Source organism: Serratia proteamaculans, assembly GCF_946227095.1.
Classification (GTDB): Bacteria; Pseudomonadota; Gammaproteobacteria; order Enterobacterales; family Enterobacteriaceae; genus Serratia; species Serratia proteamaculans_E.
Genome location: NZ_CAMISV010000011.1, coordinates 1 through 57,269, shown reverse-complemented (window position 1 = coordinate 57,269; position 57,269 = coordinate 1). Strand labels below are relative to the sequence as shown.

Annotated in this window: 58 protein-coding genes (1 of these 58 running past the window's edge); 47 read left to right on the top strand and 11 right to left on the bottom strand. The window is 56.3% G+C overall.

What is annotated here, in order from left to right; all coding sequences use genetic code 11:
• The 4 genes from fur to ybfF form a co-directional block, all read right to left on the bottom strand.
• Positions 1-192, bottom strand: the start of a protein-coding gene (gene fur / locus OC597_RS19930; RefSeq protein WP_085115541.1) for a ferric iron uptake transcriptional regulator. It extends 255 nt beyond the left edge of the window; 192 of the gene's 447 nt are visible here — the first part of the coding sequence; it begins with the start codon at positions 190-192; the stop codon falls past the left edge of the window.
• Positions 193-514: 322 nt separating this feature from the next.
• Positions 515-1,054, bottom strand: coding sequence for a flavodoxin FldA (gene fldA, locus OC597_RS19925; RefSeq protein WP_012005674.1), 540 nt, complete (start codon positions 1,052-1,054; stop codon positions 515-517).
• Between the two features lie 229 nt (positions 1,055-1,283).
• Positions 1,284-1,571 carry a LexA regulated protein gene (ybfE, locus tag OC597_RS19920; RefSeq protein WP_012005675.1) on the bottom strand — a complete coding sequence of 96 codons (288 nt, stop codon included), beginning with the start codon at positions 1,569-1,571 and terminating at the stop codon, positions 1,284-1,286.
• A gap of 291 nt (positions 1,572-1,862) precedes the next feature.
• Complete coding sequence (ybfF, locus tag OC597_RS19915) at positions 1,863-2,636, bottom strand: esterase (protein WP_262210161.1); 774 nt, start codon at positions 2,634-2,636, stop codon at positions 1,863-1,865.
• Between the two features lie 241 nt (positions 2,637-2,877).
• On the opposite strand from ybfF, the gene seqA reads away from it, so the two are divergent.
• The 4 genes from seqA (at position 2,878) to OC597_RS19895 (ending at position 6,275) form a co-directional block, all read left to right on the top strand.
• Complete coding sequence (gene seqA / locus OC597_RS19910) at positions 2,878-3,417, top strand: replication initiation negative regulator SeqA (protein WP_085115543.1); 540 nt, start codon at positions 2,878-2,880, stop codon at positions 3,415-3,417.
• Between the two features lie 76 nt (positions 3,418-3,493).
• Complete coding sequence (gene pgm / locus OC597_RS19905) at positions 3,494-5,137, top strand: phosphoglucomutase (alpha-D-glucose-1,6-bisphosphate-dependent) (protein WP_262210159.1); 1,644 nt, start codon at positions 3,494-3,496, stop codon at positions 5,135-5,137.
• A gap of 185 nt (positions 5,138-5,322) precedes the next feature.
• The gene (locus tag OC597_RS19900) at positions 5,323-5,976 is read left to right on the top strand and encodes a PadR family transcriptional regulator (RefSeq protein WP_261251793.1); all 654 of its coding nucleotides are present in this window, start codon (positions 5,323-5,325) and stop codon (positions 5,974-5,976) included.
• The gene (locus OC597_RS19895) at positions 5,976-6,275 is read left to right on the top strand and encodes a DUF3861 domain-containing protein (protein ID WP_099065235.1); all 300 of its coding nucleotides are present in this window, start codon (positions 5,976-5,978) and stop codon (positions 6,273-6,275) included. Before OC597_RS19900 ends, OC597_RS19895 begins: the two co-directional genes overlap by 1 nt.
• A 27-nt stretch (positions 6,276-6,302) precedes the next feature.
• Here OC597_RS19895 and kdpE read toward each other — a convergent pair whose 3' ends face one another.
• The 6 genes from kdpE to OC597_RS19865 form a co-directional block, all read right to left on the bottom strand.
• Complete coding sequence (gene kdpE, locus OC597_RS19890) at positions 6,303-6,992, bottom strand: two-component system response regulator KdpE (protein WP_261251794.1); 690 nt, start codon at positions 6,990-6,992, stop codon at positions 6,303-6,305.
• An 18-nt stretch (positions 6,993-7,010) separates the two neighbouring features.
• The gene (kdpD, locus tag OC597_RS19885; RefSeq protein WP_261251795.1) at positions 7,011-9,704 is read right to left on the bottom strand and encodes a two-component system sensor histidine kinase KdpD; all 2,694 of its coding nucleotides are present in this window, start codon (positions 9,702-9,704) and stop codon (positions 7,011-7,013) included.
• A gap of 78 nt (positions 9,705-9,782) precedes the next feature.
• Complete coding sequence (gene kdpC, locus OC597_RS19880) at positions 9,783-10,352, bottom strand: potassium-transporting ATPase subunit KdpC (protein WP_262210156.1); 570 nt, start codon at positions 10,350-10,352, stop codon at positions 9,783-9,785.
• Between the two features lie 19 nt (positions 10,353-10,371).
• Positions 10,372-12,441: a potassium-transporting ATPase subunit KdpB gene (gene kdpB, locus OC597_RS19875; protein WP_099065116.1), complete on the bottom strand. Its 2,070-nt coding sequence runs from the start codon at positions 12,439-12,441 to the stop codon at positions 10,372-10,374.
• A gap of 155 nt (positions 12,442-12,596) precedes the next feature.
• Positions 12,597-14,285, bottom strand: coding sequence for a potassium-transporting ATPase subunit KdpA (gene kdpA / locus OC597_RS19870; RefSeq protein WP_262210153.1), 1,689 nt, complete (start codon positions 14,283-14,285; stop codon positions 12,597-12,599).
• Positions 14,285-14,374, bottom strand: coding sequence for a K(+)-transporting ATPase subunit F (locus tag OC597_RS19865; RefSeq protein WP_004949718.1), 90 nt, complete (start codon positions 14,372-14,374; stop codon positions 14,285-14,287). The genes kdpA and OC597_RS19865 overlap by 1 nt, the downstream gene beginning before the upstream one ends.
• Before the next feature lie 444 nt (positions 14,375-14,818).
• Here OC597_RS19865 and OC597_RS19860 point away from each other — a divergent pair, with 444 nt between their 5' ends.
• From OC597_RS19860 to nei, 12 genes are all read left to right on the top strand, one after another.
• On the top strand, positions 14,819-15,025 hold the full coding sequence (locus OC597_RS19860) for a YbfA family protein (protein WP_012005686.1): 207 nt from the start codon (positions 14,819-14,821) through the stop codon (positions 15,023-15,025).
• A gap of 144 nt (positions 15,026-15,169) precedes the next feature.
• On the top strand, positions 15,170-16,123 hold the full coding sequence (locus tag OC597_RS19855) for a YbgA family protein (protein ID WP_262210151.1): 954 nt from the start codon (positions 15,170-15,172) through the stop codon (positions 16,121-16,123).
• Positions 16,124-16,138: 15 nt separating this feature from the next.
• Positions 16,139-17,569 (top strand): deoxyribodipyrimidine photo-lyase, encoded by a 1,431-nt coding sequence (phrB, locus tag OC597_RS19850; RefSeq protein ID WP_262210150.1) that lies wholly within the window; start codon positions 16,139-16,141, stop codon positions 17,567-17,569.
• 22 nt (positions 17,570-17,591) lie between these two features.
• The gene (locus OC597_RS19845) at positions 17,592-18,572 is read left to right on the top strand and encodes an MBL fold metallo-hydrolase (protein WP_219015601.1); all 981 of its coding nucleotides are present in this window, start codon (positions 17,592-17,594) and stop codon (positions 18,570-18,572) included.
• Positions 18,573-18,589: 17 nt separating this feature from the next.
• Positions 18,590-19,333: a type 2 GTP cyclohydrolase I gene (locus OC597_RS19840; RefSeq protein ID WP_207976112.1), complete on the top strand. Its 744-nt coding sequence runs from the start codon at positions 18,590-18,592 to the stop codon at positions 19,331-19,333.
• 163 nt (positions 19,334-19,496) lie between these two features.
• Positions 19,497-20,153, top strand: a complete 657-nt coding sequence (gene pxpB, locus OC597_RS19835; RefSeq protein WP_262210146.1) for a 5-oxoprolinase subunit PxpB — start codon at positions 19,497-19,499, stop codon at positions 20,151-20,153.
• Positions 20,147-21,079, top strand: a complete 933-nt coding sequence (gene pxpC / locus OC597_RS19830; RefSeq protein WP_262210144.1) for a 5-oxoprolinase subunit PxpC — start codon at positions 20,147-20,149, stop codon at positions 21,077-21,079. The genes pxpB and pxpC overlap by 7 nt, the downstream gene beginning before the upstream one ends.
• The gene (gene pxpA / locus OC597_RS19825; protein ID WP_262210143.1) at positions 21,069-21,806 is read left to right on the top strand and encodes a 5-oxoprolinase subunit PxpA; all 738 of its coding nucleotides are present in this window, start codon (positions 21,069-21,071) and stop codon (positions 21,804-21,806) included. The genes pxpC and pxpA overlap by 11 nt, the downstream gene beginning before the upstream one ends.
• A gap of 65 nt (positions 21,807-21,871) precedes the next feature.
• A complete protein-coding gene (locus OC597_RS19820) occupies positions 21,872-22,603 on the top strand; it encodes a DUF969 domain-containing protein (protein ID WP_099065129.1) in 732 nt (243 codons plus the stop codon).
• Complete coding sequence (locus tag OC597_RS19815; RefSeq protein ID WP_099065130.1) at positions 22,600-23,619, top strand: DUF979 domain-containing protein; 1,020 nt, start codon at positions 22,600-22,602, stop codon at positions 23,617-23,619. The genes OC597_RS19820 and OC597_RS19815 overlap by 4 nt, the downstream gene beginning before the upstream one ends.
• Before the next feature lie 9 nt (positions 23,620-23,628).
• Positions 23,629-24,273, top strand: coding sequence for a pyroglutamyl-peptidase I (gene pcp / locus OC597_RS19810; protein WP_262210141.1), 645 nt, complete (start codon positions 23,629-23,631; stop codon positions 24,271-24,273).
• Positions 24,274-24,329: 56 nt separating this feature from the next.
• Positions 24,330-25,121, top strand: coding sequence for an endonuclease VIII (gene nei / locus OC597_RS19805; RefSeq protein ID WP_262210139.1), 792 nt, complete (start codon positions 24,330-24,332; stop codon positions 25,119-25,121).
• A 59-nt stretch (positions 25,122-25,180) separates the two neighbouring features.
• Here nei and OC597_RS19800 read toward each other — a convergent pair whose 3' ends face one another.
• Positions 25,181-26,473 carry a citrate synthase gene (locus tag OC597_RS19800; RefSeq protein WP_262210138.1) on the bottom strand — a complete coding sequence of 431 codons (1,293 nt, stop codon included), beginning with the start codon at positions 26,471-26,473 and terminating at the stop codon, positions 25,181-25,183.
• Between the two features lie 733 nt (positions 26,474-27,206).
• Here OC597_RS19800 and sdhC point away from each other — a divergent pair.
• The 31 genes from sdhC (at position 27,207) to cpoB (ending at position 57,022) form a co-directional block, all read left to right on the top strand.
• Positions 27,207-27,596 carry a succinate dehydrogenase cytochrome b556 subunit gene (gene sdhC, locus OC597_RS19795; protein ID WP_004949747.1) on the top strand — a complete coding sequence of 130 codons (390 nt, stop codon included), beginning with the start codon at positions 27,207-27,209 and terminating at the stop codon, positions 27,594-27,596.
• A complete protein-coding gene (gene sdhD / locus OC597_RS19790; protein WP_012005699.1) occupies positions 27,590-27,937 on the top strand; it encodes a succinate dehydrogenase membrane anchor subunit in 348 nt (115 codons plus the stop codon). The genes sdhC and sdhD overlap by 7 nt, the downstream gene beginning before the upstream one ends.
• Position 27,938: 1 nt before the next feature.
• Positions 27,939-29,705, top strand: coding sequence for a succinate dehydrogenase flavoprotein subunit (sdhA, locus tag OC597_RS19785; RefSeq protein WP_262210137.1), 1,767 nt, complete (start codon positions 27,939-27,941; stop codon positions 29,703-29,705).
• Between the two features lie 16 nt (positions 29,706-29,721).
• Positions 29,722-30,438, top strand: a complete 717-nt coding sequence (locus OC597_RS19780) for a succinate dehydrogenase iron-sulfur subunit (RefSeq protein WP_262210136.1) — start codon at positions 29,722-29,724, stop codon at positions 30,436-30,438.
• 267 nt (positions 30,439-30,705) lie between these two features.
• Positions 30,706-33,519, top strand: coding sequence for a 2-oxoglutarate dehydrogenase E1 component (gene sucA / locus OC597_RS19775; protein WP_261251808.1), 2,814 nt, complete (start codon positions 30,706-30,708; stop codon positions 33,517-33,519).
• A gap of 11 nt (positions 33,520-33,530) precedes the next feature.
• Entirely contained in the window at positions 33,531-34,751 is a 1,221-nt protein-coding gene (gene odhB, locus OC597_RS19770; RefSeq protein ID WP_262210134.1) for a 2-oxoglutarate dehydrogenase complex dihydrolipoyllysine-residue succinyltransferase, read from the top strand.
• A 117-nt stretch (positions 34,752-34,868) separates the two neighbouring features.
• Complete coding sequence (gene sucC / locus OC597_RS19765) at positions 34,869-36,035, top strand: ADP-forming succinate--CoA ligase subunit beta (RefSeq protein WP_012005704.1); 1,167 nt, start codon at positions 34,869-34,871, stop codon at positions 36,033-36,035.
• Positions 36,035-36,907: a succinate--CoA ligase subunit alpha gene (gene sucD, locus OC597_RS19760; RefSeq protein WP_012005705.1), complete on the top strand. Its 873-nt coding sequence runs from the start codon at positions 36,035-36,037 to the stop codon at positions 36,905-36,907. Before sucC ends, sucD begins: the two co-directional genes overlap by 1 nt.
• A 683-nt stretch (positions 36,908-37,590) precedes the next feature.
• A complete protein-coding gene (locus OC597_RS19755; RefSeq protein WP_261251810.1) occupies positions 37,591-38,142 on the top strand; it encodes a fimbrial protein in 552 nt (183 codons plus the stop codon).
• An 89-nt stretch (positions 38,143-38,231) separates the two neighbouring features.
• The gene (locus OC597_RS19750) at positions 38,232-38,771 is read left to right on the top strand and encodes a fimbrial protein (RefSeq protein WP_262210132.1); all 540 of its coding nucleotides are present in this window, start codon (positions 38,232-38,234) and stop codon (positions 38,769-38,771) included.
• Positions 38,772-38,865: 94 nt separating this feature from the next.
• A complete protein-coding gene (locus tag OC597_RS19745) occupies positions 38,866-41,403 on the top strand; it encodes an outer membrane usher protein (protein WP_262210130.1) in 2,538 nt (845 codons plus the stop codon).
• 13 nt (positions 41,404-41,416) lie between these two features.
• Complete coding sequence (locus tag OC597_RS19740) at positions 41,417-42,175, top strand: fimbria/pilus periplasmic chaperone (protein ID WP_262210128.1); 759 nt, start codon at positions 41,417-41,419, stop codon at positions 42,173-42,175.
• A 26-nt stretch (positions 42,176-42,201) separates the two neighbouring features.
• A complete protein-coding gene (locus tag OC597_RS19735) occupies positions 42,202-42,798 on the top strand; it encodes a fimbrial protein (RefSeq protein WP_261424779.1) in 597 nt (198 codons plus the stop codon).
• An 8-nt stretch (positions 42,799-42,806) separates the two neighbouring features.
• A complete protein-coding gene (locus tag OC597_RS19730; RefSeq protein WP_261424778.1) occupies positions 42,807-43,280 on the top strand; it encodes a fimbrial protein in 474 nt (157 codons plus the stop codon).
• 11 nt (positions 43,281-43,291) lie between these two features.
• A complete protein-coding gene (locus OC597_RS19725; protein ID WP_262210126.1) occupies positions 43,292-43,780 on the top strand; it encodes a fimbrial protein in 489 nt (162 codons plus the stop codon).
• A 10-nt stretch (positions 43,781-43,790) separates the two neighbouring features.
• Entirely contained in the window at positions 43,791-44,318 is a 528-nt protein-coding gene (locus OC597_RS19720; RefSeq protein ID WP_261251817.1) for a fimbrial protein, read from the top strand.
• Between the two features lie 39 nt (positions 44,319-44,357).
• A complete protein-coding gene (locus OC597_RS19715) occupies positions 44,358-45,218 on the top strand; it encodes an MrpH family fimbial adhesin (protein WP_261424776.1) in 861 nt (286 codons plus the stop codon).
• A 19-nt stretch (positions 45,219-45,237) separates the two neighbouring features.
• Positions 45,238-45,771: a helix-turn-helix transcriptional regulator gene (locus tag OC597_RS19710; RefSeq protein ID WP_262210124.1), complete on the top strand. Its 534-nt coding sequence runs from the start codon at positions 45,238-45,240 to the stop codon at positions 45,769-45,771.
• The gene (locus OC597_RS19705) at positions 45,771-46,208 is read left to right on the top strand and encodes a YuaE family lipoprotein (RefSeq protein ID WP_262210122.1); all 438 of its coding nucleotides are present in this window, start codon (positions 45,771-45,773) and stop codon (positions 46,206-46,208) included. Before OC597_RS19710 ends, OC597_RS19705 begins: the two co-directional genes overlap by 1 nt.
• Positions 46,205-47,350 carry an FKBP-type peptidyl-prolyl cis-trans isomerase N-terminal domain-containing protein gene (locus OC597_RS19700; protein WP_262210121.1) on the top strand — a complete coding sequence of 382 codons (1,146 nt, stop codon included), beginning with the start codon at positions 46,205-46,207 and terminating at the stop codon, positions 47,348-47,350. Before OC597_RS19705 ends, OC597_RS19700 begins: the two co-directional genes overlap by 4 nt.
• A gap of 666 nt (positions 47,351-48,016) precedes the next feature.
• Positions 48,017-49,585, top strand: coding sequence for a cytochrome ubiquinol oxidase subunit I (gene cydA / locus OC597_RS19695; protein ID WP_261251822.1), 1,569 nt, complete (start codon positions 48,017-48,019; stop codon positions 49,583-49,585).
• Positions 49,586-49,599: 14 nt separating this feature from the next.
• Positions 49,600-50,739 (top strand): cytochrome d ubiquinol oxidase subunit II, encoded by a 1,140-nt coding sequence (cydB, locus tag OC597_RS19690; RefSeq protein WP_085115627.1) that lies wholly within the window; start codon positions 49,600-49,602, stop codon positions 50,737-50,739.
• Positions 50,740-50,756: 17 nt separating this feature from the next.
• Complete coding sequence (gene cydX / locus OC597_RS19685) at positions 50,757-50,870, top strand: cytochrome bd-I oxidase subunit CydX (protein WP_012005708.1); 114 nt, start codon at positions 50,757-50,759, stop codon at positions 50,868-50,870.
• Complete coding sequence (gene ybgE / locus OC597_RS19680) at positions 50,870-51,166, top strand: cyd operon protein YbgE (protein WP_261415525.1); 297 nt, start codon at positions 50,870-50,872, stop codon at positions 51,164-51,166. The genes cydX and ybgE overlap by 1 nt, the downstream gene beginning before the upstream one ends.
• Before the next feature lie 130 nt (positions 51,167-51,296).
• Positions 51,297-51,701 carry a tol-pal system-associated acyl-CoA thioesterase gene (ybgC, locus tag OC597_RS19675; protein WP_085115628.1) on the top strand — a complete coding sequence of 135 codons (405 nt, stop codon included), beginning with the start codon at positions 51,297-51,299 and terminating at the stop codon, positions 51,699-51,701.
• Positions 51,698-52,381, top strand: coding sequence for a Tol-Pal system protein TolQ (tolQ, locus tag OC597_RS19670; protein ID WP_006324117.1), 684 nt, complete (start codon positions 51,698-51,700; stop codon positions 52,379-52,381). The genes ybgC and tolQ overlap by 4 nt, the downstream gene beginning before the upstream one ends.
• Before the next feature lie 12 nt (positions 52,382-52,393).
• Positions 52,394-52,822 (top strand): colicin uptake protein TolR, encoded by a 429-nt coding sequence (tolR, locus tag OC597_RS19665; protein WP_085115629.1) that lies wholly within the window; start codon positions 52,394-52,396, stop codon positions 52,820-52,822.
• A gap of 81 nt (positions 52,823-52,903) precedes the next feature.
• The gene (gene tolA / locus OC597_RS19660) at positions 52,904-54,160 is read left to right on the top strand and encodes a cell envelope integrity protein TolA (RefSeq protein WP_261463068.1); all 1,257 of its coding nucleotides are present in this window, start codon (positions 52,904-52,906) and stop codon (positions 54,158-54,160) included.
• Positions 54,161-54,359: 199 nt separating this feature from the next.
• Positions 54,360-55,652 (top strand): Tol-Pal system beta propeller repeat protein TolB, encoded by a 1,293-nt coding sequence (gene tolB, locus OC597_RS19655; RefSeq protein ID WP_261251824.1) that lies wholly within the window; start codon positions 54,360-54,362, stop codon positions 55,650-55,652.
• Between the two features lie 44 nt (positions 55,653-55,696).
• The gene (gene pal, locus OC597_RS19650) at positions 55,697-56,212 is read left to right on the top strand and encodes a peptidoglycan-associated lipoprotein Pal (RefSeq protein ID WP_085115631.1); all 516 of its coding nucleotides are present in this window, start codon (positions 55,697-55,699) and stop codon (positions 56,210-56,212) included.
• A gap of 9 nt (positions 56,213-56,221) precedes the next feature.
• A complete protein-coding gene (cpoB, locus tag OC597_RS19645) occupies positions 56,222-57,022 on the top strand; it encodes a cell division protein CpoB (RefSeq protein WP_262210119.1) in 801 nt (266 codons plus the stop codon).
• The last annotated feature ends 247 nt before the right edge of the window (positions 57,023-57,269 follow it).

The window sequence follows — 57,269 nt, the reverse complement described above, 5'->3', positions numbered from 1 at the left end:
ATCATCAAATTGGTTCAGTACGCGGTAAACTGTAGCCAGGCCAATTTCTTCGCCCATATCTATCAGTTTTTTGTACAGATCTTCCGCACTGACGTGATGGCATTCCGGATTTTGCAGTACTTCCAGGATTTTGAGTCGCGGAAGCGTGACTTTTAAGCCGGCCTTCTTCAATGCGGTGTTGTTGTCAGTCATGCGGATTCAGTCCTGTTACTATGCTAATCAAGTTGAGGCGTTCTCGCCTGTGGCATCGGTCGGCACAAAGAGTTAATTGCGTCTCATTATAGAACCGGTTGACCTAAATAGAAACCGCCGGTTGTTAACAAAGATATAATTGCACTATTGCATGTCGCACACACGCAACGTCTTGATGGGCGGGATAAACCGATAACGCAGTCTACCTTGACGATGTGGGAAGTTACAAATTTGTATCTTCGATTGCAGTAATCAGCACTGCCAATGATAGCCCTGCCGGCAACACTATGCACTTTGCAGGGCTTTTGTTCAACCTTTGGCGTTACCCGACAATTTCGGCCAGGCTCAGCTCTTCGACGATTTGTTTCACCCAGCCTTCAACACGCTCGTTGGTCAGCTCCGGTTGACGATCTTCGTCAATCGCCAGACCGATGAAATGGCTGTCGCTTGCCAACCCTTTAGAGGCTTCGAAATGGTAGCCTTTGGTTGGCCAGTGGCCGACAATGGCGGCACCACGCGGTTCAATGATGTCGCGGATGGTACCCATCGCATCACAGAAATATTCTGCGTAATCTTCCTGATCGCCACAGCCGAACAGCGCTACCAGCTTGCCGTTGAAGTCGATGTCTTCCAGCGTCGGGAAGAAATCATCCCAGTCACACTGGGCTTCGCCGTAGTACCAGGTCGGGATGCCGAGCAACAGGATATCGAAACCTTCCAGGTCTTCTTTGCTGCTTTTGGCGATGTCGTGAATTTCGCACACATCGTCGCCAAACTGTTGCTTAAGAATTTTCTGGATCATCTTGGCAATGTTTTCGGTATTGCCAGTGTCGCTGCCAAAGAAAATGCCTACATTAGCCATATCGCGTATAACCTTTAAATTCAATTAATTGCATTACACGATGTTAGCGCTGACCACGATAACACCGATTAAAATGATGCCATGGCAAGGGATATCCCTCACCGGTAATTGCGTATCATGCCAGAAATTTACCCCGGGGTTTTATCGCGTTTATGCGATGCCGGGTGGAATAAAACGATGTTGATCGGGCGTCATCCTTAACGCCGCGCCGCATGTGCGGCTGCAATGATCAATGTTCTGGCTGGTCGTCCGCCAGTTGTGCCAACAGCATTTGCTCAATAAGCTCGCTGCGGCTGATATTCCGCTGTTCCGCCAGTTTGTTCAGGGCGTCCACCGCATCCGCGTTGATCTTCAGTTCCACACGCCGTAAGCCACGGACTTTATCGCGTCGAAGCTGATTACGCTTATTGATTCTAAGCTGTTCATCTCGGGATAGCGGGTTGGTTTTCGGGCGCCCCGGACGGCGTTCATCTGCGAACAGATCCAGCGTCGTGCGATCCGTTTGTTCTTTTGCCATAGGTAGCGGTACTGCAAGGGAGTTTGCATCTAAAAGCGCGTAGACGCTTCTGGATGGTTCGGTTAACACACTTCGGGCCAATAAACCCTAACCCAAATTCACCCCCAGCCTGGCGTTAAATAACACGCTCGACACGGCGGCAAAATTATAGCGCGCCATATTACCCCAGCAGGTGGAGCAACGACAATGCTTAACTGAGCTCAAAACGCGCTAAGCCGTTATCTTTAGCGCGTTTTTCCACCAGATGGCCGTTTTAGCGCCCGCCTGCACTGTTGTCAGGTAGCGTTCGACTCAGGCTTCGCCGAGAAAACGGTGGATGGCACGCAGCACCGCCTCTGGTTTTTCCGCATGCACCCAGTGTCCGGTACCGGCGACCACATGCGCGCGAGCCTGTGGGAACTGGCGGGCAATATCTGCGCGGTAGCTGTCCTGTACGTAAGGCGACAGGCCACCGCGAATGAATAATGTGGGATGTGACCAGGCGGGCACTTCCTGCCAGCCGGTGATGTTTTCGTATTGATCGATCAATACCGGCAGGTTAAAGCGCCATTCACCCTGATGGAAGGATTTCAGCAGGAACTGGATCACCCCTTCTTCCTTCAGATAGTCGCGCATTAATTCCGCCGCCTGCTGGCGTTGGGTGATATCGGCGGCGCTCACGGCCTGTAAGGCGACAAAAATCTCGTCGTGGCGGCGGGTCTGATAATTCACCGGTGCCACATCAATAACGATCAGTTTATCCACTCGCTCGGGTGCGATTGCCGTCAGCGCCATCGCCGCTTTGCCGCCCATCGAGTGGCCGATCACAATCACCTTGTCCAGCTGCAAATCATCCAGCAATGCCAGCAGATCCTTCGCCATCTCCGGGTAGGTCATCACCGCTGAGCGGGGCGACAGGCCGTGGTTACGCAGATCGACTTTAATCACGCTGTGCTGTTGGTTAAGATCGCGCGCCAGCACGCCGAGATTGTCCAGATTGCCGAACAATCCGTGGATCAGGATCACCGGCAGCGCATCGGACTCGGTAGCCAGCAGTTGATAATGTAATTTCATGGCAAAGTTCATACTGAGAGAGATTCAGATTAGGGTATCATGATTGAAACTCACGATGAATAACGCGGATTTTTCATGATAAGGTGCGGGATTGGCAGGGCCGATGCCAAGCAGGCTTTAGGTAATTGTCTGCTTTTGCCGTGTTGAGGCACATTGTTATGTTCGCACCTGCGCTTTTAACCTTATAATCCCATGACTTGAATGCCGGATCTGGCTTCAGGTTCTAAGTAGAAAAAAACAGTACTGGATAAAGATGAAAACTATTGAAGTCGACGAAGAGCTCTACCGTTATATTGCCAGCCACACGCAACATATTGGTGAGAGCGCGTCCGATATTTTGCGCCGCATGTTGAAGTTTACCGCAGGTCAGCCGTTACGTTCTGTGCCGGCCAGCAGTGCTCAGAGCGCCGAGCAGGATAAGATTGTCGCCGTGTCGCGTCCGCGCGATCGCGTGCGTGCCGTACGTGAGCTGTTGTTGTCGGACGAGTATGCCGATCAGAGCAGAGCGGTACATCGTTTTATGCTGGTACTTTCCACCCTGTATACCCTGGATGCGGCTGGTTTCTCCGCTGCTACCGATGCGTTGCATGGTCGTACCCGCACTTATTTTGCCGGCGATCAGCAAACCCTGTTGGCGAACGGAACGCACACCAAACCAAAGCACGTTCCGGGCACGCCTTACTGGGTGATCACCAATACCAATACCGGTCGTAAACGCAGCATGGTGGAACACATCATGCAGGCTATGCAGTTCCCAGCGGAACTGACAGAAAAAGTTTGCGGCACTATCTAATTTAGCGAACAGCCCGTCATGGTGGCCGTGAGCGACATATTGCCAGGCCGCAGGACAGGGATAGGGAGATATGTCGATGGCGAATAATCCACGTGCCGGGCAGCCGGCTCAGCAAAGCGATTTGATCAACGTAGCTCAGCTGACGTCGCAGTACTATGTACTGCAACCTGAAGCGGGCAATGCGGCACACGCGGTGAAGTTCGGGACTTCAGGCCATCGCGGCAGTGCTCTGCGCCATAGCTTTAATGAAAACCATATTCTCGCTATCGCGCAGGCGATTGCCGAAGTCCGTCATCAGCAAGGGGTGACCGGCCCATGCTACGTGGGTAAAGACACCCATGCGCTGTCCGAGCCGGCCTTTATTTCCGTGCTGGAAGTGTTGACCGCCAACGGCGTCGATGTGATCGTGCAGGAAAATAACGGTTTCACGCCAACCCCTGCGGTATCCCATGCCATTTTGTGCCACAACCGCAAAGGTGGGGCACTGGCCGACGGTATCGTTATCACTCCGTCCCACAACCCACCGGAAGACGGCGGCATTAAATATAACCCGACCAACGGCGGTCCTGCCGACACCAATCTGACTTCAGTGATTGAAAAACGTGCCAATGAACTGCTGTCATTGCAGTTGAAAGGCGTACAGCGTCAGTCACTGGATAAGGCCTGGAACAGCGGTCGCGTGCACGCGCAAGATTTGGTGCAGCCGTATGTCGAAGGGCTGGTGGATATCGTAGATATGCCTGCTATCCAGCGTGCCGGCCTGAAGCTGGGCGTTGATCCGCTCGGCGGTTCCGGCATTGCTTACTGGCAGCGTATTGCCGAGCATTACAAGCTGGATCTGACGTTGGTGAACGATGCTATCGATCAGACCTTCCGCTTTATGCACCTGGATCACGACGGCGTGATCCGCATGGACTGCTCGTCAGTTCCGGCGATGGGGGGCTTGCTGGCGCTACGCGACAAGTTCGATCTGGCGTTTGCCAATGACCCGGATTACGACCGCCACGGCATTGTTACGCCGAAAGGCCTGATGAACCCGAACCACTATCTGGCGGTGTCCATCAACTACCTGTTCCAGCATCGTCCACAGTGGGGAGCTGATGTGGCGGTGGGTAAAACGCTGGTTTCCAGCGCGATGATTGACCGTGTGGTCGCCGATTTGGGGCGTAAGCTGGTGGAAGTGCCGGTGGGCTTCAAATGGTTTGTTGATGGTCTGTTCGACGGCAGCCTGGGCTTTGGTGGCGAAGAGAGCGCCGGGGCATCCTTCCTGCGTTTCAACGGCACTCCTTGGTCGACTGACAAAGACGGCATGATCATGTGCCTGTTGGCGGCGGAAATCACCGCGGTGACCGGTGAAAACCCACAGAATCACTACGAAGATCTGGCCAAACGCTTTGGCGCGCCGAGCTACAACCGTATTCAGGCGCCGGCAACCTCAGCGCAGAAAGCGGCATTGTCCAAGCTGTCGCCGGAAATGGTCAAGGCCGACACCTTGGCAGGCGATCCGATCACCGCACGTCTGACCGCGGCACCGGGCAACGGCGCACCGATTGGCGGTCTGAAAGTGATGACTGACAACGGCTGGTTTGCCGCTCGTCCTTCCGGTACCGAAGAGGCTTACAAGATTTATTGTGAGAGCTTCCTGGGTGCTGAGCACCGCGAAAAGATCGAGCATGAAGCGGTAGAAATCGTCAGCACAGTGCTGGCTTCCGCCAAGTAATCTTTCCCTGCCTGAAGAAAAGCGCTGTTTTTACAGCGCTTTTTTTATGCCTGCAATTTAGATATATCTTTTTAATAAATCCCGCTTGCGCATTTAGATATATCGATCTAGATTAGATATATCGAAGTGACTTAGATATATCTAAATCACCTCGTCAACTGATTATCCATTGAGAGGTATACCCTATGTTTCACCGTTTAGATTTACACCGTCGTCACGCTTGCCACCCTGACAGCGAAGAAGGGCAGGGTCATCATCGCCGTCGCGGCGGGCGTCATCACTTTGGCGGCGATCACGGCGAAGAGCATGGCCGGGGCGGGCGCGGGGGCCGTGGTGGCCGTCACCGCATGTTTGAACATGGCGACCTGCGGTTGGTGTTGCTGGCGCTGGTGGCACGTAAACCGAGCCACGGTTATGAATTGATCAAGGCCATTGATGAGGCGTCTTCCGGCCTGTATGTGCCAAGTCCAGGGGTGATTTATCCGACCCTGACGCTGCTGGAAGAGCAGGATTTCCTTGAGCCGATCACCAGCAGTAACGGCCGCAAAAGTTATCAGATCACCGAACTGGGCCAGAGTGAGCTGCAAAAGCACCAGGCCGCTGTCGACGTGATCCTGGCCCGTTTGGCGGGTGTCGGTCGCGGGCATCACCATCACGGCAATCTGGCTGAAGGCATCTCCGAAGCCATGAACCGCCTGCGCAGTTTGCTGCGTGGTAACGTGATGCGTGCGGATCTTTCACCGCAGCAGGTTGAAAACATTAATGCGGCGCTGCTGACCGCCGTGGCGGCGATTGAAGGCGAAATGAACATTGCCCCGCCCGCACAGGAGAATGAATGATGCCAGGCCACCGTTTTCGCATTACCGTTGAAGCCCTGAGCGATCGCAAAGGCGAACCGGTAGATAAAGCGCCACTGAGTTTTGAAGTAGAAAACCACGACGATATTCTTGGCATTGTTGAGCGCATCAAAGCGCGTGAAGATCTGAACTTTGGCGAGAACAACAGCGCGGCCTTTGCGGTTGGCCTGAAGCTGTTTTCCGAAGTGATGATCGAAAACCGCAAGCATCCGGTATTTGCACCGCTGCGTGAAGCGTTCAAGGAATTTATGATGGGATTGAAGAAAGGCCCGCAACAGTAGGGGCGCCGCATGCTGCGCCCATTAACCTTAAGGCATAAAGCGGTAACCGACGCCGGTCTCGGTCAGCAAGTGTTTCGGCCGGGCCGGGTCGGCCTCCAGTTTCTGTCGTAGATGCCCCATATATATCCGCAGATAATGGCTGTGCTCGACATAGTTCGGCCCCCAGACGTGGCTCAGTAGCTGACGCTGGGTGATCACCTTGCCGGAGTTGGCCAGCAGTTCGGCCAGCAGACGAAACTCTATTGGCGTCAGGTGCAAATCTTCACCCTGACGCAGTACCCGGCGGTTGATCAGATCGACGGTGATTTCGGAGAAGCTGACCAACGGGCTTTCTTGCAGGCTACCGGAATGACGGCGCAACGCGACCCGCACGCGCGCCAGCAGTTCGCCGATACCAAACGGCTTGCTGAGGTAGTCGTCTGCCCCGGCGTCGAGCGCGGCGATTTTGTCTTCCTCAGCGTTGCGAGCCGACAGCACGATCACGGGAATGGCGCTCCACTGCCGCAAATCGCGGATATAGTTCAGCCCGTCGCCGTCCGGCAACCCTAAATCGAGAATAATCAGATCCGGCTTGCGCGTGCCGGCTTCAATCAGCCCGCGTTGCAACGTTTCGCTTTCAAACACCCGCAGGCCTTCACTTTCCAGTGCGGTGCGGACGAAACGCCGGATCTCTTTCTCATCTTCGACAATCAGAATATTGGTTGGCGCGCTGCTCACAAGACTCCCGGCAATTATTTATAGATCAAAGAGTTCACTGTCTATTTCTGGCGGTTTCTCCAGCGGCAGCACAAAGTGGAAGCTGGCCCCGCCATTGGCCCCGTTTTCCGCCCAGATACGGCCACCGTGCACTTCAATAATGGCACGGCAAATCGCTAACCCCAAACCCACACCGGGGATTGCCGATTCTTTATTACCGCGGGAAAACTTATCGAAAATAAGCTGCATTTTTCCCTCGGGAATGCCCGGTCCATTGTCCCAGACCTCAACTTCCAGCCACTCTGGCAGCGTATGGGCACGAATACCGATAGTAGCATCGTAACCGGCATATTTATTGGCATTTTCCAACAGGTTAGTGAATACCCGTTCCAGCAGGCTGCCATCACAGTTGACCAATACCAGCTCCGGTGGCAGCTCCACTTTAATTTCATGCTGGGTCATCAACGGCTCCAGCATGTGCAGTGATGCGCCGACGATCTCTTCCAGCGACTGCCACTCTTTACGCAGGTTAAAGCCGCCGGATTGAATACGCGCCATATCCAGCAGGTTATTCACCAGCCGGGTAGTGCTCAGCACCTGCTGGCGGATCTGACTGGCCTGGGGCGCATGGTTGGAGCCTTCTGCTGCCAGATCGAGCGTCAGAATCTCTGCCTGACCGAACAGCACCGTCAGCGGGGTGCGTAAATCGTGGGACAGTGCTGCCAGTAACGAGTTGCGCAGTTGTTCGCGCTCGGCGTCCAGCTTGGCTTCCTCGGCGCTGCGCGCCAAATGCAGGCGTTCCAGTGCGCTGGCAATCAATACCGCGAAAGTCTGCAGTAGTCGCTGTTGCTCCGGCACCATCAGTTGACGCAGGTTGCTGGGCTCGATGGCCAACAGGCCGAAGGTTTGCTTCGACGTGGCTAACGGCAACAGCTGATAGGGCACGCCGGGCAGGGTGTCGGTACCGGCCCCGGCCGGCATGCCCTTGTCAAAGCTCCAGCGGGCAATCGCCTCATCCACCGACAGCAGTCCGCCGGTCTCCCCGACCATTTGCTGCAGTTTGCCGTCTTCCTGTGGCAGCAGCAGCACGGTTTTTGCCTGGAAGCTGCTGGAGAGGAAGTGGCGGCTGGTTTTGGCAATGTCTTCGGTGGTCAGCGCCTGGCTCAGCCCGCGGGAGATCTCATACAGATGGCGAGCCCGCTGCTCGCGATAACGCGCCACCCGCGCCTGATAACGCACGCCGGCAGTCAGGTTACCGATAGTGATGCCCACCGTCAGCATCACGCCGAAGGTCAGCAGATACTGCATATCGCTGACGGCAAACGACCATTCCGGCTGGACGAAAAACAGATCAAAGCTGGCGACGTTGATTACCGCTGCCAGTACCGATGGCCAGCGGCCAAAGAACAGCGCGACAATGGCAACGCCAAGCAAATAGACCATCACCAGGTTGGCCTGGTCGAAGCCCGGCAGCAGCCATTGAGAAAGCAGGGTGATCAGGGCGCACAGCGCGACGGCGACCGCGCAACCGCGCAGTTGGATACGCCACTTCTCGCTAAAGTTTCGGTTGTCATGCTCTTTGCCCTGCGGTGGCTGGCTGTCATTTTCCAGCGCGACGATCACCAGATCGAGATCGGGCCCCAGTCGACCGAGGCGATCGGCAAAACTGCCGCGCAGCTTCCAGCGTTGTTCGCTGCGGCGGCCAATGATGATTTTGCCCAGGTTGTGCTCGCGGGCGTAACGCAGCACCGCGCGTTCTTCATAGGGTTCGGACAGGGTGGCGGTCTCGGCACCCAACTCTTGCGCCAGCCGCAGCGCCCGCAGGATTGCCCGGCGCTGACTCTCCGGCAAACGGTGCAGCTTTGGTGTTTCTACATATACCGCGTGCCAGTGACAGCCCAGCCGGGCCGCCAGCCGGGCGGCGATGCGTACCAGCTTTTCGTTGCCGCTGTTGTGGCCAACGCACAGCAGGATACTGTCACGGGTGTGCCACACGCGCTCACGGCCCTGGGTATCGCGGAAGGCACGCATCTGGTCATCGACCCGGTCGGCGGTACGGCGCAGTGCCAGTTCGCGCAGGGCGATTAAATTGCCTTTGCGGAAAAAGTGCTCAATGGCGCGCTCGGCCTGGCCGGGGATATACACCTTGCCCTCATTCAGCCGCTGGCGCAGATCGTCCGGTGGCAGATCGACCAGCACCACTTCGGTGGCTTCATCGAATACGTGATCGGGAACCGTTTCACGCACCCGCACCCCGGTCACGCCGCCGACCACGTCGTTCAGGCTTTCCAGGTGCTGTACGTTGACGGTGGTCAGCACGTCGATGCCGGCGTCCAGCAGCTCTTCGACATCCTGCCAGCGCTTCGGATGGCGCGAACCATGGGCGTTACTGTGCGCCAGCTCATCCATCAGGATCAGTGCCGGGTGGCGTGCCAGCGCGGCGTCGAGATCAAATTCTTGCACCAGCCGACCGCGATACTGAATACGCTTTTGCGCCAATATATCCAGCCCGTTCAGCAGCGCGGCGGTTTCGCTGCGGCCATGGGTTTCCACCACGCCGACCAGCACGTTCAGCCCCTGGGCACGCAACCGCTGCGCCTCCTGCAGCATGGCGTAGGTTTTACCCACCCCAGCGCAGGCACCGAAGAATACCTTCAGGCGGCCGCGGGGTTTTTCATTGGCCAGCGCCAGCAGGCTGTCAGGGTCGGGGCGCTGTTGTTCCTCTTCCACCATCGGGGTTCCTTTTGCAGCAACGTAAAGCGGGTCCGGCACGCCGAACCCGAGAACTATTTTTTAGCAGCTCGCGAGGCACTATTTCAATGCGTCGAGTGCCAGATTCAATTTCAGCACGTTCACTACCGACTCACCCATAAAGTTGGGGGTGGCCTGATCGGTACTTTCATCAATCAGTTTGGCGACCTGCTCCGGTGCCAGTTGACGCGCCGCAGCCACCCGCGCCAGTTGATACTGTGCCGCCGCGGGGGAAATCTGCGGATCCAGGCCGCTGCCGGAAGCGGTCAGCAGATCGACCGGGATCGGGCCTTTCATCGCCGGATTAGCCTGACGCAGTTGCGCCGCACGCTCGGCAATGGCTTTGTCCAGTGCCGGGTTGGTGGCGGCCAGGTTGCTGCCGGCAGACGCCATGGCATTATAGGCCGAATCACCGGTGGCAGAAGGGCGGCCCCAGAAATACTCGAGTTTGGTGAAGTTTTGGCCGATTAACGCCGACCCCACCACTTTGTCGCCCTGGTACAGCAGCGAGCCGTTGGCCGCGCCGGAAAACAGCAGTTGCGACAGCCCGGTGGTCAACAGCGGATAGGCGATACCGGTAATCAACGTCAGCAGGATCAACATCACCAGCGAAGGTCGTAAATAAGACATTTTCATTTCCTCTTAATGATTAACCGGCGATATGCAAGGCGACCAGGATCAGGTCGATCAGCTTGATACCGACAAACGGCACCAGCAGACCGCCCACGCCATAAAGCCACAGGTTACGACGCAGCAGCGCAGCGGCGCTCATTGGCTTGTAGCTCACCCCTTTTAGCGCCAGCGGGATCAGGAACACGATCACCAGGGCGTTGAAAATAACCGCCGACATAATGGCGGAAGCGGGGGAATGCAGGTGCATCACGTTCAGCGCGTTCAACTGCGGATAGGTTGCCGCGAACGCCGCCGGGATAATGGCAAAATACTTCGCCACGTCGTTGGCGATACTGAAGGTGGTCAGTGAACCGCGGGTCATCAGCATTTGTTTACCGATGTGCACCACTTCAATCAGCTTGGTTGGGTTGGAATCCAGATCGACCATGTTGCCCGCCTCTTTGGCGGCCTGGGTACCCGAGTTCATCGCCACCGCTACGTCGGCCTGCGCCAATGCCGGGGCGTCGTTGGTGCCGTCGCCGGTCATCGCCACCAGGCGACCTTCCGCCTGATATTGACGGATCAACGCCAGCTTGGCTTCCGGCGTGGCTTCCGACAGGAAGTCATCGACCCCGGCTTCTGCTGCAATGGCGGCAGCGGTCAGCGGGTTATCACCGGTGATCATCACCGTTTTGATGCCCATCTTGCGCAGTTCGACAAAGCGCTCTTTGATGCCGCCTTTGACGATATCCTTCAGCGCCACCACCCCCAACACGCGTGGTCCTTCGGCTACCACCAGCGGCGTGCCGCCGGTACGTGCCACGCTGGCCACCAGGTCATCCACCGCCTGCGGGAAGTGACCCTGATTGGACTCCACGTGGCGACGAATGGCATCCACCGCCCCTTTGCGGATCATGCGGTCCTGCACGTTGACGCCGCTCATGCGGGTCTGGGCGGAGAAGGGCACGAAGGTGGCGTTCAGCGCCTGCAGGTCACGTTCACGCAGGTTAAAGCGCTGTTTGGCCAGAACCACGATGCTACGGCCTTCCGGCGTTTCATCCGCCAGGGAAGACAACTGTGCGGCGTCGGCCAGTTCCTGTTCTTTAACGCCCGGCGCAGGCAGAAACTCGGAGGCCTGACGGTTACCCAGCGTGATGGTGCCGGTTTTATCCAGCAGCAGCACGTCAACGTCACCGGCGGCCTCCACCGCACGGCCACTGGTGGCGATCACGTTGGCACCCAGCATCCGGCTCATCCCGGCCACGCCGATAGCGGACAGCAGACCACCTATGGTGGTGGGGATCAGACAGACCAGCAAGGCCACCAGCACGGTGATGCTGACCACCGACCCGCCATTGGCGGCGTCCACGCTGTACTGCGAGAACGGGAACAGTGTGGCGGTCGCCAGCACGAACACCAGGGTCAGCGCCACCAGCAGAATGGTCAGCGCCACCTCGTTCGGGGTTTTGCGACGTTTGGCGCCTTCCACCATGGCGATCATCCGATCAAGGAAGGTTTCGCCCGGGTTGACGCTGCACTGCACCACCAGCCAGTCGGACAGCACGCGGGTGCCGCCGGTGACGGATGAGAAGTCGCCGCCGGACTCACGGATCACCGGTGCCGATTCGCCGGTAATGGCGCTTTCATCCACCGAGGCACCGCCTTCTAGCACTTCGCCGTCACACGGAATGGTATCGCCGGCTTCCACCAGCACCACGTCACCCTTGCGTAGGCTCTCGGCGGAGACTTTCTCGGTAGCGCCATCGCGACGTGGCCCGGCCAGTTTCTTCGCCCAGCTGGTTTTCTTGGTGCCCCGCAGGCTTTCTGCCTGGGCTTTGCTACGCCCTTCGGCCAACGCTTCGGCAAAGTTGGCGAACAGCACGGTAAACCACAGCCACATGGCGATGCTGCCGGTAAAGGCGGCGCTGCCGTCGGTCTGTTTGGCCAGGATCGCCAGCCAGATGGCCGTGGTCAGAATGCTGCCGATATACACCACGAACATTACCGGGTTACGCCACTGGGTGCGTGGATCCAGTTTTTTCAGCGCATCGATCAGCGCGGTACGGACCAGCGCCGGTTCAAACAGGGCGCGTTGTTTGCGAGTCATCTTTTATTCTCTCTCTTTATTTCATTCCCTATGGATTTCGAGTTGCAGCTAGGCGGCCAGCTCGCTCATCCCCAGGCGCTTACTTGAGTAAGTAACTGGGGTGAGCGAGTGCAGGTAACAACGCTGCGGCTCGAAAGGCGACGGGAATGCGCCTGTTATTTGGTCAACCAAAGTTGCAAATGCTCGGCCACCGGTCCCAGCGCCAGCGCCGGTACGAAGGTCAATGCGCCCACCAGTAACACGGTGCCGACCAGCAGACCGATAAACAGCGGCCCGTAGGTTGGCAGAGTGCCGTTGCCCGCAGGCTGACGCTTCTTGGCGCACAGTGAGCCGGCAATCGCCAGCACCGGCAGGATCACCCCGAAACGGCCGACGAACATGGCGAATGCCAGCAGCAGGTTGTAGAACGGCGTGTTGACGCTCAGCCCACCAAAGGCGCTGCCGTTGTTATTGGCAGCGGAGGAAAGTGCATACAGCACTTCGCTGAAACCGTGAGCACCCGGATTCAGGATGCCGGCACGGCCCACGTCGGTGGAGATGGCCAATGCGCTCCCCAGCAGCACCAGGGTCGGTGTGACCAGGATCGCCAGCGCGGTCATTTTCATGTCATAAACGTCAATCTTTTTACCCAGGTATTCCGGCGTGCGGCCGATCATCAGCCCGGCGATAAACACCGTCAGCAGCACAAACAGCAGCATGCCGTACAGGCCGGAGCCGACACCGCCGAACACCACTTCACCAATCTGCATCAGCCACATCGGCACCATGCCGCCCAGCGCGGTGAAGGAATCATGCATCGCGTTGACTGCACCACAGGACGCGGCGGTGGTGACGACCGAGAACATGCTGGTGGCGAGAATGCCAAAGCGCGACTCCTTGCCTTCCATATTGATGTTGCTGGCACTGCCCAACTCGCTCAGATGCGGGTTACCTGCCAGTTCGGCGAACATCACTACCACCACGGCCACGATGAAGATCAGCGACATCGCCCAGATCAGCGCATGGCCCTGACGGTTTTCACCGGCCGCCTGACCGAAGGCAAAGCACAGCGCGCAGGGGATCAGGAAGATCGCCAACATTTGCACAAAGTTGGTCAGCACGGTCGGGTTTTCGAACGGGTGTGCCGAGTTGACGCCGAAGAAGCCGCCGCCGTTGGTACCGAGCATCTTGATCGCTTCCTGCGAGGCCACCGGCCCCATCGGCAGCGTCTGCTGCGCGCCTTCCAGCGTACTGATATGCAGGTAAGGCAGGAAGTTTTGCAGCGTGCCCTGGCTGACGAAGAACAGCGCGATCAGCAGTGAGATCGGCAACAGCACGTACAGCGTTATGCGGAACATGTCGATCCAGGCGTTACCGATGGTGGCGCTGGACCGGCGGGTGAAGGCGCGGATCAACGCAAAGGCCACGGCGATGCCGGTAGCCGCAGACAGGAAGTTCTGCACGGCCAGCCCGGCCATCTGGCTGAGGTAGCTGAGGGTGCTCTCACCGCTGTAGGCCTGCCAGTTGGTATTGGTGACAAAGCTGACGGCGGTATTGAACGCCAGATCCCAGGACAGGCCAGGGAAACCCTGTGGGTTAAGCGGCAGTGAGCCCTGCGCCATCAGCAGTGCAAACAGCAGCACCAGGCCCAGCAGGTTGAACCACAGGATCGCCAGTGCGTACTGCCACCAGTTCATCTCGGTGGTGGTCGTGCCGGCACAACGCCAGACGGCGGCCTCTACCCGACGCAGAGCGGGCAAGGGTTCACCTTCGATCAGGCGCGCCAGGAAACTGCCTAACGGCCGGGCCAGCAGCAAAAGCACCAGCATGAAGCTGGCAATCAATAAAAAGGCTGAAGCTGCCATCAGAAATCCTCCGCGTTGAACAGGGCATAAACCAGATAGCCCAACAGCAGCAGGACCAACAGCGCACCACCAATAACGCTGATACTCACAGGACACCTCCAGAGGTGTAGTTTTTGATAAAGCGAGTGTAGGGAGGGCGGTAGAAAGAAGATGAAAAAATAGCGTCGGTCAGTGTAAAAAAAGTATAAAAATGGCTGAAATTACAGCGAAAAATGGCTTTTCATCGAGGGTTTTGTGGGGGGGGGGCGTTTGGCTCAGTGCTTTGCCTTCCCTGGCAGGATGGTTGGTGTAAGCAAGCGGTCAATATCCATAATGTAACCAATGGTTAGTTAATTATTAACCTTGGTGTAACAAAATTACGTGATGACGTATTTATTTGCGATTTTTTGACCAATTTAGTGGTCGGATGAGTAGTAAACTTTCATCAGTTGCGCTAAAATTTTGCTCAGTTACCAAATCATCCCGTTTTAATGGTTTACGCCAGTGCTGTTTCCAAGACAAATCGACGGCCGGGCGTTTTTAAGGAGGTTCGCATGTCTATCTACCCAGCTTATTCATTGCATCGGATTCTCCTGCGTCGCAGCGCAGTGATCCTGGCAGGTGTGTTGGCTTTACCGGTAATGCTGTTCCGCAGCGACCGCGCCCGTTTTTACAGCTATTTGCACCGTGTCTGGTCAAAAACCAGCGATAAACCGGTCTGGCTGCAACAGGCGGAACTGGCGGCCTGCGATTTTTACTGATCGCCCCCGCTTTCCCCTGAAACCCTCGCTGCTCAGCGAGGGTTTTTTTATGGGCGCTATTCGGCCATCGTGCTGGTAACGTTCGTCTCCTGACGCAAATTCCTCTACACTTTTAACATCATCCAACACTGTGGGAGCCCATCAATGAGTGACAAAATTCCTGTCGGGATTAGCGCCTGCCTGCTGGGCGAGACGGTGCGTTTTGACGGGGGCCACAAACGGCTGGCCTTCGCGGTGGAACAACTGGCACCCTACGTGCAGTTTGAGGCGATTTGCCCGGAAATGGCGATCGGTCTGTCAACCCCGCGTCCGGCGCTGAGGTTGATCAAAAAACCACATCATGTGGCGCTGCGCTACAGCAACGACGACAGCATCGATGTGACCGACAAGATGCAGCAGTTTTCCACCCAGCGAATTGCCGCTTTGCAGCACCTGTGCGGCTACATTGTTTGTGCCAATTCGCCAAGCTGCGGGATGGAGCGGGTGCGGCTGTATGATGAAAACGGCGAGGGCGCACGTAAAAGTGGCGTCGGTCTGTTCACCGCCGAGTTGCTACGCCAAATGCCCTGGCTGCCGGTGGAAGAGGACGGACGGCTGAATGACGCAACGCTGCGGGAAAACTTTGTCGAGCGAGTTTACGCGCTGTATGAACTGAACATGCTGTGGCGCAAGGGGCTGACCCGAGGCGGGCTGATCGCCTTCCACAGCCGCTATAAGCTGTCGCTGTTGGCGCATTCGCAGCCGGAATACCGTGAGTTGGGCCGTTTTGTAGCGGACGTGGATAAATGGACCTCGCTGGAGGCGTTCGCGATCGAATACCGCAGCCGCCTGATGAAACTGCTGGCACACAAGGCGACGCGTCGCAACCACACCAACGTGCTGATGCACGTGCAGGGGTATTTCCGCAATCACCTGAGTTCGGCGCAGCGCCAGGAACTGGCACAGTTGATCGACCGTTATCGGCAGGGCGTGCAGCCGCTGCTGGCACCGATCACGCTGCTCAAACATTACATGGCCGAATACCCCGATCGCTATCTGGCCGATCAACGCTATTTCGAACCCTATCCCGAGGCGTTGCGCCTGCGTTATGGCCACTAATTGACAAGGAGTTTTATGACCACGCATCTGGTCTGGTTGCGTAACGATCTGCGTATGACCGACAACAAAGCGCTGCATGCCGCCTGCAGCGATCCCGACGCCCGCGTGCTGGCGGTATTTATTGCCACCCCGCAACAATGGCGGCAGCACGAGATGGCGCCGCGTCAGGCCGAATTTATCCATGCCAATTTGCTGCAAGTGCAGCAGGCCCTTGCCGAACGGGGCATTCCGCTTAGCTACCACCAGTGTGATGATTTTGCCGCCTCGGTTGACTGGCTGACGGCGTATTGCGCGCAGGAGCGGGTGGATACGCTGTTTTACAATCGCCAGTACGAAATCAACGAACGCCAACGCGACCAACGGTTGGAACAGCGCTTGTCCGGGAAGGTGATTTACCAGAGCTTTGATGACAGCCTGCTGTTGCCCCCGGGCAGTGTGAAAACCGGTGGCGGCGAAATGTACAAAATCTATACGCCGTTCCGTAAAGCCTTTATCCAGCGCCTGACCGAATCCGACCTTCGATCCTTACCGGCACCCAAACCCCGGGCGAGCGGTGCATTGTCGGTAGCTACCGTCCCTGCGGGATTTGATTATCCGCCAGCCGAACCCTCGGGGGATTTTCCCGCCGGGGAAGAAGCGGCGCTGCAGCGGCTGCGTACCTTTTGCCGTGAACAGGTGCAGGATTACCTTGAACAGCGGGATCGCCCTGCCATTGCCGGTACCAGCAGCCTGTCGCCCTATCTGGCTATAGGGGCGTTGTCGCCACGACAGTGCTTCAACCGCCTGCGCGCTGAATGTCCGCAACTGCTGGAAAATCACGACAGCGGTGCCTTTGGCTGGCTGAATGAGCTGATTTGGCGCGAGTTTTATCGGCATCTGATGGTGGCCTATCCCGCGTTATGCAAGCACCGTCCCTTTATCGATTGGACGGATAGGGTACGCTGGCAAGATAATCAGGAACTGTTGCTGGCCTGGCAGCAGGGCGTTACCGGCTATCCGATTGTCGATGCAGCCATGCGCCAGCTGAATACCACCGGCTGGATGCACAACCGGTTACGCATGATCAGCGCCAGTTTTCTGGTGAAAGACCTGCTGATCGACTGGCGTGCCGGTGAACGCTATTTCATGTCCCAACTGTTGGACGGCGATCTGGCGGCCAATAACGGCGGTTGGCAGTGGGCGGCCTCAACCGGCACCGACGCCGCGCCGTATTTCCGCATCTTTAACCCGACTACTCAGGGCGAACGTTTTGATCCGCAAGGCACTTTTATCCGTAAATGGTTGCCCGAGCTGGCGGATGTACCGGACAATGCTATCCATCAACCCCATCGCTGGGCGGAACAACAGCAGCGCGTGCTGGATTATCCGCTGCCGATTGTCGACCACAAGCAGGCACGGCTGGAGACACTGGCCGCCTTTGAAGCGGCGAAGCGCGGGGAATATTAAGGCAACAGCAAGGAGCGAAATAATGATGAAAAAGGTGCTGGCCCTGTGCCTGAGTGGCTATTCAGCCCTGGCGCTAGCCGGCTTCGACGTGGTGGCGCTGGGCGTGGACGGTGGCGTCAGCGACGGCAATCTGACCTCCTACCTGATCCGCAACGACAGCCAGCCGCAGTATCTGGCGCTGGATGCCGGTTCACTGCTGCCGGGTATCGCCAAAGGGTTGGAGAAGGGCAGTTTCCCACAGGTGACACCTGAGTTGGCCGCGCCTTATACCCCGCAGGGCTACATATTTCGCCAGTTGATCGGTGCTTACTTTATCAGCCACGGCCATCTGGACCACGTGGCAGGGCTGATTATTGGCGCGCCGGAAGACACCAAAAAGAATATCTATGCCCAGGCCGATACCATTCTGACCCTGCGCAATCATTACTTTAACTGGAAGGCCTGGCCCAACTTTACCGACTCCGGCAATGGTTCACGCTTGGGGACCTACCGGCTGCAAACGGTACGGCCGCAGCAACGCGTGACCCTGGGCGTCACTGGCCTGAGTGGCGTGATGTATCCGCTCAGTCATGACCGTTACCCTTCCTCAATGCTGTTGGTGTCCGATCGCAGCGGATCTTTCGCCTATTTCGGCGACACCGGGGCGGATGCCCTCGAGCAATCACGTAATCTGGATAGCGCCTGGCGCGTGCTGGGGCCGCTTATCGAACAGAAAAAACTGAAAGGGATGATTATCGAAACCTCCTATCCCAATGAGGTGGAAGATAAAAACCTATATGGCCACCTGACGCCGGCGTGGCTGTTGAAGGAGTTGAAAAATCTGACCCAGTACAGCGGGGGTGACGGCTCGCTGAAAGATTTCCCGGTGGTGATCAGCCATATCAAACCCAGCCTGAAGCAAGGGGAAGACGTGCGTGCGACCATCAAGCAGCAGTTGGATCAGGGTAACAACCTGGGCGTAAAATTTATCCTGATGGAACAGGGCGACCGGCAGACATTTTGAATTGAAGAGAGAACTCTATGCGTAACCTCGATCTGGAACAGTTGATCAATAACGAGCTGAACACCGCGGCTTTTCAGGATTACGGTCCGAATGGCCTGCAGGTGGAAGGGCGGCCGCATGTACAGCGTATCGTCACCGGCGTGACCGCCTGCCAGGCACTGCTGGATGCAGCCGTGGAGCACCAGGCGGACGCCATCGTGGTGCATCACGGTTATTTCTGGAAAAACGAAGCGCCCTCGGTGCGTGGCATGAAGCGTAACCGACTGAAAACGCTGCTGAGCAATGACATCAACCTGTACGCTTATCATCTGCCGCTGGACGCGCATCCGGTGTTGGGTAACAACGCACAGTTGGCGCATCTGCTGGGCATCCGGGTGATTGGCGAAGTGGAGCCGTTGGTGCCGCATGGCGAATTCGAGCAACCGCTGACCGGCGTTGAACTGCAACAACGTATCGAGAGCCGCCTGGGTCGTGCCGTGTTGCACTGCGGCGATAACGCCCCGGCGCATATCCGCCGTGTGGCCTGGTGCACCGGCGGTGGTCAGGGCTTTATCGACAGCGCCGCACGCTTTGGCGTAGATGCCTTCATCAGCGGTGAGGTCTCTGAGCAAACTATTCACAGCGCGCGGGAGATGGGCATTCACTTCTTCGCCGCGGGCCACCATGCCACCGAGCGCGGTGGCGTCAAGGCGCTCGGTGAATGGTTAGCCCACCATCATGGCTTTGATGTGACCTTTATCGATATCCCCAATCCCGCCTGATTTTTCTCCCCAGGATCCAGCCCGGTTTTTACCGTGGCTGAATCCTTTTAATAGCCTAATCCCTTATTTTATCAAAGGTTGTTCTATTGACAGCCAGCGCGCTGTCACGCATAACAGATGGGTTTTGAAAATAATAAAAGATGACGGGGATAAGGGGAAAAGGGTGCAACTAGCACGATGTTACTTATTAGGTGAAAGAGCGGTAGTGCTTGAACTGTCGCCCCCGGTGACGCTGCCAAGTCAGCAGCGGATCTGGGCGCTGGCCGAAAAACTGAATCATCATCCCGATGTACGTGAAGTGGTACCGGGCATGAACAATCTTACTTTGCTGCTGAACACGCCGCAGGCCGACGCGCAAGCGATGCTGGCGCTGTTGCAACAGGGGTGGGACAGCAAGGAAAGTCTGATACTGGAATCGCGTCAGGTGGATATTCCGGTGATCTATGGCGGTCAGGATGGCCCCGACCTGGATGAAGTGGCACGTCATACCGGTATGACGCCGCAGCAGGTGGTGGAATGCCACTCCTCAGCGGCTTATGTGGTCTATTTTCTCGGCTTTCAGCCCGGTTTTTCTTATATGGGCGGCATGCCGGAAAAGTTGGCGACGCCGCGCCGCGCCGAACCGCGCCTGTCCGTGGCGGCAGGCTCCGTTGGCATAGGTGGCAGCCAAACCGGGATTTATCCGTTGATCACCCCCGGTGGCTGGCAGTTGATTGGCCGTACTCCGCTGGCACTGTTTAATCCCTATGAAATGCCGCCAACCTTGCTGCGCCCCGGCGATAGCGTGCGGTTTGTGCCGCAGAAGGAGGGGGTATGCTGAAGATCTTGCGTGCGGGCATTTACACCACGGTGCAGGATTTGGGCCGTAACGGTTTCCGTCGTCTGGGCGTTAGCCAGGGCGGGGCGCTCGACGAACCTGCGCTGAGGATCGCCAACCTGCTGGTGGGCAATGCTGCCAATGCTGCCGGGCTGGAAATCACCCTTGGGCAATTTAGCGCTGAATTTACTCAGCCGGGTTGGATCGCTCTGACCGGGGCCGGTTGCGATGCGCAATTGGACGGTAAACCGCTGTGGACTGGCTGGCGTTATCCGGTTAATTCGGGCCAACAGCTGATACTGAAAACGCCAAAACGCGGTATGCGCACCTATCTGGCGATCGGCGGGGGCATCGCGGTACCGGAAATGCTCGGTTCGCGCAGCACCGATAACAAAGCCGCCTTTGGCGGGCTGGAAGGGCGCAATCTGCGGGATGGCGATAGCCTGCCGCTGGGGCAAGGCCATTCATTGCCATTGCAGAGCACCGGGGTGAAGCAGCCGCTGTTCAACAACCGCATCCGGGCGTTGCCGGGGCCGGAATATGATGAGTTCAGCGAAGAGGCGAAAGAGGCTTTCTGGCGCACCGCCTGGCAACTGAGCCCACAAAGTAACCGCATGGGTTATCGTCTGCACGGCAGCCATGCGCTGAGCCGCACCACTGACCGCGAAATGCTGTCGCACGGCCTGTTACCGGGGGTGGTGCAGGTACCGCACAACGGCCAGCCAATCGTGCTGATGGCGGATGCGCAGACGACCGGTGGTTACCCGCGTATTGCCTGCGTGATCGAAGCCGATCTTTACCATCTGGCACAGATCCGTCTGGGTGAGGCCATCCACTTTGTTCCCTGTACTTTGGCCGAGGCACAACGCGCCAGGGTCGAACAGGAGCACTTTATTCAACAGATTGCCTGGGGGTTAAATGATCGTTGATTTGAACGCCGATCTCGGCGAGGGCTGCGCTAACGATCAGGCGCTGCTGCAACTGGTCAGCTCGGCCAATATCGCCTGCGGTTTTCACGCCGGTGATGCGCAAACCATGCGTCAATCGGTGCGTTGGGCGCTGGAATACGGTGTAGCCATTGGCGCGCACCCGAGTTTCCCCGATCGCGAGAATTTTGGCCGTACCCGTATGCAGCTGCCAGCGGAAACGGTCTATGCGCAGGTGGTGTATCAGCTTGGCGCGTTGGCGGCGATCGCCCGTGCTGAAGGCGGAGTGATGGTTCATGTCAAACCGCACGGTATGTTGTACAACCAGGCGGCGGTAGAACCGGAACTGGCGGAAGCCATCGCCCGGGCGGTTAAAGCGGTCGATCCGACCTTGCGGCTGGTGGGGCTGGCGGGCAGTGAGCTGATCCGTGCCGGTGAAAAACAGGGGCTGGTGACGCGGCAAGAAGTGTTCGCCGATCGCGGTTACCAGGCCAACGGCACATTAGTACCTCGTGATCAGCCAGGGGCACTGATTACCAGCGATGAACTGGCGCTGGCACAAACGCTGGAAATGGTACGCCACCATCGGGTTCGCACTCTGGACGGCACCTGGGCCGCCGTTCAGGCCGAAACCGTCTGCCTGCATGGCGACGGTGAACACGCGCTGGAATATGCGCGCACGCTGCGCGAACGTTTTGCCCTGGAAGGCATCAGCGTCAGCGCAGAATAAAAATAATTAAATACGTACAACGCAAACACACAACACAAACTATTAGAAATTACCGAGGGAATACTATGGAACAGGCCGTTAACTTATGGCCACTGATTGGTATAGCTGCCATCGTGGTTGGATTTGTTTTACGCTTTAACCCAGTGCTGGTAGTGATTGCCGCCGGCATTATCACCGGGCTGGCGGCACTGATGCCGCTGGATGTGATCCTGGAAAAACTGGGCGAAGGCTTCCTCAATACCCGTAACCTGCCGCTGATCCTGTTGCTGCCATTGGCGGTGATCGGCCTGCTGGAACGTCACGGGTTGAAAGAACGTGCACAGGCGTGGATCGCCAAGATCAAAAGCGCCACCGCCGGACGTTTGCTGATCGTCTATCTGTTTGTGCGTGAAATTACCGCCGCCATGGGGCTGACCAGCCTGGGCGGTCACCCGCAAATGGTGCGCCCACTGCTGGCACCGATGGCAGAAGGGGCGGCGGAAAACCGTTACGGCGAGCTGCCGGAGCGTACGCGTCACCGTCTGCGTGCCATGTCTGCCGCTACGGATAACGTTGGCTTGTTCTTTGGTGAAGATATCTTTGTCGCCTTCGGCGCAATCATCTTCATGCACAACTTTATGCTGGAATCCGGCGGCATCCAGACCGAGCCGTTGCATATCGCCTTATGGGGCATTCCTACCGCCATCTTTGCCTTCCTGATCCATGCGTTCCGGCTTTACCGGATGGATAAACAGCTCAGCGCTGAACTGTCGCAGCTCAACCAGGCGGCGCTGCAGGCCAAAGGAGATGCCCAATGACTTTCCAACAACAATATCTCTACTGGCTGGCCGGCGTGGTACTGCTGATCGTGGCGGTGATGTCATTCCGCGATCGTGCCAACCCGCGCCGCGTCACCACTGGCCTGTTCTGGGCACTGTACGGCCTGGTGTTCCTGGTCGGCGACTGGACCTATAGCCTGTTGGGCGACGTGCTGGGTGAGGGCAGCAACGAGAAACGCATGCTGCACATCATTGTCGGCGTGGTGGTGGTGATCATGGCGTTGATCGCCGGTTTTGGCGGTGTGCGTTTGGGCAGCTATCACCAACGTACCCCGCAGCAGCGCGAAGAGAGCGCCAAACGTCTGGGCAACCGGCTGTTTATCCCGGCGCTGGCAATCCCGGTGGTGACGGTGGTGGGCGTGCTGCTGTTCAATAATATTCCGGCGCTGCAAACTGCGGTCTTCGGCAGCGGCAACCATGCCACCTTGATAACCCTGTTCTCGATGACCGCCGGTTGTTTGCTTGGCCTGGTTATCGCAGTAAAAATGACCCATGAAAAAGCGTTGCAGCCGATCCAGGAAGCGCGTCGCCTGCTGGATTCCATCGGCTGGGCGTTTATTTTGCCGCAAATCCTCGCGACGCTGGGCCTGCTGTTTACCACTGCCGGCGTCGGCACAGCAATTTCTCATCTGACCCAGGAGTATCTGGCCGTCGATAACCGCTTTATCGCAGTGGCGGTTTATGCCATCGGTATGGCGCTGTTGACCATGATTATGGGTAATGCCTTTGCTGCGTTCCCTATTGTTACCGCCGGTATCGGCATCCCGATCCTGGTGCTGCAGCACGGCGGTAACCCGGCAGTGATGGCGGCTATCGGCATGTTTTCCGGCTATTGCGGCACGCTGATGACGCCAATGGCTGCTAACTTTAATATTGTACCGGCGGCGTTGCTGGAACTGCCGGACAAGAATGCGGTGATCAAGGCACAGATCCCGACCGGGGTGCTGTTACTGTTGGTTAACGTATTCCTGCTTTATTTCCTGATGTTCCTGTAAGGAGAACGCATGCAAAAGGTATTGATCACGGGTTTTGAGCCCTTTGGCGGCGAACGCGTTAATCCTTCATGGGAAGTGGTCAAGCAACTCAATGATATGGAGTTGGCCGGTGCGCGCATCATTGCGCGCCAACTGCCCTGTGTGTTTGGCGAAGCGCTGGAAGCACTGAATGCGGCGATTGACGAAGTGCAGCCGGTGATGGTGTTGGCTATCGGCCAGGCCGGCGGACGTACCGACATCACCCTCGAACGGGTAGCGATCAACGTCGATGATGCACGTATCCCCGATAATCAGGGGCAACAACCGATCGACGAACCTATTGTTGAAAATGGACCTGCAGCCTATTTCAGCACACTGCCGATCAAGGCGATGGTGGGCTCGATGCGTGAAGCGGGTATCCCTGCCTCGGTATCGCAAACGGCCGGCACCTACGTTTGTAATCATGTGATGTACGGCCTGTTACACCGTTTAAACGACCAGCAGGCAATCAAGGGCGGGTTTATTCATATCCCTTATCTGCCGGAACAGGCTGCCGCTCACCCGGGCGCACCAAGCATGGCGGCGACCACGGTGTTGTTTGCATTGGAACTGGCGATTTCCATTGCGCTACAGGTTGAACACGATCTGAAGGTCGTCGGCGGTGCGACGCATTAACCGCAGTTATCCCCCGGTGCACTTTGCTGCACCGGGGTCCACTCAGGAGTTTTCATATGCCGGAAGGACCGGAAATTCGCCGGGCGGCGGATGCACTGGCGGCGGCGGTGATCGACCAGCCACTGACCGAAGTCGGTTTTGCCTTTCCCCAGCTTAAACACTACCGCGACCGGTTAATCGGTGAGCGTATTATCGCTATTGAGCCGCGGGGTAAGGCACTATTGACCCACTTTTCCAACGGGCTGACGCTGTATAGCCATAACCAATTGTATGGCGTGTGGAAGGTGGTGAAAGCGGGGGATAAGCCGGAAACCAAGCGGGACCTGCGCGTGCGGCTGGAAACGGCGGAGCGGGCGATTTTGCTGTACAGCGCCTCGGAGATTACCGTCGGGCCGCGTGAAGAAATTGAACAGCACCCATTTTTACAGCGTATCGGTCCCGACGTGCTGGATATGACGCTGACGGTGGCGGAGGTAGAACAGCGGTTGTTGTCACCGGCGTTTCGTCGTCGGCAACTGGGTGGCATGTTGCTCGATCAGGCGTTTCTTGCCGGGCTGGGCAATTATCTGCGGGCTGAAATTCTCTGGCAGGCTGAACTGGCACCTCAACATAAGCCACAGGATCTGGAACCTGATGTTTTACAACGACTGGCGGAGGCGCTGCTGGCGGTGCCTCGTTTGTCTTACCAGACGCGCGGGCAGGTGGATGAAAACCGCCACCACGGCGCGTTGTTCAGTTTTAAGGTGTTTCATCGCAGTGGTGAACCCTGTGAGCGTTGCGGTACGATGATCGAGCGTACGACGCTGTCTTCACGACCCTTTTATTGGTGCCCGGGTTGTCAGAAATAACAAAAAAAACGCCGTCCACGGGGACGGCGTTTTGCTGCTTTATGTAGGGTAAAGCGGCGTTATTGGTTTTTCAGTTGGGACTTGAAGTCACGCTCGGCATAGCCGGTGTACAACTGACGCGGACGGGCAATCTTGATGCCTTCGTCATGCATTTCGTTCCAGTGCGCAATCCAGCCGATGGTACGGGCGATGGCAAAGATAACGGTGAACATGGAAGAAGGGATCCCCATCGCCTTCAGGATGATGCCTGAGTAGAAGTCGACGTTCGGGTACAGTTTTTTCTCGATGAAGTACGGGTCGTTCAGCGCGATGTGTTCCAGCTCCATCGCCACTTCCAACAGGTTGTCATCTTTCTTGTTCAGTTCTTTCAGCACTTCGTGACAGGTTTCACGCATCACGGTGGCGCGTGGGTCATAGTTCTTGTACACGCGGTGGCCGAAGCCCATCAGACGGAACGAGTCGTTCTTGTCTTTGGCGCGCTTGATGAACTCAGGGATGTGCTCAACGGTCTTGATCTCTTCCAGCATCTTCAGTGCGGCCTCGTTGGCGCCGCCGTGTGCCGGGCCCCACAGGGAAGCGATACCGGCAGCGATACAGGCAAACGGGTTAGCGCCTGAAGAGCCTGCGGTACGCACGGTGGAAGTGGAAGCATTTTGCTCGTGGTCTGCGTGCAGGATCAGGATGCGATCCATTGCGCGTTCCAGCACCGGGTTCACCACGTATTCTTCACACGGGGTGGCGAACATCATATGCAGGAAGTTACCGGCGTAGGACAGGTCGTTACGCGGATAAACGAACGGCTGACCCAGCGAATATTTGTAACACATGGCCGCCACGGTAGGCATTTTGGACAGCAGGCGGAACGCGGTGATCTCGCGGTGACGCTCGTTGTTGACGTCCAATGCATCGTGGTAGAACGCCGCCAGGGCGCCGGTCACGCCGCACAGTACGGCCATTGGGTGTGAGTCACGACGGAAGCCACGGAACAGATGAGTGATCTGGTCGTGGATCATGGTGTGACGGGTCACGGTAGTTTTGAAGGTTTCAAACTCTTCTGCGGTTGGGGTCTCGCCGTACAGCAGGATGTAGCACACTTCCAGATAGGAAGACTCTTTAGCCAACTGTTCGATCGGGAAGCCGCGGTGCAGCAGTACGCCTTTGTCACCGTCAATGAAGGTGATTTTGGATTCGCAGGAAGCGGTAGAGGTAAAGCCGGGATCAAACGTGAAATAACCTTTGGAGCCCAGGGCGCGGACATCAAGGACATCGGGGCCCAGTGTCGGGGTCAATATGCCCAGTTCGATTGGAGCTTCACCATCATTAATGGTTAGCGTCGCTTTCTTATCAGTCATTTACAGTCTCCTTTGCGCCTTATTTTAAAAACCTCTAACAACTGAAATACCTTAATTCTCCTCAGGTTGCCCGCAAAAAATGGAGCGGACGCTAACTCTGTGAGCGACTGCGCAAATGCGCGGGTAGGGTACAGAGTGCTAACCAGGCGAACGAGGCGGGTGACCAGTTGTTAACGATTCATCGGAATTCGTTATGTTCTGTTAATCTTACCTACGACGTGTTCGGGGGTGGTTGAACCTATCCCAATAGGTTGTTTTATATGCCTTATCTGTGCTTATCTGCGGCAACGTGCTGCAAATGTGACCGGCAAAAACCGCCATTGGGATAGGCTCTTTCAAATACACTGTTGCATATCTTGAACATCGGGGGAAGTGTATCTGCTGACCTATAGCGCATCATAGGGCCGTTTGTGCCCCTATATGTAATGGAATTGTTGATCTCTTGTCAAATCAGATAATTAATTTTGTGCCAATTGTGAAATCCGTGATCTAAATCACTGTTCGGGGGAAATGTTACCAAAGGGATTGTATGGGAATTGTAATCAGAATGTGATCCTCCTATACTGCCGCCAGGTCTCCGGGATACCCTGAAGTAGGAGCACCCAGCGTTATAACTACGCGCCGTTTAAGCACAGAGGATGTTGTTGTTTGAGCGCGTGACGTGTGAGGGTTTTGGCTCTTAACGCTGTCTGATCCCCGCCCAGGCCGGAGGAAGGAAAATAATAAGAGCTGTGTGGGCAAAAACGTGAAAAAACAAAGACCTGTCAACCTGGATCTGCAAACGATTCAGTTTCCCGTAACTGCGATAGCGTCCATCTTACACCGAGTCTCTGGCGTAATTACCTTCGTTGCCGTGGGTATCCTCCTCTGGCTGCTGGGCCTGTCACTCTCTTCCCAAGAGGGTTTCATGCAGGCTGCTGCCATCATGAATAGCTTCGTTGTCAAATTCATATTCTGGGGCATCCTCACTGCGCTGGCCTATCACATTTGCGGTGGCATTCGCCATTTGTTAATGGATTTTGGCTATATCGAAGAGAGTTTAGCCGCCGGTACCCGTTCTGCCCAGGTGGCGATCGGTCTGACCGTCGTGCTGTCAGTTCTGGCTGGAGTCCTCGTATGGTAAACAATGTTTCTGCATTAGGACGCAACGGCGTACACGATTGGTTGTTACTGCGTGCTTCCGCTATCGTCATCACCCTGTATGTTCTGTATATCCTGGGCTTTTTTGTCACGGCTCCGGATCTCACCTACGAAATCTGGCGCGGCTTCTTCGCCACTTCTATTACGAAAGTGTTCACGCTGCTGACGCTGCTGTCGATTCTGGCTCACGCCTGGATCGGGTTGTGGCAGGTGCTGACGGATTACGTCAAGCCGGTAGCGGTACGTCTGGTGTTGCAACTGGCGATCGTTGTCGTGTTGCTGGTCTATTTACTGTACGGAACAATCGTAGTGTGGGGTGCGTAAGATGAAACTGCCGGTCAGAGAGTTTGATGCTGTAGTTATCGGTGCAGGCGGCGCAGGTATGCGCGCGGCACTGCAAATTTCTCAAACGGGCTCTACCTGTGCCCTGTTGTCCAAAGTATTCCCGACCCGTTCCCATACCGTGTCTGCGCAGGGCGGCATTACCGTAGCCCTGGGTAATAACCACGAAGATAACTGGGAATGGCATATGTATGACACGGTGAAAGGTTCCGATTATATCGGTGACCAGGACGCCATTGAGTATATGTGTAAAACCGGCCCGGAAGCGGTTCTGGAGCTGGAGCACATGGGTCTGCCGTTCTCCCGTACCGAAGAAGGCCGCATCTATCAGCGCCCATTCGGCGGCCAGTCACTGAACTTCGGTGGCGAGCAGGCGGCACGTACCGCGGCGGCGGCTGACCGTACCGGTCACGCCCTGCTGCATACCCTGTATCAACAGAACCTGAAAAACCACACCACCATCTTCTCCGAGTGGTATGCGCTGGATCTGGTGAAAAACCAGGATGGCGCGGTGGTCGGCACCACGGCTATCTGCATCGAAACCGGTGAAGTGGTTTACTTCAAAGCCAAAGCCACCGTGCTGGCGACCGGCGGTGCAGGCCGTATTTACCAGTCCACCACCAACGCCCATATCAACACCGGTGACGGTGTCGGCATGGCGCTGCGCGCCGGCGTGCCGGTGCAGGACATGGAAATGTGGCAGTTCCACCCGACCGGTATCGCCGGCGCCGGGGTACTGGTGACCGAAGGCTGTCGTGGTGAAGGCGGTTACCTGCTGAACAAACACGGCGAGCGTTTCATGGAGCGCTATGCGCCGAACGCCAAAGACCTGGCGGGCCGTGATGTGGTCGCCCGTTCGATCATGATTGAAATCCGCGAAGGCCGCGGCTGTGACGGTCCGTGGGGCCCACACGTCAAGCTGAAGCTGGATCACCTGGGTAAAGAAGTGCTGGAATCCCGCCTGCCGGGCATTCTGGAACTGTCGCGTACCTTCGCACACGTCGATCCAGTCAAAGAACCTATCCCGGTTATCCCAACCTGCCACTACATGATGGGCGGTATTCCGACCAAAGTGACCGGCCAGGCGTTGACGGTGAACGAGAAAGGTGAAGACGTAGTGATCCCGGGGCTGTTCGCCGTGGGCGAAATTGCCTGCGTCTCGGTACACGGCGCCAACCGTCTGGGTGGCAACTCGTTGCTGGACCTGGTGGTGTTTGGTCGTGCCGCCGGCATGCATCTGCACGAATCTCTGGCGGAACAGGGCGATAGCCGTGAAGCCAGCGAGTCCGATGTGGAAGCGTCGCTGGACCGTCTGAACCGCTGGAACAACACCCGTTCAGGTGAAGATCCGGTTGAAATCCGCAAGGCACTGCAAGCCTGTATGCAGCACAACTTCTCGGTATTCCGTGAAGGTGATGCGATGGCGAAAGGGCTGGAAGAGCTGAAAGAGATCCGTGAACGTCTGAAGAATGCACGTCTGGACGATACCTCCAGCGAATTCAACACCCAGCGCATCGAATGCCTGGAGTTGGATAACCTGATGGAGACTGCGTTTTCCACCGCCGTGTCGGCAAACTACCGTACCGAGAGCCGTGGCGCACACAGCCGCTTCGACTTCCCGGAACGTGATGATGCCAACTGGCTGTGTCACTCGCTGTATCAGCCGCAATCGGAAAGCATGACGCGTCGTGAAGTGAACATGCAACCGAAGCTGCGCCCGGCATTCCCGCCGAAAGTGCGTTCTTACTAATTGCGGAGATCGATTGATGAAACTCGAATTTTCAATTTATCGCTACAATCCGGATGTTGACGACGCTCCGCACATGCAGGATTACAGCCTGGAAGCGGAAGAAGGTCGCGACATGATGTTGCTGGATGCGTTGATCCAGCTGAAAGAAAAAGATCCGAGCCTGTCGTTCCGTCGCTCCTGCCGTGAAGGCGTGTGTGGTTCCGATGGGATCAACATGAACGGTAAAAACGGTCTGGCTTGCATCACTCCGGTATCGTCGCTGACCAAAGGCAACAAAAAGATTGTGATCCGTCCGTTGCCGGGTTTGCCGGTGGTGCGCGATCTGGTGGTCGATATGGGTCAGTTCTATACCCAGTATGAAAAGATCAAGCCTTTCCTGCAGAACGACGGCAGGAACCCGCCGGCGCGTGAGCACCTGCAATCACCGGAAGAGCGTGCCAAGTTGGATGGTCTGTACGAGTGCATTTTATGCGCTTGTTGTTCGACCTCTTGCCCGTCATTCTGGTGGAATCCTGACAAGTTTATCGGCCCGGCTGGCCTGTTGGCGGCGTACCGCTTCCTGATTGACAGCCGTGACACGGAAACGGAAGAACGTTTAGACGATCTGGACGACGCTTTCAGTGTTTTCCGCTGCCATAGCATTATGAATTGTGTCAGTGTATGTCCTAAGGGCTTGAATCCGACGCGTGCAATCGGTCATATCAAGTCTATGCTGCTGCAACGCGGGGCATAAGTGGAATGAGATGCTGCGCCGGGCAGTTTCCGGCGCACATCACAAAGGAGGGAACCTCTAAAAACTGACCCGCGGCTGCGGCACTAAGCAGCCTGGTTCGCCCGCCGGTTTTTAGAGGTTCCTTGTAAGGGACCGCAAGGTCCATAGCAGAACGTACCGAGCTTTTATGGCTATAAGGTACGTCGCGTTTCTACGGCAAACCGTATCCATCACGGTAATTATGTTAACCACGGCGAAAACTAAAGCTTCAAAGCTTAAGGGATCATGATGCAGAACGGCGCAATGAAGGCCTGGCTGGATTCCTCCTATCTGGCGGGCGCGAACCAGTCTTACATAGAACAGCTCTATGAAGACTTCTTAACCGATCCGGGCTCCGTTGAAGATAGCTGGCGTTCCATTTTTCAACAGCTACCAACCGCGGGTGTAAAACCCGATCAGCTTCACTCTCAAACGCGTGACTACTTCCGCCGCCTGGCGAAAGACTCTGCGCGTTACAACACCACCATCAACGATCCAGACACCGACGCCAAACAGGTCAAGGTACTGCAGCTGATTAACGCCTTCCGTTTCCGCGGACATCAGCATGCCAACCTCGATCCGCTCGGTCTGTGGCAGCGGGAGCAAGTTCCTGACCTTGAACCTGCCTACCACAACCTGACCGAAGCCGACTTCCAGGAAACCTTCAACGTGGGTTCTTTTGCCATCGGCAAAGAAACCATGAAGCTGGGCGACCTGTACGCGGCGTTGAAGCAGACCTACTGCGGCTCGATCGGCGCGGAATACATGCACATCACCAATACCGAAGAGAAACGCTGGATCCAGCAGCGCATCGAATCGGTGGTGGGGCACGCCAGCTTTACCAATGACGAGAAACGCCGTTTCCTGAACGAGTTGACCGCAGCGGAAGGCCTGGAACGCTATCTCGGCGCTAAATTCCCAGGGGCAAAACGCTTCTCGCTGGAAGGCGGCGATGCGCTGGTGCCAATGCTGAAAGAGATGGTGCGCCACGCCGGTAAGAACGGCACGCGCGAAGTGGTGTTGGGCATGGCCCACCGCGGCCGTCTGAACGTGTTGATCAACGTGCTGGGTAAAAAACCTGCCGACCTGTTCGACGAGTTTGCCGGCAAGCATAAAGAACACCTCGGTACCGGTGACGTGAAATATCACCAGGGCTTCTCCTCCGACGTAGAAACCGAAGGCGGCATGGTTCACCTGGCGCTGGCGTTTAACCCGTCGCACCTGGAGATCGTCAGCCCGGTGGTTATGGGTTCTGTACGTGCCCGTCGCGATCGTCTGGACGAAGCGCGCAGCAACATGGTACTGCCAATCACCATCCACGGTGACGCCGCCATTACCGGCCAGGGCGTGGTTCAGGAAACCCTGAACATGTCGCAGGCTCGCGGTTACGAAGTGGGTGGCACGGTACGTATCGTGATCAACAACCAGGTTGGTTTCACCACCTCCAACCCGTTGGATGCGCGCTCTACCGAATACTGTACTGACATCGCCAAGATGGTGCAGTCGCCGATCTTCCACGTCAATGCTGACGATCCGGAAGCGGTGGCCTTTGTGACCCGTCTGGCGTTGGATTTCCGTAACACCTTCAAACGTGACGTGATGATCGATCTGGTCTGCTACCGTCGTCATGGGCATAACGAGGCCGATGAGCCAAGTGCAACCCAGCCGGTGATGTACCAGAAGATCAAAAAACACCCGACGCCGCGCAAACTTTATGCTGACGTTCTGACCGAACAAAAAGTCGCCAGCCTGGAAGATGCCACGGAAATGGTCAACCTGTACCGTGATGCGCTCGACCGCGGCGAATGCGTGGTTGAAGAATGGCGTCCGATGAACCTGCATACCTTTACCTGGTCGCCGTACCTTAACCACGAGTGGGACGAAGAGTACCCAAGCAAGGTTGAGATGAAGCGCCTGCAGGAACTGGCTCGTCGCATCAGCACCGCGCCGGAAGCGATCGAAATGCAGTCACGCGTAGCGAAAATCTACGGTGACCGCGCAGAGATGGCGGCAGGCAACAAAGCGTTTGACTGGGGCGCAGCGGAAACGCTGGCTTACGCCACTTTGGTTGATGAAGGCATTCCGATTCGTCTTTCCGGTGAAGACGCCGGTCGCGGCACCTTCTTCCACCGCCATGCGGTGGTGCACAACCAGAAAAACGGTTCGGTCTACGTACCCTTGGCCAATGTCCACAGCGGGCAGGGCGAGTTCAAAGTTTGGGACTCCGTGCTGTCTGAAGAAGCCGTACTGGCGTTCGAATATGGCTACGCCACCGCAGAACCTCGCACCCTGACCATCTGGGAAGCGCAGTTCGGTGACTTCGCTAACGGCGCTCAGGTGGTGATCGACCAGTTCATCAGCTCCGGCGAGCAGAAATGGGGCCGTATGTGTGGCCTGGTGATGCTGCTGCCGCACGGTTACGAAGGCCAGGGCCCAGAGCACTCCTCTGCGCGTCTGGAACGTTACCTGCAGCTGTGTGCTGAGCAGAATATGCAGGTGTGCATCCCGTCCACCCCGGCACAGGTCTACCACATGCTGCGTCGTCAGGCGCTGCGCGGTATGCGCCGTCCGTTGGTGGTGATGTCACCGAAATCTCTGCTGCGTCATCCGCTGGCGACTTCTTCGCTCGACGAACTGGCTAACGGCACCTTTATGCCGGCGATTGGCGAGATCGACGATCTGGATCCGAAAGCGGTTAAACGCGTGGTGATGTGCTCCGGTAAGGTCTATTTCGATCTGCTGGAACAACGCCGCAAGAACGACCAGAAAGACGTGGCCATCATCCGTATTGAGCAGCTGTACCCGTTCCCGCATCAGGCCCTTCAGGCGGTGCTGGAGAAGTATGCTCACGTGCATGATTTCGTCTGGTGTCAGGAAGAGCCGCTGAACCAGGGTGCCTGGTACTGCAGCCAACACAACTTCCGTGAAGTGGTGCCGTTCGGGGCTTCTTTACGTTACGCCGGACGTCCAGCCTCTGCCTCACCGGCAGTCGGTTATATGTCCGTACACCAGAAGCAGCAACAGGCTCTGGTTAATGACGCGCTGAATATTGTTAAAGATTAAGGGAAAGCTAAATGAGTAGCGTAGATATTCTGGTTCCTGACCTTCCTGAATCGGTTGCCGATGCGACCGTAGCCACCTGGCACAAGAAACCAGGTGACAGCGTCCAGCGTGACGAAGTTCTGGTTGAAATCGAAACTGACAAAGTTGTGCTGGAAGTCCCGGCCAGCGAAGCAGGCATTCTTGATGCGATCCTGGAAGAAGAGGGTGCCACCGTGCTTTCTCGCCAGCTCCTCGGCCGTATTCGTCCGGGCGACAGCTCCGGCAAGCCGACTCAAGAGAAAAGTCAGGCTAAAGAATCCACTCCGGCCCAGCGTGCTACCGCCAGCCTGGAAGATGAGAGCAACGACGCACTCAGCCCGGCTATCCGCCGCCTGATTGCCGAACACGATCTCGATGCTGCCGCCATTAAAGGCAGCGGTGTGGGTGGTCGTATCACTCGCGAAGACGTGGAAGCGCACCTGGCTAACGGCAAAAAAGCCGACAAGCCTGCTACTGCTGCCGTTGAAGCCGCACCGCAGCCTGCTCTGGGCGGTCGCAGTGAAAAACGCGTCCCTATGACCCGTCTGCGCAAACGCGTAGCCGAGCGCCTGTTGGAAGCGAAGAACAGCACTGCGATGCTGACCACCTTCAATGAAATCAACATGCAGCCGATCATGGACCTGCGCAAGCAGTACGGTGAAGCTTTCGAAAAACGCCACGGTGTTCGTCTGGGCTTTATGTCCTTCTACATCAAAGCGGTAGTTGAAGCGCTGAAACGCTTCCCTGAAGTGAACGCGTCTATCGACGGCACCGACGTGGTGTACCACAACTACTTCGATATCAGCATTGCGGTTTCTACTCCACGTGGCCTGGTAACCCCGGTCCTGCGTGACGTAGACAGCATGGGCATGGCAGATATCGAGAAGAAAATCAAAGAGCTGGCAGTCAAAGGCCGTGACGGCAAATTGACTGTGGAAGAGCTGACCGGCGGTAACTTCACCATTACCAACGGCGGCGTATTCGGTTCACTGATGTCTACCCCGATCATCAACCCACCGCAAAGCGCCATCCTGGGCATGCACGCCATTAAAGATCGCCCAATGGCGGTGAAAGGCCAGGTTGTGATCTTGCCGATGATGTATCTGGCTCTGTCTTATGACCACCGCCTGATCGACGGTAAAGAATCCGTCAGTTACCTGGTGACGGTAAAAGATATGTTGGAAGATCCAACTCGTCTGCTGCTGGACGTATAACCCTGATGGGCGCGGTACGCCGCGCCCACACTCTGTGCTATGTGGCCGACTAAAGTCATGCGGTTTTCCGCCAAAATGGCTCGGCTAAAACCTTCAGAACTGAATGGATAGAACATCATGAATTTACACGAATATCAGGCAAAACAGCTGTTTGCTCGGTATGGCATGCCGGCACCAACCGGTTACGCCTGTACCACACCGCGTGAAGCAGAAGAAGCCGCATCCAAAATCGGCTCCGGCCCGTGGGTGGTAAAATGTCAGGTTCATGCTGGCGGTCGCGGTAAAGCTGGCGGCGTTAAAGTGGTTAACAGCAAGGAAGACATCCGTGCTTTCGCTGAAGCCTGGTTGGGCAAGCGTCTGGTGACTTACCAGACTGACGCGCTGGGCCAACCGGTTCACCAGATCCTGGTAGAAGCGGCGACCGACATCGATAAAGAACTGTACCTGGGTGCAGTTGTTGACCGTGCAAGCCGTCGCGTGGTGTTCATGGCATCCACCGAGGGTGGCGTTGAGATCGAGAAAGTTGCGGAAGAAACCCCGGAACTGATCCACAAAATGACCATCGATCCACTGGCAGGCCCACAGCCTTACCAGGGCCGTGAGCTGGCCTTCAAACTGGGTCTGACCGGCAAGCAGGTCGGCCAGTTCGCCAAAATCTTCATGGGTCTGGCGACCTTGTTCCTGGAGCGTGACCTGGCGATGGTTGAGATCAACCCGCTGGTGGTGACCAAGCAGGGCGATCTGATCTGTCTGGATGGCAAACTGGGCGCTGACGGCAACGCTCTGTTCCGCCAACCTGAGCTGCGTGAAATGCGTGACCTTTCTCAGGAAGATGAGCGTGAATCCCGTGCGGCACAGTGGGAGCTGAACTATGTTGCTCTCGACGGCAACATCGGTTGCATGGTGAATGGCGCAGGCCTGGCGATGGGTACCATGGACATCGTTAAACTGCACGGCGGCGAGCCAGCCAACTTCCTCGATGTAGGCGGTGGTGCAACCAAAGAACGCGTGACCGAAGCCTTTAAAATCATCCTGTCTGACGACAAGGTGAAAGCGGTTCTGGTTAACATTTTCGGTGGTATCGTGCGTTGCGACCTGATCGCTGACGGTATCATTGGCGCAGTCGCCGAAGTGGGCGTTAACGTCCCGGTGGTGGTGCGTCTGGAAGGGAATAACGCCGAGCTGGGCGCCAAGAAACTGGCGGACAGCGGTCTGAATATCATTGCTGCGACCAGCCTGACTGATGCGGCTCAGCAAGTTGTTGCGGCAGTGGGGAGCAAATAATGTCCATTTTAATCGATAAGAACACCAAAGTAATTTGTCAGGGTTTCACCGGTAGCCAGGGGACTTTCCACTCCGAACAAGCCATCGCTTACGGCACCAAAATGGTCGGTGGCGTAACGCCGGGCAAAGGCGGTACTGAGCACCTGGGCCTGCCCGTGTTCAACACCGTGCGTGAAGCGGTAGAAGCGACTGGCGCAACTGCGTCCGTCATCTACGTACCGGCCCCGTTCTGCAAAGACTCCATTCTGGAAGCTATCGATGCAGGCATCAAACTGATCATTACCATCACCGAAGGCATCCCGACGCTGGATATGCTGACCGTGAAAGTGAAGCTGGATGAAGCCGGCGTGCGCATGATTGGCCCGAACTGCCCAGGTGTTATCACCCCGGGCGAGTGCAAAATCGGCATCATGCCTGGCCACATTCACCTGCCGGGCAAAGTGGGTATCGTTTCCCGCTCTGGCACCCTGACCTACGAAGCGGTGAAACAAACCACCGATACCGGTCTGGGCCAGTCTACCTGTGTGGGCATCGGCGGCGACCCGATCCCGGGCTCCAACTTTATCGATATCCTGAAGCTGTTCCAGGAAGATCCGCAGACCGAAGCGATCGTCATGATCGGTGAGATCGGCGGTAGCGCGGAAGAAGAAGCCGCAGCCTACATCAAAGAACACGTGACCAAGCCAGTAGTTGGCTATATCGCGGGTGTTACCGCGCCTAAAGGCAAACGTATGGGCCATGCCGGCGCCATCATTGCCGGCGGCAAAGGCACTGCAGACGAGAAGTTTGCGGCGCTGGAAGCGGCAGGGGTTAAAACCGTACGCAGCCTGGCTGACATCGGCGAGGCAGTAAAAGCGGTTCTGAATCGCTAATTTATTACCGGCAGTAACCCTTATTGAAGCAGGGCCAGACAATTTGTCTGGCCCTGTTTTTTTTTGCCCATCTAATATCACTTTCTATAAGTATCGTTTTATTGAATGAATTAACCGGGTTATTCCTGAAAATAGGCCAAACCTATTCACGCGGAAGGATATTGGGCTGTGAATATTATCAATAACTAAGGATATTTCGGTGGGGAATAATGAAAGGAGAGTTAAGGGTAAAAATGTAACACTTTGGGCCAAACTGGAACATATCCTAAATTACGCTGTAAAAAGGTGTCAATACGAGAAAGAGAAAATTCCTAAAAATTATTTTTATTGTTTTAATTCAATTGATTAAATTTTTGTTAAGCACTGCTTGCCGATTTTTCAACTCATAGTTTTCTTATATCCATCAGCCCTCCTTCTTATTCATTAAATTCCCGCACTGATTTTTAACCAGTGATAAGTTCTTAAAATTCATTTCCTTCCTAAATTCTTGGGCTTTTAAACCTGATTTTTTATGCTGGCTAGCATTATTCACTTAATGCAACAGTTTGGCCCAAAATGTTGCGTTTTTACCGTGTTGTTACGGAGCTGTACAACCACCGGCCAGGCGTAAATGGATGAACGTAAATCAACGTGTGATTGGAACCTATGCGACGTCGTCGCATAACCATAAAAGGAAAAGCTAGATGAAAATTAAGCAGTTGGTCACTTTGATGATGGGCCTGGGATTGGTCATGGGTACAGTTTCTGTTGCACAGGCGGGCACCGTGACCTTTAAAGGTTCGATTATTGATGCGCCTTGCTCTATTACCCCGGAAACGGCGGACCAAACGGTTAATCTGGGCCAGATCTCCAATGTCGCGCTGAAAAGCCAGGGTAAGTCCACCCCGAAAAACTTCAGCATTAAACTGGAGAATTGCGATGTCACTACGTTGAAAAACGTTAAAGCCACCTTTACCGGTGCGGCTTCTGCCGGTAACGCCGATCTGCTCGGTATCACCGGCACTGCTAAAGGCGCCAGCATCGCCATTACCGATGGCTCCAGCCGGGTGATCAAACTGGGTGATGCGACCCAGGCGCAAAAAATCCAGAAGGGTGCTAACACGCTGGCCTTCGCCGCCTACCTGCAGGGCGATCCTGATGTTGCAGCAACGACCCCTGGCGGCACTGCGACCCCGGCGGTGATTGTCCCAGGTGAATTCAGCTCCATTGTCGATTTCACCCTGGCCTATCAGTAACCCCACGCCGCATTAGCGGTTATCTCACATGCGGGGTTCGCCCCGCATGTTTCCTGACAACGGATTGTCATGGCTTAAGGAGCTGGGAGATGGCTCGTCCTCTTTTTTATCTGATGCTACTGGCCATGTATGCCGGAGCACCTGCCGTTCAGGCCGCTCCGACGGCTTCTGCGGGTCACGGCAGCGTCAGTATGACCGGCGCAATTATCGATACCGCCTGTGCCATTGATATCGGCAGCCGGGCACAGGCGATTGTGTTGCCCACTTTGCCGGTTGGCCAATTGATACGTGAAGGACAGGGCCCGACCCAACCTTTTGCTATTCGTCTGGTGAACTGCACGCTGTCGCGCCCCGATCCCCGCTTGCCGGACTGGCAAACCTTCCAGGTCACCTTCGACGGCCCGGCGGACGGTAAAAGGTTCCGCATTACCGGTGCCGCTCATGGCATCGCGCTACAGATTGCCGATGGTGATGGCCGTATTGCGTTACCTGGGGTTTCGCTACCGCTACAGGCGGTAAAGCCCGGCACCCTGGAACTGCCTTATACCCTGCGACTGGTCGGAAACACTGAGCGTTTGCAACCGGGAGATTACCGCGCCGCAGTACGTTTCAAGTTGGATTACTACTGACGGTCATATTGGCCCGAAGGGATAAATGAACGCATGAGGCGTTCAGGTTTGCGCCGGTGCAGATTGACCGGCGATGGAAAAAGGATTTTGGGTTATGGCTGGTAAGGATTCAGTTTATCGCATGGCTCCCCTGTCGCAGTTGGGGGTTGCTATTGCCCTGGCGCTGGGGGCCTCGGTATCGCTGGCGCTGGCGGCGGACGACATTGTGTTTAACACCGACGTGCTGGACGTGAAAGATCGCGCCAATATCGATCTCAGCCAGTTTGCCCGCGGTGGCTTCATCATGCCAGGTCGTTACACCCTGACGGTGCATGTCAATCAGCAGGAACTGCCGGAGCAGTCGGTGGTCTTTTCCGCACCGCCGGACGATCCCAAAGGCAGCGCAGCCTGCCTGTCACCGGCGTTGGTGAATCAGCTCGGCCTGAAAGATGCAGTGCTGAGTGGCTTGCGCTGGCGTGATGATTGCCTGGATTTCAGTAGCCTAAAGGGCATGACGGTACGCGGCGAACTGGGTACCTCATCCCTCTACCTCTCCATTCCGCAGGCCTATCTGGAGTACAGCGACGACAGTTGGGATCCGCCTTCGCGCTGGGACGAAGGCATCCCTGGGGTGCTGCTGGACTATAACCTCAATGCTCAGGTCAACCGCCAGCAGAGCCGGGGTACGGATTCTACCCTGAGCGGCAATGGTACCGCCGGTGGCAACCTGGGTGCCTGGCGGCTGCGTGCCGACTGGCAGGCGCAGGCCAGCTCTTCTACGGCGAGCAATCGGCAGCATGAGCAACGACTGGACTGGAGCCGTTATTACGCCTACCGGGCGTTGCCGGCGCTGCGTGCCAAATTGACACTGGGCGAGGACTACCTGAACTCGACGATTTTTGACAGCGTGCGTTTTACCGGCGTCAGCCTGGTGTCGGACGACGCGATGTTGCCGCCCAATCTGCGCGGTTACGCCCCGGAAGTGGTCGGGGTGGCGAAAACCAACGCCCGGGTGGTGGTCAGCCAACAGGGGCGGGTGCTGTATGAAACCCAGGTGGCCGCCGGGCCGTTCCGTATTCAGGATCTCAATGATGCGGTCAGCGGCACCCTGGACGTACGGGTTGAAGAGCAAGACGGATCGGTACAGCAATTTAGTCTGAATACCGCCAGCATTCCTTACCTCAGCCGCCCCGGTTCGCTGCGCTACAAGCTGGCGATGGGGCAACCGTCCGAGGTGGAACACCGTCGTGATGGGCCGGCGTTTGCCACCGGGGAATTTTCCTGGGGGGTCAGCAACGGGTGGTCATTGTACGGCGGTGGGATTGGTGGGCGCGAGTATAACGCGCTGTCGTTGGGCATGGGGCGTGATCTGATGGCGCTGGGGGCGCTGTCGTTCGACGTCACCGGCTCGCGGGCCGAATTACCACAGCAGCAGCGGGGCACCCTGAGTGGGACGTCATATCGCCTGAGCTATGCCAAAAACTTCGAAGAATACGACAGCCAGGTGACCTTCGCCGCCTACCGCTTCTCGGAACGCGATTACATGACCATGGCGGACTATCTGGTCAGCCGTTTGTACGGTGCCCGTCAATACGGTAGCAAAGAGATGTACACCGTAATCTTTAACAAACAGTTCCGCGATTTGGGGCTGAGCGCCTACCTGAACTACAACCACCAAAGCTATTGGGAGCGCCCGGCCAACGATCGCTACAGCCTGGCGCTGTCGCGCTATTTCGACCTCGGTCAGATTAAAAATATCAGCCTGTCGCTGTCGGCCTACCGCAATCAGTACAACCAGACCATCGACAACGGTCTGTCGCTGTCACTGTCATTGCCGTGGGGGGATCGTGGCACCGTCAGTTATAACGCCGCCGTTAACCGCGACAGCAACAGTCAGGATCTGGGCTATTACGACCGGCTCGATGATCATAACAGCTACCAGGTGCGCCTGGGTGAGGCACGGCGCGGTGCCACCGCCAGCGGTTACTTTACCCACAGTGGCGATAACGCCGAACTGAGCAGCAATGTCAGTTATCAGGCCGACCGCTATACCGCGCTGGGGATGACGGCGCGTGGGGGCATAACCGCCACGCTGCAAGGGGCGGCGCTGCACCGGATGAACATGCCTGGCGGTACCCGTCTGATGCTCGACACCCAGGGCGTACCGGATGTGCCGGTCCGCGGCCAGGGGCCGACTACCCGTACCAATGCCTGGGGCAAGGCGGTGGTGCCAGACGTAAGCAGTTACTACCGCAACCGCGCCAGTATCGATTTGCAGCAACTGGGCGACAACGTGGAGGCGTCCCGCTCGGTGGCACAGGCCACCCTGACCGAAGGGGCTATCGGTTATCGGCGCTTTGAGGTAGTGGCCGGTGAAAAAGCCATGGCGGTGGTCCGTCTGGCAGACGGCTCGACGCCGCCGTTTGGCGCCACCGTGCTCAATGCGCGTCAGCAGGATACCGGCATTATCAGTGATGACGGCAGCGTGTACCTCAGCGGTATTCAACACGGCGACACCATGACCGTGCATTGGGACGGCGCCGCCCGCTGTGAAATTACACTGCCGGAGCAACTGCCGGCGCTGGGTGAATCGGCGCTGCTGTTGCCCTGCCGGGCGCTGAGCGTTGCCGATACATCTTCTTCTTCATCCTAACCATGAGTGAGCTATGAACAAACACGTTAAACACAAGGCTTTTATGGTCGCCACGCTGCTGGGGGCCTTGGTCAGCACCCAGGCCGGAGCCGCCATTTCGCTGGATCGTACCCGGGTGATCGTTAACGCCGGCGACAAATCGGTCAGCCTGAACGTTAAAAACCAAAACACCCAGTTGCCCTATCTGGCGCAGGGGTGGATCGAGGATGCCCAGGGCAACAAAATCAGCAGCCCGCTGGCGGTACTGCCGCCGGTACAGCGGGTAGAGCCGGGCAAAGAGAGCCAGGTCAAGGTGCAGGTGCTACCGGCTGCCCAACTGCTGGCTCAGGATCGCGAGACGCTGTACTACTTCAATCTGCGTGAGATCCCACCGCGCAGCAACAAGCCCAACACGCTGCAAATCGCGCTGCAAACGCGCATTAAGCTGTTTTACCGTCCGCAGGCCATAGTGCCGGACAAGGCGGCACTGGCTAACCCGTGGCAGGAAAAACTGACGCTAACCCGCCAGGGGGATCGTTATCAGGTCAATAACCCGACGCCTTATTACATCACGCTGGTGGACGCCGGCAGCAGCGTAAAAGGCAGCGGCGTGGCCGGGTTTGAGCCACTGATGGTGCCGCCGAAGGGGCAGGCGACGCTGACAATCAGCGCCGGTGCTTTGGGGGCTACCCCGGTGCTGACCTATATCAATGATTACGGTGGCCGCCCGCAGTTGGTGTTCCGCTGTAGTGGCGGTGCGTGCCAGGTAGCCTCGACTAGCTCAGGCGTCTAAAACAGGCCATCAGGCAGGGAGGCAGGATGAATATAACCGGAGTAGCCGTGGTGCTGGCGGGGCTGTTGTCAGCCCCGCTGTGGGCGGCGGACGACAACTGGCAGGTGCCAAATAACTGGCAGGTGGAAGGGGCCAACGGCACGCTGAATATCAGTGGTGTGCTGAGTGAGGGGGCTTGCCGGTTGGCAATGGATTCCGCCGACCAAACGGTACTGTTGGGGGTGACTCCGTTGGCGGAGCTGGCGCAGGTAGGGGCGCGCGCCGCGGCAACGGCGATCACACTGCGGCTGCGTGACTGCCTGCGCGGCAGCGGTGCCAGCCGCGATGAGCGCACCGGTAACCTGAGCTGGGGTCGGCAGCAGCCGGTGATGACCATGACCTTTCTGGCGCCGGCCGATGCGGACAATCCGCAACTGGTTAAGGTGCAGGGTGTCAGCGGTATCGGGCTGCGGCTGGTGGACAGCCAACAGCGGGATGTGCGGCTGGGCAGTCGGGGCACACCGCAGTTTGTCAGCCCGGGTGATGATGTGCTGGTGTGGTATGTGGCACCGGAACGCACCCGTGCACCGCTGCAGGCCGGGGCCTATCGCGCCACGGTGAATTTCCGCCTGAGCTATGAATGAGGCCCGCCATGAGAAGGCTAAAAATGGCAGTGGCGTTGCTGCTGCTGGCTGCACCACCGGGCTGGGCCAATGAGCCGATCACTGTCAAAGGGGTGATCCAGACCATGAGCTGTGTGATCAACGGCGGTAAAGAGATTGATGTCGACTTTGGCAGCACCCTGAAAACCACGCTGATTGACGGCAGCCAGTACAAAACCAAAGTGGTCTATACCGTGCGCTGCAGTGGCAACAGCAGTAATGCGCTGAAGATGCAGATCAAGGGGAGCGCTGCCGGCTTTGACGCCACGGCATTGGCCACCGATAAAACCAATCTGGGGCTCGCGCTGTTGAAAGACGGCAAGAAGCAGACGATTAACAGCTGGTTCAACTTTAGCTATCCGACGCTGCCGGGGCTGGAGATGGTACCGGTGAAAAAGGCCGGCGTCACGCTGAGCACCGGGGACTTTAACGCCACTGCCACCCTGATGGTGGATGTGCAATAACGGGAAAGCCGATGAAAACATGGACTGTAATGCTGGTGGTGGTGTTGATGTTTTGGCTGGCCACCGGCGTGGCGCTGGCCGCCAATATGAAACTGCACGGTACGCTGGTGGAGCCACCGCTTTGTACCGTCAGCGGCGGCAAGGACATCGACGTCGATTTTGGTAGCGCAGTCGGGGTCGATAAAGTGGACGGTGCCAACTATCTGCAAACCATCAGTTATCAGGTCACCTGCCAGCCGGGAGCGGGGAGCTGGGGCCTGGGGCTGACCGTGACCGGCACCGTCAGCGGGTTTGATACCGCCGCGTTGCAGACTGACGTCACCGATCTGGGTATTCGACTGTTGCAAGGCAGTAAGGCCTGGCCGATCAACCAACGGCTGAAGGGGGTGGACATCAATAAACTGCCAATATTGCAGGCGGTGCCGGTGAAAAAACCGGGGGTGAAGCTGAAAGAGGGGGCGTTTAATGCCACCGCGACGCTGCTGGCGGACTATCAATAAGGAGAACCGGATGGGCAAGCGAAGGAGGGGGCTGGTCGGGCTGCTGGTCTGCGGGCTGGCGGGGGGTGTGCAGGCGGCGACCGACATGAAGTTTCACGGCACGCTGGTGGCGGAACCCTGCGTAGTGGCCGCCGGTGATGACCAGGTGGCGCTGGATTTCGGCGAAGTGACCAACAAAGACCTGTACAGCACGGGCAGAACCAAAGGTAAGGCTTTCCAACTGCGGTTGACCGGTTGCGACCCGGCGATCGCCAAAGACGTGCGCGTCACCTTTAGCGGCACCGAGAGCAGTAAGCTGCCGGGGTTGCTGGCGCTGGACGGTGCCAGCCAGGCGGGTGGGGTGGCTATCGGGCTGGAAACCCCGGCGGGCGTGGCGCTGGCGTTGGACAAGGCCAGTGAAAAATACCCGCTTAAGGTCGGCAGCACGGTGATTGATCTGCAGGCCTATGTGCGTGCAGAACCCCAGGCGGTAACCGATAAAAGCCTGACGCTGGGCAGCTTTAGCACCGCAGCCACCTTTACGCTGGATTATCCGTAGCCGCGAGGCTTTTTTTAAACTTTGGATTGGATATTGACGATGAAATTATCATTATTTTGGATGATAGGATTCATTATGTTGTTGGTTGGATATACGGGCAACGCGTTGGCGAGGCCCTACGTCACCGTAGATAAACTTACCGTTACAAAGTTACCAAATTATTCCCCAGGTCAACCGGGCGCAAACAGTAATGACTTTGCGGGGCAATGGGATTGGAAAGAGCAAAGCGGGGATGTATCAATTTGTAACAGCACAAAAAGAGGCGGATGTGTTGTTGCTCTCTGTACCAGACATGTTTGGTATCAGTGTCTTAGCACTGATGGCGGCATGACAATAAGTGGCATGGCTATTACGGTTCCAAATGGAACTACGGCGGCTCAGGCTCAGGTTGCATGGGCTGCTAAATATGGTACCTCGGGTTATTGGAGTATACGTAACTGGCAGATGTCAGCGATGGTAGATTTAAGGGAGTATTGCATTGGGATCACTATTTATCCACGCTCTAATTCTGACCTATCTGAATTTATACCCGGATCTAACTGTGCTGAGCCCCCCCCACCCGACTTAAGTTGCATCACTAGTGGTAAAGTTACCATTGATTACGGCACCTTGGATGGCAGCAAACTTAATGGCGCCACCGCCAGCACCAACCTCTCGTTTACCTGCAATCAGGCCGCCACCGCCACTATAAAACTCAATGACAACGTTATCGATCTGGGGCGTAAAGGTGACTTAACCGCCGCTATTAGCATCGGTGGCAAGGATCTGGCCATCGGCAGTGATGTGGCGGTGAAAAGCGGCACCGTCACCACCACCATTACCTCTACCCTAAAAGCCAAAGGCACCCCTGCTGCCGGAGCCTTTGAAGGCAGTGGTGTGTTGATCATCGGTTACCAATAACCCAACCCGGACGACAATCATGGAACGATTGATCCTGACCTTAAACTGCCCCGACGTTTTTTATGCCGCCGGGGTGCGGCTGGCGCTGAGCGAACATCTGGCGGCACAGGGCATCCGCCTGCAAACGGCGGCCGAGGCCGCACAAAACCCCTATACCACCCATCTGGTGCTGTTGGCGCCCGGCATTGCTGCGCCCGTGGGACTGCGCTCGGCGCTGCATGACGCTGGGCCGATTAGCCCACCCGATTGCCGCACCCTGCTATGGCTGGACCCGCATGAAACGGTGGCGTCATTGCTGGCGCGGGTGGATGCATTGTTGCAGCGGCGAACCCTGGCCTGGCGTTGTCCGGTGGCGGGTCTGCGTCGGCTCAGCCCGCAGGAACACCGGGTTTTGCGCTTGCTCGGCCGGGGCTTGAGCTCGGTGGCGATAGCTCACCAGTTGCATCTGCATGCCAAAACGGTGAGCGCCCACAAGCGCAACGCAATGAAAAAATTAAATATAACGCGCAACACGCAGTTGTTGCACTGGTTGTTAAATGGAGAAATCAAGTAATGAATGGGATGTGGAACAGCGCGATCAAACAAGGGTTACGGGCGGGGAAAATCCTGGTTCTCGGGGCGCTGTTAAGCGGCTGCGCGGTGCCGCAGGGCAAAAACGGCCATAAACCAGTCACGCCAACGACGGTGAAAAGCACCACGCAGACGCCTGTAGCCGCGCAAGGCGCCGGGGAGGCCGAGCGCCTGGCCCAGTGCCAGCGGGAACTGGCAGCGCTGCAGGTCGCCAGCCCGTCCCGCTATCAACAACGCAAGGCGGAGTTTGATCGCTTGATGGCTGGTGCGGCGCAGTACGGCGGTATTCGTACCTCGGTGAATAACGAGACGCAGGATACGCTGGATTCGCTCTATCGTTATAAGGTCGGCCGCCTGTGTGCAGAGATTTCTCAGGATGTGCTGAGCGGGTTAATGGAAACCGGGGAGCAGGGTAAATGAAGCGCTGGCACCCGCTGAGCGCAGCGGTGCTGCTGGCTTTGCTGTGTGGCGGCCTGCCATACGCTCAGGGGCAAGAAACCGCCGCCACTCAGAGCGGTGGCATTCCGGCGTTGTTACAGTTTGCCGAACGTTATCAGGCCGCGCCGCCGCCGGTCAGCCCGCAGCAGCGTGCCAACGAAAAAAAGAAAAAGGCGGATGAAGAACAGGCCCGGCAGGCGCAGGCGCTCAGCGTCAAACAGCAACAGCAGCGCCTGCAGGAAAAGGAGGCCCAGTCGCAGCACCAGCAGACACAGCTCAGCCAATTACGTCAGCAGGTTGCGACGCTGCAGGCTGAGCAACAGCGGGCCGCCCAGGCCCCGCCGGATCTGACCCCATTGCTGCAACTGACGCAGGGGCTGAGCCGCGCCTGGCATGGCACGCCGACGGAACTGCAATTTCAACAGCGGCAACAAGGGCTGCAACAGCAATACGACACTCTGCTGGCACGCGTCGGACCTCTGGCTCAGCCGCTGGAACTGAACAGCCCGCAGGCCAGTCAATCCTATGCGGCCGGGGTGGCGCTGGGGAAAGATATCCTGCTGCTGCAGGCAGAGCGTCAGAACTGGGGTGTCAGCACCGACAAAACCCAGGTGCTGGCAGGGGTAGTGGACGCCTTCAGCAGTGATTATCAGTTATCACAACCCGCGCTGGAACAAGCATTGCAGGTCTCGGAGCAGAAGGTTAATCAGGCACGGCAGCGCACGCTCAAGACGCAGACCCAGCGTGGGCAGCAGTTTATGGCGGCATTCCGGCAGCAAAAAGGCGCGGTTCAGGCGGAGTCCGGCCTTTGGTACCGCATTGAAGCTGCCGGTAGCGGTCCAATCGCACCGGACGCGATAGTGACGGTGGTGGTGAAAGAAACGCTGACCGACGGCACGGTGATCCAGGACATGGAGGCCAGCGGTGCGCAGTTATCGCAACCTCTGGCGGCTTATCCGCCGCTGTTCCGTGAGGCCATTGGCCTGCTGAAAAACCACGGCACCATTATGCTGGTGGTGCCGCCGGAGATGGCCTATGGGGACAAGGGCTATGCGCCTAAAGTGCCGCCGGGTGCCACTATGATTTACACCCTGCGGGTGGCAGACGTCAGGGCTGCCGGTTAACTCTCGGGCGGCGGATCGACCTTACGTGGCAGACGTAAAAGATCACCGCCTTTACCAATAAACTTTCTTTTTTATCGCCAACAATTATTAGCGTAAAAAAATAAGCTAAGCTTGTCCTGTAATCAGGTTAATAAAAGCTAACATTAGTCACACGCCAACTTCGATTTAAATACAAACAACCATTAAATATCACATCTATTTAACACAAAAATCACCTAAAGAGACTACGAAACCATTGCGTAACATAACCACAAGATAATTATGAGAAATTGTGAGCTGAATCTGGAAATAAAATCCAGATAGGCTTAAATTGTTTCAGATCAAATTACGCCTGAATACCTCTTTGGGGGAAAATTTGACCTGTAACCCAAAGTCTAACCCACATCACGTAAAAACCTATTTATTGTGTGGGATTGGTCGAGTATCATCCATGCTGAATATGGATAGTTGATCTTGTTGCATTTGTTACCCGTTGTCGGTTTTCAGTGGTGTGTTTAGTGCACTGGCCAGTAGGGCCCGCGTCGAATGCATGGTTGAAAGCGGAGAAGCTGGATCAAATTTTTGTTGTGTTTAAGGGCATTCACTGCGGGGCGTTACCGGTAGCTTCACCCGAGGTCATATCGATACCGCATGTCGGAGTCTTCCTGCGAGGAGCAAGGAGTCAAGATGTTTGATATTGTCGAACTGTCGCGCTTACAGTTTGCTTTAACGGCGATGTACCACTTCTTATTTGTCCCATTAACGCTGGGTATGGCGTTCTTGCTGGCAATTATGGAAACGGTATATGTACTGTCAGGCAAACAAATCTATAAAGATATGACCAAATTCTGGGGCAAGTTATTTGCAATTAACTTTGCTCTGGGTGTGGCCACCGGGTTGACCATGGAGTTCCAGTTCGGGACTAACTGGTCTTATTTCTCCCACTACGTCGGTGATATTTTCGGGGCCCCTCTGGCCATCGAAGGTCTGATGGCGTTCTTCCTTGAATCGACGCTGGTCGGCCTGTTCTTCTTCGGCTGGGATCGTCTGGGCAAGGTGCAGCACATGGCCGTTACCTGGCTGGTGGCACTGGGCTCAAACTTCTCCGCGCTGTGGATCCTGGTCGCCAACGGTTGGATGCAGAACCCAATCGCCTCGGACTTTAACTTCGAAACCATGCGTATGGAGATGCTCAGCTTCTCCGAACTGGTGCTCAACCCTGTTGCGCAGGTGAAGTTTGTTCACACCGTGGCAGCCGGCTACACCTGTGGCGCGATGTTCGTTCTGGGTATCAGCTCTTACTACCTGTTAAAAGGCCGCGATCTGGCTTTCGCCAAACGCTCCTTCGCCATTGCCGCCAGCTTCGGTATGGCTGCCGTGCTGTCCGTTATCGTTCTGGGTGATGAATCCGGCTACGAAATGGGCGACGTGCAGAAAACCAAACTGGCTGCCATCGAAGCCGAGTGGGACACTCAACCGGCACCAGCTTCCTTTACCCTGTTCGGCATTCCGAACCAGGATAAAATGGAAAACTCCTACTCCATCCAAATCCCTTATGCGCTCGGCCTGATTGCCACCCGCTCAACAGATACCCAGGTCACCGGCCTGAAAGATCTGATGGCGCAGCATGAAGTGCGTATCCGCAACGGGATGAAAGCCTATGGGCTGCTGGAAGAACTGCGCAGTGGCAATACCGACCCGTCGGTACGCACCGAGTTCAATAAAGCCAAGCAGGACCTGGGCTACGGCTTACTGTTGAAGCGTTATACCCAAAACGTCACCGACGCGACGGAAACGCAGATCCAGCAGGCAACCAAAGACTCGATCCCACGCGTAGCACCGCTGTACTTCGCCTTCCGTATCATGGTGGCCTGTGGCGTGCTGATGCTGTTGATCATCGGTCTGTCGTTCTGGAGCGTGATCCGCAACCGTGTTGGCCAGAGAAAATGGCTGCTCCGCGCGGCGCTGTATGGCCTGCCGCTGCCATGGATCGCGATCGAAGCCGGCTGGTTTGTGGCTGAATACGGCCGTCAACCCTGGGCGATTGGTGAGGTGCTGCCGACGGCGGTTGCCAACTCTTCACTGACTGCGGGCGACATTCTGTTCTCGATGGGGCTGATTTGCGGCTTGTACACCCTGTTCCTGGTGGCTGAAATGTACCTGATGTTCAAATTTGCACGTCTGGGTCCAAGCAGCCTGAAAACTGGCCGCTACCACTTTGAACAACCGACTGCCGCCGTGCAGGAAGCGCGCTAAACAGGAGTCCACGTATGTTTGATTATGAAGTACTGCGATTTATCTGGTGGGTCCTGATTGGCGTACTGCTGATCGGCTTCGCCGTCACCGACGGTTTCGACATGGGGGTCGGCATCCTGGTGCGCATTATCGGTAAAACCGATACCGAGCGCCGGGTGATGATCAACTCCATCGCGCCGCACTGGGACGGTAACCAGGTGTGGCTGATCACTGCCGGTGGCGCGCTGTTCGCCGCCTGGCCGATGGTCTATGCGGCGGCGTTCTCCGGTTTCTATGTTGCCATGATCCTGGTGCTGTCAGCCTTGTTCTTCCGCCCGGTCGGTTTTGACTACCGCTCGAAGCTGGAGAGCAGCCGCTGGCGCAACATGTGGGACTGGGGCATCTTCATCGGTAGCTTCGTGCCTGCGGTGGTATTCGGCGTGGCGTTCGGTAACCTGTTGCAGGGCGTGCCGTTCCACATGGATGAATACATGCGCCTGTTCTACACCGGCAACTTCTTCCAACTGCTGAATCCGTTTGGCCTGTTGGCGGGCGTGGTCAGCTTGACCATGCTGGTGACCCAGGGGGCGACTTACCTGCAGATGCGTACCAGCGGTGAGATCCACCTGCGTGCTCGTGCTGCAGCGCAGATCTCCACATTGGTGATGGCGGTGTTCTTCCTGTTGGGCGGTATCTGGCTGGTGAAAGGCATCGACGGTTATGTGATTACCTCGACGCTGAACACCATGGCGGAATCTAACCCGATGCGTAAAGAAGTGGCTCATCAGGCCGGTGCCTGGTTGATCAACTTCAATAAGTATCCGCTGCTGTGGGCACTGCCTGCGCTGGGCGTGGTGCTGCCGCTGTTCACGGTGCTGTTCTCGCGCATGTCGAAAGATGCGCTGGCGTTCGTGACCTCGTCGCTGACCATTGCCTGTGTGATCCTGACCGCCGGGGTAACCATGTTCCCGTTCGTGATGCCATCAAGCACCGTGCCTAACATCAGCCTGACCATGTGGGATGCCACCTCCAGCCTGTTGACGCTGCAAGTGATGACCGTTGTCGCGGCGATCTTTGTGCCTATCGTTCTGGCGTACACCAGTTGGTCGTACTACAAAATGTTCGGCCGTCTCGATAAGAACTTCATCGAGAACAACAAGCATTCGCTGTATTAAGGATAGGGAGCTAAACCATGTGGTATTTTGCCTGGATTCTCGGAACGCTTCTTGCCTGTGCCTTCGGCATCATCACGGCGCTGGCGCTTGAGCACCACGAAGATTCAAAAGCACAGCAAGACGATAAGTGATGAGTTTGTCACTGACTGACAAGCTGTACGCTATCACTGACAAGGGCCCGGTCCGGGCCCTTTCACTGGTGCTGGCGTTGATTTTGGCGGGCTGCATTTTCTGGGATCCGACCCGCTTTGCGGCGAAGACCAGCTCGTTGGAGATTTGGGAAGGTCTGCTGCTTATTTGGGCAGTGTGTGCCGGGGTAGTTCACGGCGTCGGGTTCCGACCGCAACACACCCTGTGGCGAGCTTTTTTTGCGCCACTTCCGGCAATTGTGATCCTGGCCGCAGGATTACTTTACGTTTCTTTATAATCTCCGCTATACCCCCAAGTTATGGGCCATCGCGGCCCATAATTATTTTCGTTCCCCTCTTGTAACCCATTCCCAACCCGATCCGTCTTGCGTATAGTAGCACCGTTAAATCCATTGGCTTGGAAGTAGAGTGAGTAATACGTTGTTTCGATGGCCGGTTCGCGTTTACTACGAAGATACCGATGCCGGTGGGGTGGTCTATCACGCCCGCTATGTGGCTTTTTTTGAAAGAGCGCGCACCGAGATGCTGCGTCAACATAACTTTCATCAACAGCAGCTGCTCAGTGAAAATGTCGCCTTCGCTGTCCGGCGTATGACGGTGGATTACCTGGTTCCAGCTCGCCTTGACGATCTGCTGGAAGTACAGAGTGAGATCACCTCAATGCGCGGGGCTTCTCTTACGTTTGCTCAACGTATTGTCAATTCTGACGGAACTCTTTTGAGTCAGGCCGATGTGTTGATTGCATGCATTGATCCACACCAAATGAAGCCGATAGCGCTTCCTAAGTCTATTGTCGCGGAGTTTAAGCAGTGAATGAGATGAACATCCTAGATTTATTCTTGAAGGCCAGCCTGCTGGTTAAGCTTATCATGTTGATTTTGATATGCTTCTCAGTGGCTTCCTGGGCGATCATCATTCAGCGTACCCGCATCCTTAATGCGGCCACGCGTGACGCCGAGGCCTTCGAAGACAAATTCTGGTCTGGTATTGAGCTTTCCCGTTTGTATCAGGAAAGCCAGGCGCGCCGCGATAGCCTGACCGGCTCCGAACAAATTTTCCACTCTGGTTTCAAAGAGTTCGCTCGTTTGCACCGCGCTAACAACCATGCGCCTGAATCGGTGATCGAAGGCGCGTCGCGTGCTATGCGTATCTCGATGAACCGCGAGCTGGAAACGCTGGAAAACCACATTCCTTTCCTCGGCACCGTGGGTTCGATCAGTCCATACATCGGTCTGTTCGGCACCGTGTGGGGGATTATGCACGCCTTTATCGCACTGGGTGCGGTGAAACAGGCCACGCTGCAAATGGTAGCACCGGGTATCGCCGAAGCACTGATCGCAACCGCCATCGGTCTGTTCGCCGCTATCCCGGCCGTTATGGCCTATAACCGCCTCAACCAGCGCGTCAACAAGCTTGAGCAGAATTACGACAACTTTATGGAAGAGTTCACCGCTATTCTGCATCGTCAGGCCTTCTCCAGCGACAGCAAATAAGTAGGAGGTAGCATGGCGAGAGTTCGTGGACGTAATCGGCGCGAGCTGAAGTCCGAAATTAACATAGTTCCGTTGCTCGACGTGTTGCTGGTGCTGTTGCTGATCTTTATGGCAACCGCGCCGATCATCACCCAGAGCGTTGAGGTTGATCTGCCGGACGCCACCGATTCCAAAGCGGTGTCCAGCAGTGATAACCCGCCGGTGATCCTCGAGGTTTCAGGCGTGGGCCAATACACCATGGTGGTGGATCACGACCGCATGGAACTGTTGCCGCCGGAGCAGGTTGCAGCTGAAGCCAAGGCGCGTTTAGCGGCTAACCCGAAAACGGTCTTTTTGATCGGTGGGGCGAAGGAAGTTCCGTACGATGAGATTATCAAGGCATTGAATATTCTCCATCAGGCGGGCGTCGCTTCCGTGGGGCTGATGACCCAGCCAATCTGACCCTGAGGTCAGTGGTAACCCGGTTCCTGTGCTGCAGCGCAGGAACCCCGTATAAGCAACACCAGTTTTTGGGAATCTATTTTGGTAAAGGCAACTGAGCAAAACGATAAGCTGAACCGCGCCGTTATTGTTTCGGTCGTTCTGCACTTTGTATTGATTGCCCTGCTGATTTGGGGATCGCTGCAAGAAAACGTCGAAATGAGTAGTGCCGGCGGTGGCGGCGACGGTTCGGTCGTCGGGGCAGTGATGGTCGATCCTGGAGCAGTGGTGGAGCAGTACAACCGCCAGCAACAGCAGAGCAACGACGCGCAGCGTGCTGAAAAGCAACGCCAGAAAAAAGCGGAACAGCAGGCCGAAGAACTTCAGCAGAAGCAGGCGGCGGAACAACAGCGCCTGAAAGAGCTGGAGAAAGAGCGTTTGACCGCGCAGGAAAAAGCGGCCCAGGACGCGAAAGAACAGGCTGAACAGCAGAAGCAGGCCGCAGAGCAACAGAAACAGGCGGCAGAGCAACAAAAGCAGGCAGCTGAACAGCAAAAAGTGGCCGAGAACGCCGCGGCGAAAGCCAAAGAACAACAGAAAGTAGCGGAAGCTGCCGCCGCCAAAGCGAAGGCCGAAGCGGATAAAGTAGCCAAAGCGCAGGCCGACGCGCAGAAGAAAGCCGAGTCCGAAGCCAAGAAAGAAGCTGCTGCAGCCGCTACCGCCAAGAAACAGGCGGAAGAAGCGAAGAAAGCCGCGGTTGCTGAAGCGGCAGAGAAAAAAGCTGCTGCCGACGCAGAGAAGAAAGCGACAGCTGAAGCCGAGAAAGCTGAGAAAAAAGCGGCGGCTGATGCCGAGAAGAAAGCAACCGCAGAGGCTGAGAAAAAAGCCGCTGCTGCTGAAAAGGCGGCTGCCAAGAAAGCCGCAGATGCCAAGAAGAAAGCGGCCGCTGCAGCTGCTGCAGAATCGGCTGACGTTGCAGATCTTATGGGCGGCCTGGCGGACGGTAAAAACGCGCCGAAAGGCGGCGGTAAGCAGAAAGGTGACGGTAAACCGGCCGGTCAGGGCAATGCCAAGACCGCGGGTGCCAGTGGTGCTGATTTGGCCAGTTACGGTAACCAGATAAAAAATGCGGTGGAGAATAGGTTCTATGATTGGGACTCATACAAAGGACGTACTTGTACATTGAGAATCAATATGGCTCCTGATGGTTTCGTAATTGGTGTGAAAGTTGAAGGCGGCGATCCAGCACTTTGCCAAGCAGCTGCAGCGGCAGCTCGGCAGGCGAAAATGCCTAAGCCACCAAGTAAAGAGGTTTACGAGGCATTCAAAAATGCACCAATTGATTTTAATCCTCGGTAATGATTTCTCAGGCAGTGAGTGTATGAGGTGTTTAAGAATGCTCCTCTTACGTTTAAGCCACAATAATGGTTGTTTTAGCTAAGTCATATCGCAGGGATGTACTAAGGTAACCAACAGGGATTATGTAGTTTTGTTTGAGTTGGTTTGTTAAAATTCTGCTAATTTATCGCAGGCATTCCGCCTGGATAAGGGAGATGAGATGAAGCAGGCATTTCGAGTTGCGTTAGGTTTTTTGATTCTGTGGGCATCCGTTCTTCACGCGGAAGTTCGCATTGAAATCACCCAAGGGGTCGACTCCGCTCGCCCGATTGGCGTGGTGCCGTTTAAATGGGCGGGCCCAGGCACGCCTCCGGAAGATATTGGCAAGATTGTCGGCGCAGACCTGCGCAACAGCGGCAAATTCAACCCAATTGACGTAGCGCGCATGCCGCAGCAACCGACCACCGCGTCTGAAGTGACGCCGGCGGCCTGGACTGCATTGGGCATTGACGCGGTCGTGGTCGGCCAGGTGCAACCTGGTGCAGACGGCGGCTACCTGATCTCGTATCAACTGGTGGACACTTCGGGTTCCCCAGGCACCGTTCTGGCGCAGAACCAGTATAAAGTGACCAAGCAATGGTTGCGTTATTCTGCTCACACCGCCAGTGACGAAGTGTTTCAGAAGCTGACCGGTATCAAGGGCGCATTCCGTACCCGTATCGCATACGTGGTACAGACTAACGGCGGGAAATTCCCGTACGAACTGCGCGTAGCGGATTACGACGGTTACAACCAGTTTGTGGTACACCGTTCACCAGAACCGCTGATGTCCCCGGCCTGGTCACCAGACGGCAGCAAACTGGCGTACGTGACCTTTGAAAGCGGCCGTTCTGCGTTGGTGGTGCAAACCCTGGCTAACGGTGCTATCCGTCAGATCGCTTCGTTCCCGCGTCACAACGGGGCACCGGCGTTCTCACCGGACGGCAGCCGCCTGGCCTTTGCGCTGTCTAAAAGCGGCAGCCTGAACCTGTATGTGATGAATCTTGGCTCCGGCCAGATTACTCAAATCACCGACGGGCGCAGCAACAATACCGAACCGACCTGGTTCCCGGATAGCCAGTCTCTGGCTTATACCTCCGATCAGGGCGGCAGACCACAGATTTATAAAGTCAGTGCCAGTGGCGGTGCGTCACAGCGTCTGACATGGGAAGGCTCTCAGAATCAGGATTCTGAAGTCAGCTCTGATGGTAAATTCCTGGTGATGGTGAGCTCCAACAGTGGTGCTCAGCATATCGCCAAACAAGATCTCGGATCGGGGGCGGTTCAAGTTTTGACCGGCACCTTCCTGGACGAAACGCCTAGTATTGCGCCAAATGGCACCATGGTGATCTATAGCTCCACGCAAGGTATGGGCTCCGTGCTGCAACTGGTATCGACTGATGGGCGTTTTAAAGCGCGTCTTCCGGCAACTGATGGACAGGTAAAATTCCCTGCCTGGTCGCCGTATCTGTGATGCATGTGTAAATATGTATGGCAAACTATAAAAGGATTAAAGAAATGCAACTGAACAAAGTGCTGAAAGGGCTTCTGCTGGCACTGCCAGTTCTGGCTGTAGCGGCTTGTAGTTCTAACAAAAGCGCAAACAACGACCAATCAGGTCTGGGCGCTGGCGCTGGCACTGGTACAGAAAATGGCAGCAGCAACCTGTCTTCTGAAGAACAAGCTCGTCTGCAGATGCAAGAACTGCAGAAGAACAACATTGTTTACTTCGGTCTGGACAAGTATGACGTGAGCTCTGAGTTCGCTCAGATGCTGGACGCGCACGCTGCATTCCTGCGTAACAACCCGTCTTACAAAGTGACCGTAGAAGGCCACGCGGATGAACGCGGTACGCCGGAATACAACATTGCCCTGGGTGAGCGTCGTTCTAACTCAGTGAAAATGTACCTGCAAGGTAAAGGCGTTTCAGCTGACCAAATCTCTATCGTTTCTTACGGTAAAGAAAAACCAGCAGTACTGGGCCACGACGAAGCGGCTTATGCTAAAAACCGTCGTGCAGTTCTGGTTTACTAAGAGAATCGCATGAACAGTAACTTCAGACGTCACTTGTTGAGTCTGTCGTTACTGGTTGGCGTAGCGGTCCCATGGGCCGCTACTGCCCAAGCGCCAATCAGTAATGTCGGCTCCGGCTCGGTCGAAGACCGTGTCACCTCACTTGAGCGCATCAGCAATGCTCAGGGCCAGCTTTTAAACCAACTCCAGCAACAACTCTCTGACAACCAGCGTGACATTGACTCTCTACGTGGGCAAATCCAGGAAAGCCAATATCAACTGAATCAGGTTGTTGAACGCCAAAAGCAGATCTATCAACAGATGGATAGCATCAGCCAGGGCGGCGCTCAGAGCTCCGCTGCTGCAGCGGGTGCCGCAGGTGGGGCAGCAGCAGCTGCGACCTCCGACGGCGCTGACAGCGCCTCTGCGGGCGCTACAGCAGCAGCTCCGGCCAGTACGGGTGATGAAAACAGCGACTACAACGCCGCTGTTTCTTTGGCGCTGGAAAAAAAGCAGTATGACCAGGCGATCTCCGCTTTTCAGTCCTTCGTAAAACAGTACCCAAAATCGACTTACCAGCCTAATGCCAACTATTGGCTCGGCCAGTTGTTCTACAACAAGGGTAAGAAAGATGATGCGGCTTACTATTATGCGGTGGTGGTGAAGAATTACGCAAAATCACCTAAGGCGCCGGACGCAATGTACAAGGTGGGTATCATCATGCAGGAAAAAGGGCAGGCCGATAAAGCCAAAGCCGTGTTCCAGCAGGTGATTAAACAATACCCAACCAGTGCTGCGGCCAAACAGGCGAAAAGTCGAGTCGCAGGTTAGTCAGCAAAAAAAATGAGCCCAGAAGTTAGTCGATTTGACCGATTTCTGGGCTCATTCGTGTGAAGAACAAGCAGTTGAACCTGTTGTTTATAAATTTAGGTTGCGCTGCCAAGATAAATTAGTAATATATGCCGCCGTTGCCAAGACATCTTGCAAGATGTTAAAGCAGCAAGGAAATTGGGTCGTTAGCTCAGTTGGTAGAGCAGTTGACTTTTAATCAATTGGTCGCAGGTTCGAATCCCGCACG

Bases quoted from the DNA above. Each gene is read 5' to 3' on its own strand.
- fldA (WP_012005674.1), bottom strand. From the start codon at position 1,054: ATGGCTAATGTAGGCATTTTCTTTGGCAGCGACACTGGCAATACCGAA.
- ybfE (WP_012005675.1), bottom strand. From the start codon at position 1,571: ATGGCAAAAGAACAAACGGATCGCACGACGCTGGATCTGTTCGCAGAT.
- ybfF (WP_262210161.1), bottom strand. From the start codon at position 2,636: ATGAACTTTGCCATGAAATTACATTATCAACTGCTGGCTACCGAGTCC.
- seqA (WP_085115543.1), top strand. From the start codon at position 2,878: ATGAAAACTATTGAAGTCGACGAAGAGCTCTACCGTTATATTGCCAGC.
- pgm (WP_262210159.1), top strand. From the start codon at position 3,494: ATGGCGAATAATCCACGTGCCGGGCAGCCGGCTCAGCAAAGCGATTTG.
- OC597_RS19900 (WP_261251793.1), top strand. From the start codon at position 5,323: ATGTTTCACCGTTTAGATTTACACCGTCGTCACGCTTGCCACCCTGAC.
- OC597_RS19895 (WP_099065235.1), top strand. From the start codon at position 5,976: ATGCCAGGCCACCGTTTTCGCATTACCGTTGAAGCCCTGAGCGATCGC.
- kdpD (WP_261251795.1), bottom strand. From the start codon at position 9,704: ATGGTGGAAGAGGAACAACAGCGCCCCGACCCTGACAGCCTGCTGGCG.
- kdpC (WP_262210156.1), bottom strand. From the start codon at position 10,352: ATGTCTTATTTACGACCTTCGCTGGTGATGTTGATCCTGCTGACGTTG.
- kdpB (WP_099065116.1), bottom strand. From the start codon at position 12,441: ATGACTCGCAAACAACGCGCCCTGTTTGAACCGGCGCTGGTCCGTACC.
- kdpA (WP_262210153.1), bottom strand. From the start codon at position 14,285: ATGGCAGCTTCAGCCTTTTTATTGATTGCCAGCTTCATGCTGGTGCTT.
- OC597_RS19860 (WP_012005686.1), top strand. From the start codon at position 14,819: ATGTCTATCTACCCAGCTTATTCATTGCATCGGATTCTCCTGCGTCGC.
- OC597_RS19855 (WP_262210151.1), top strand. From the start codon at position 15,170: ATGAGTGACAAAATTCCTGTCGGGATTAGCGCCTGCCTGCTGGGCGAG.
- phrB (WP_262210150.1), top strand. From the start codon at position 16,139: ATGACCACGCATCTGGTCTGGTTGCGTAACGATCTGCGTATGACCGAC.
- OC597_RS19845 (WP_219015601.1), top strand. From the start codon at position 17,592: ATGATGAAAAAGGTGCTGGCCCTGTGCCTGAGTGGCTATTCAGCCCTG.
- OC597_RS19840 (WP_207976112.1), top strand. From the start codon at position 18,590: ATGCGTAACCTCGATCTGGAACAGTTGATCAATAACGAGCTGAACACC.
- pxpC (WP_262210144.1), top strand. From the start codon at position 20,147: ATGCTGAAGATCTTGCGTGCGGGCATTTACACCACGGTGCAGGATTTG.
- pxpA (WP_262210143.1), top strand. From the start codon at position 21,069: ATGATCGTTGATTTGAACGCCGATCTCGGCGAGGGCTGCGCTAACGAT.
- OC597_RS19820 (WP_099065129.1), top strand. From the start codon at position 21,872: ATGGAACAGGCCGTTAACTTATGGCCACTGATTGGTATAGCTGCCATC.
- OC597_RS19815 (WP_099065130.1), top strand. From the start codon at position 22,600: ATGACTTTCCAACAACAATATCTCTACTGGCTGGCCGGCGTGGTACTG.
- pcp (WP_262210141.1), top strand. From the start codon at position 23,629: ATGCAAAAGGTATTGATCACGGGTTTTGAGCCCTTTGGCGGCGAACGC.
- nei (WP_262210139.1), top strand. From the start codon at position 24,330: ATGCCGGAAGGACCGGAAATTCGCCGGGCGGCGGATGCACTGGCGGCG.
- OC597_RS19800 (WP_262210138.1), bottom strand. From the start codon at position 26,473: ATGACTGATAAGAAAGCGACGCTAACCATTAATGATGGTGAAGCTCCA.
- sdhD (WP_012005699.1), top strand. From the start codon at position 27,590: ATGGTAAACAATGTTTCTGCATTAGGACGCAACGGCGTACACGATTGG.
- sdhA (WP_262210137.1), top strand. From the start codon at position 27,939: ATGAAACTGCCGGTCAGAGAGTTTGATGCTGTAGTTATCGGTGCAGGC.
- OC597_RS19780 (WP_262210136.1), top strand. From the start codon at position 29,722: ATGAAACTCGAATTTTCAATTTATCGCTACAATCCGGATGTTGACGAC.
- sucA (WP_261251808.1), top strand. From the start codon at position 30,706: ATGCAGAACGGCGCAATGAAGGCCTGGCTGGATTCCTCCTATCTGGCG.
- odhB (WP_262210134.1), top strand. From the start codon at position 33,531: ATGAGTAGCGTAGATATTCTGGTTCCTGACCTTCCTGAATCGGTTGCC.
- sucC (WP_012005704.1), top strand. From the start codon at position 34,869: ATGAATTTACACGAATATCAGGCAAAACAGCTGTTTGCTCGGTATGGC.
- sucD (WP_012005705.1), top strand. From the start codon at position 36,035: ATGTCCATTTTAATCGATAAGAACACCAAAGTAATTTGTCAGGGTTTC.
- OC597_RS19755 (WP_261251810.1), top strand. From the start codon at position 37,591: ATGAAAATTAAGCAGTTGGTCACTTTGATGATGGGCCTGGGATTGGTC.
- OC597_RS19750 (WP_262210132.1), top strand. From the start codon at position 38,232: ATGGCTCGTCCTCTTTTTTATCTGATGCTACTGGCCATGTATGCCGGA.
- OC597_RS19745 (WP_262210130.1), top strand. From the start codon at position 38,866: ATGGCTGGTAAGGATTCAGTTTATCGCATGGCTCCCCTGTCGCAGTTG.
- OC597_RS19740 (WP_262210128.1), top strand. From the start codon at position 41,417: ATGAACAAACACGTTAAACACAAGGCTTTTATGGTCGCCACGCTGCTG.
- OC597_RS19735 (WP_261424779.1), top strand. From the start codon at position 42,202: ATGAATATAACCGGAGTAGCCGTGGTGCTGGCGGGGCTGTTGTCAGCC.
- OC597_RS19730 (WP_261424778.1), top strand. From the start codon at position 42,807: ATGAGAAGGCTAAAAATGGCAGTGGCGTTGCTGCTGCTGGCTGCACCA.
- OC597_RS19725 (WP_262210126.1), top strand. From the start codon at position 43,292: ATGAAAACATGGACTGTAATGCTGGTGGTGGTGTTGATGTTTTGGCTG.
- OC597_RS19720 (WP_261251817.1), top strand. From the start codon at position 43,791: ATGGGCAAGCGAAGGAGGGGGCTGGTCGGGCTGCTGGTCTGCGGGCTG.
- OC597_RS19715 (WP_261424776.1), top strand. From the start codon at position 44,358: ATGAAATTATCATTATTTTGGATGATAGGATTCATTATGTTGTTGGTT.
- OC597_RS19710 (WP_262210124.1), top strand. From the start codon at position 45,238: ATGGAACGATTGATCCTGACCTTAAACTGCCCCGACGTTTTTTATGCC.
- OC597_RS19705 (WP_262210122.1), top strand. From the start codon at position 45,771: ATGAATGGGATGTGGAACAGCGCGATCAAACAAGGGTTACGGGCGGGG.
- OC597_RS19700 (WP_262210121.1), top strand. From the start codon at position 46,205: ATGAAGCGCTGGCACCCGCTGAGCGCAGCGGTGCTGCTGGCTTTGCTG.
- cydA (WP_261251822.1), top strand. From the start codon at position 48,017: ATGTTTGATATTGTCGAACTGTCGCGCTTACAGTTTGCTTTAACGGCG.
- cydB (WP_085115627.1), top strand. From the start codon at position 49,600: ATGTTTGATTATGAAGTACTGCGATTTATCTGGTGGGTCCTGATTGGC.
- cydX (WP_012005708.1), top strand. From the start codon at position 50,757: ATGTGGTATTTTGCCTGGATTCTCGGAACGCTTCTTGCCTGTGCCTTC.
- ybgE (WP_261415525.1), top strand. From the start codon at position 50,870: ATGAGTTTGTCACTGACTGACAAGCTGTACGCTATCACTGACAAGGGC.
- tolR (WP_085115629.1), top strand. From the start codon at position 52,394: ATGGCGAGAGTTCGTGGACGTAATCGGCGCGAGCTGAAGTCCGAAATT.
- tolB (WP_261251824.1), top strand. From the start codon at position 54,360: ATGAAGCAGGCATTTCGAGTTGCGTTAGGTTTTTTGATTCTGTGGGCA.
- pal (WP_085115631.1), top strand. From the start codon at position 55,697: ATGCAACTGAACAAAGTGCTGAAAGGGCTTCTGCTGGCACTGCCAGTT.
- cpoB (WP_262210119.1), top strand. From the start codon at position 56,222: ATGAACAGTAACTTCAGACGTCACTTGTTGAGTCTGTCGTTACTGGTT.